63 protein-coding genes and 8 tRNA genes (2 of these 71 cut by a window edge) are annotated in these 56755 nt (G+C 42.5%); 50 read left to right on the plus strand and 21 right to left on the minus strand.

Features of this window, described 5'->3' with window-relative positions; translation table 11 throughout:
• Together LC036_RS16695 and LC036_RS16700 are read left to right on the plus strand one after the other, a co-directional pair.
• On the plus strand, nt 1–286 hold the final stretch of the coding sequence (locus LC036_RS16695) for a diacylglycerol/lipid kinase family protein (RefSeq protein ID WP_226585365.1). 596 nt of this gene lie to the left of the window's left edge; 286 of the gene's 882 nt are visible here — the last part of the coding sequence; the start codon falls outside the window, past its left edge; its stop codon occupies nt 284–286.
• A gap of 95 nt (nt 287–381) precedes the next feature.
• Nucleotides 382–825 (plus strand): YueI family protein, encoded by a 444-nt coding sequence (locus LC036_RS16700; RefSeq protein ID WP_226585367.1) that lies wholly within the window; start codon nt 382–384, stop codon nt 823–825.
• A gap of 49 nt (nt 826–874) precedes the next feature.
• Here LC036_RS16700 and LC036_RS16705 read toward each other — a convergent pair whose 3' ends face one another.
• On the minus strand, nt 875–1063 hold the full coding sequence (locus LC036_RS16705; RefSeq protein WP_226585368.1) for a hypothetical protein: 189 nt from the start codon (nt 1061–1063) through the stop codon (nt 875–877).
• Nucleotides 1064–1710: 647 nt separating this feature from the next.
• On the opposite strand from LC036_RS16705, the gene LC036_RS18595 reads away from it, so the two are divergent.
• Nucleotides 1711–2319, plus strand: a complete 609-nt coding sequence (locus tag LC036_RS18595) for a lytic transglycosylase domain-containing protein (RefSeq protein WP_319004494.1) — start codon at nt 1711–1713, stop codon at nt 2317–2319.
• An 80-nt stretch (nt 2320–2399) separates the two neighbouring features.
• On the opposite strand, the gene LC036_RS16715 is transcribed toward LC036_RS18595, so the two are convergent.
• A complete protein-coding gene (locus tag LC036_RS16715) occupies nt 2400–2951 on the minus strand; it encodes an NADPH-dependent FMN reductase (protein WP_226585370.1) in 552 nt (183 codons plus the stop codon).
• A 218-nt stretch (nt 2952–3169) separates the two neighbouring features.
• Between LC036_RS16715 and LC036_RS16720 the strand changes: the two genes are divergently transcribed.
• The 6 genes from LC036_RS16720 (at nt 3170) to LC036_RS16745 (ending at nt 6341) form a co-directional block, all read left to right on the plus strand.
• Nucleotides 3170–3451, plus strand: coding sequence for a YkvA family protein (locus LC036_RS16720; protein ID WP_226585372.1), 282 nt, complete (start codon nt 3170–3172; stop codon nt 3449–3451).
• A 74-nt stretch (nt 3452–3525) separates the two neighbouring features.
• Entirely contained in the window at nt 3526–3942 is a 417-nt protein-coding gene (locus tag LC036_RS16725; RefSeq protein WP_319004495.1) for an organic hydroperoxide resistance protein, read from the plus strand.
• 140 nt (nt 3943–4082) lie between these two features.
• The gene (locus tag LC036_RS16730) at nt 4083–4376 is read left to right on the plus strand and encodes a hypothetical protein (RefSeq protein ID WP_226585471.1); all 294 of its coding nucleotides are present in this window, start codon (nt 4083–4085) and stop codon (nt 4374–4376) included.
• 66 nt (nt 4377–4442) lie between these two features.
• Nucleotides 4443–5051, plus strand: a complete 609-nt coding sequence (locus tag LC036_RS16735) for a metal-dependent hydrolase (protein ID WP_226585375.1) — start codon at nt 4443–4445, stop codon at nt 5049–5051.
• A gap of 104 nt (nt 5052–5155) precedes the next feature.
• Nucleotides 5156–6181 (plus strand): AimR family lysis-lysogeny pheromone receptor, encoded by a 1026-nt coding sequence (locus LC036_RS16740; RefSeq protein WP_226585377.1) that lies wholly within the window; start codon nt 5156–5158, stop codon nt 6179–6181.
• A gap of 13 nt (nt 6182–6194) precedes the next feature.
• A complete protein-coding gene (locus LC036_RS16745; protein WP_226585379.1) occupies nt 6195–6341 on the plus strand; it encodes a hypothetical protein in 147 nt (48 codons plus the stop codon).
• A 137-nt stretch (nt 6342–6478) separates the two neighbouring features.
• On the opposite strand, the gene LC036_RS16750 is transcribed toward LC036_RS16745, so the two are convergent.
• Nucleotides 6479–8014 carry a BCCT family transporter gene (locus LC036_RS16750; RefSeq protein ID WP_226585380.1) on the minus strand — a complete coding sequence of 512 codons (1536 nt, stop codon included), beginning with the start codon at nt 8012–8014 and terminating at the stop codon, nt 6479–6481.
• Between the two features lie 169 nt (nt 8015–8183).
• Nucleotides 8184–8333 carry a hypothetical protein gene (locus LC036_RS16755; protein ID WP_226585382.1) on the minus strand — a complete coding sequence of 50 codons (150 nt, stop codon included), beginning with the start codon at nt 8331–8333 and terminating at the stop codon, nt 8184–8186.
• Between the two features lie 131 nt (nt 8334–8464).
• On the opposite strand from LC036_RS16755, the gene LC036_RS16760 reads away from it, so the two are divergent.
• The 5 genes from LC036_RS16760 (at nt 8465) to LC036_RS16780 (ending at nt 13354) form a co-directional block, all read left to right on the plus strand.
• Complete coding sequence (locus LC036_RS16760) at nt 8465–9034, plus strand: nucleotidyltransferase domain-containing protein (RefSeq protein ID WP_226585384.1); 570 nt, start codon at nt 8465–8467, stop codon at nt 9032–9034.
• 331 nt (nt 9035–9365) lie between these two features.
• Nucleotides 9366–10883: a BCCT family transporter gene (locus LC036_RS16765; RefSeq protein WP_226585385.1), complete on the plus strand. Its 1518-nt coding sequence runs from the start codon at nt 9366–9368 to the stop codon at nt 10881–10883.
• Between the two features lie 128 nt (nt 10884–11011).
• The gene (locus LC036_RS16770) at nt 11012–11827 is read left to right on the plus strand and encodes a DUF368 domain-containing protein (protein ID WP_226585387.1); all 816 of its coding nucleotides are present in this window, start codon (nt 11012–11014) and stop codon (nt 11825–11827) included.
• A gap of 72 nt (nt 11828–11899) precedes the next feature.
• Nucleotides 11900–12217: a thioredoxin family protein gene (locus LC036_RS16775; RefSeq protein ID WP_226585389.1), complete on the plus strand. Its 318-nt coding sequence runs from the start codon at nt 11900–11902 to the stop codon at nt 12215–12217.
• Nucleotides 12218–12271: 54 nt separating this feature from the next.
• Nucleotides 12272–13354 (plus strand): FAD-dependent oxidoreductase, encoded by a 1083-nt coding sequence (locus tag LC036_RS16780; protein ID WP_226585391.1) that lies wholly within the window; start codon nt 12272–12274, stop codon nt 13352–13354.
• 118 nt (nt 13355–13472) lie between these two features.
• On the opposite strand, the gene LC036_RS16785 is transcribed toward LC036_RS16780, so the two are convergent.
• Genes LC036_RS16785 through LC036_RS16805 form a run of 5 tightly spaced genes read right to left on the minus strand, consistent with a single transcriptional unit; the run spans nt 13473 to nt 17942 of the window.
• Nucleotides 13473–14117: a TVP38/TMEM64 family protein gene (locus LC036_RS16785; protein ID WP_226585392.1), complete on the minus strand. Its 645-nt coding sequence runs from the start codon at nt 14115–14117 to the stop codon at nt 13473–13475.
• Nucleotides 14110–15081 (minus strand): ABC transporter ATP-binding protein, encoded by a 972-nt coding sequence (locus tag LC036_RS16790; RefSeq protein ID WP_226585394.1) that lies wholly within the window; start codon nt 15079–15081, stop codon nt 14110–14112. Before LC036_RS16790 ends, LC036_RS16785 begins: the two co-directional genes overlap by 8 nt.
• A complete protein-coding gene (locus tag LC036_RS16795; RefSeq protein ID WP_226585396.1) occupies nt 15078–15878 on the minus strand; it encodes an ABC transporter permease in 801 nt (266 codons plus the stop codon). The genes LC036_RS16790 and LC036_RS16795 overlap by 4 nt, the downstream gene beginning before the upstream one ends.
• Nucleotides 15875–16735, minus strand: a complete 861-nt coding sequence (locus LC036_RS16800; protein ID WP_226585398.1) for an ABC transporter permease — start codon at nt 16733–16735, stop codon at nt 15875–15877. Before LC036_RS16800 ends, LC036_RS16795 begins: the two co-directional genes overlap by 4 nt.
• A complete protein-coding gene (locus tag LC036_RS16805; protein ID WP_226585400.1) occupies nt 16716–17942 on the minus strand; it encodes an ABC transporter substrate-binding protein in 1227 nt (408 codons plus the stop codon). Before LC036_RS16805 ends, LC036_RS16800 begins: the two co-directional genes overlap by 20 nt.
• A 169-nt stretch (nt 17943–18111) precedes the next feature.
• Between LC036_RS16805 and LC036_RS16810 the strand changes: the two genes are divergently transcribed.
• Nucleotides 18112–18699, plus strand: a complete 588-nt coding sequence (locus tag LC036_RS16810) for a class I SAM-dependent methyltransferase (RefSeq protein WP_226585402.1) — start codon at nt 18112–18114, stop codon at nt 18697–18699.
• Between the two features lie 151 nt (nt 18700–18850).
• On the plus strand, nt 18851–19102 hold the full coding sequence (locus LC036_RS16815) for a DUF2164 domain-containing protein (protein ID WP_226585404.1): 252 nt from the start codon (nt 18851–18853) through the stop codon (nt 19100–19102).
• 12 nt (nt 19103–19114) lie between these two features.
• On the opposite strand, the gene LC036_RS16820 is transcribed toward LC036_RS16815, so the two are convergent.
• From LC036_RS16820 to LC036_RS16850, 7 genes are all read right to left on the minus strand, one after another.
• Nucleotides 19115–20851 carry a methyl-accepting chemotaxis protein gene (locus LC036_RS16820; protein ID WP_226585406.1) on the minus strand — a complete coding sequence of 579 codons (1737 nt, stop codon included), beginning with the start codon at nt 20849–20851 and terminating at the stop codon, nt 19115–19117.
• Between the two features lie 13 nt (nt 20852–20864).
• Entirely contained in the window at nt 20865–21815 is a 951-nt protein-coding gene (locus tag LC036_RS16825; RefSeq protein ID WP_226585408.1) for a BMP family lipoprotein, read from the minus strand.
• A 163-nt stretch (nt 21816–21978) separates the two neighbouring features.
• Nucleotides 21979–22992 (minus strand): LLM class flavin-dependent oxidoreductase, encoded by a 1014-nt coding sequence (locus LC036_RS16830; RefSeq protein WP_226585410.1) that lies wholly within the window; start codon nt 22990–22992, stop codon nt 21979–21981.
• 379 nt (nt 22993–23371) lie between these two features.
• A complete protein-coding gene (locus LC036_RS16835; protein WP_226585412.1) occupies nt 23372–24625 on the minus strand; it encodes an efflux RND transporter periplasmic adaptor subunit in 1254 nt (417 codons plus the stop codon).
• Between the two features lie 22 nt (nt 24626–24647).
• Nucleotides 24648–25328, minus strand: a complete 681-nt coding sequence (locus tag LC036_RS16840) for a hypothetical protein (RefSeq protein ID WP_226585414.1) — start codon at nt 25326–25328, stop codon at nt 24648–24650.
• A 422-nt stretch (nt 25329–25750) separates the two neighbouring features.
• Nucleotides 25751–27127 (minus strand): MATE family efflux transporter, encoded by a 1377-nt coding sequence (locus LC036_RS16845; protein ID WP_226585416.1) that lies wholly within the window; start codon nt 27125–27127, stop codon nt 25751–25753.
• Entirely contained in the window at nt 27124–27576 is a 453-nt protein-coding gene (locus LC036_RS16850; protein WP_226585418.1) for a MarR family winged helix-turn-helix transcriptional regulator, read from the minus strand. Before LC036_RS16850 ends, LC036_RS16845 begins: the two co-directional genes overlap by 4 nt.
• Before the next feature lie 180 nt (nt 27577–27756).
• Here LC036_RS16850 and LC036_RS16855 point away from each other — a divergent pair, with 180 nt between their 5' ends.
• The 4 genes from LC036_RS16855 to abc-f all read left to right on the plus strand — a co-directional run bounded on the left by LC036_RS16855 (nt 27757) and on the right by abc-f (nt 32509).
• Complete coding sequence (locus LC036_RS16855; protein WP_226585421.1) at nt 27757–28842, plus strand: hypothetical protein; 1086 nt, start codon at nt 27757–27759, stop codon at nt 28840–28842.
• Between the two features lie 31 nt (nt 28843–28873).
• Nucleotides 28874–29797, plus strand: coding sequence for a YegS/Rv2252/BmrU family lipid kinase (locus LC036_RS16860; protein ID WP_226585423.1), 924 nt, complete (start codon nt 28874–28876; stop codon nt 29795–29797).
• Nucleotides 29798–29891: 94 nt separating this feature from the next.
• On the plus strand, nt 29892–30356 hold the full coding sequence (locus tag LC036_RS16865; protein ID WP_226585425.1) for a MarR family winged helix-turn-helix transcriptional regulator: 465 nt from the start codon (nt 29892–29894) through the stop codon (nt 30354–30356).
• Nucleotides 30357–30634: 278 nt separating this feature from the next.
• Nucleotides 30635–32509 (plus strand): ribosomal protection-like ABC-F family protein, encoded by a 1875-nt coding sequence (abc-f, locus tag LC036_RS16870; protein ID WP_226585427.1) that lies wholly within the window; start codon nt 30635–30637, stop codon nt 32507–32509.
• Between the two features lie 58 nt (nt 32510–32567).
• On the opposite strand, the gene LC036_RS16875 is transcribed toward abc-f, so the two are convergent.
• Complete coding sequence (locus tag LC036_RS16875) at nt 32568–33665, minus strand: SDR family oxidoreductase (protein ID WP_226585429.1); 1098 nt, start codon at nt 33663–33665, stop codon at nt 32568–32570.
• 139 nt (nt 33666–33804) lie between these two features.
• Here LC036_RS16875 and LC036_RS16880 point away from each other — a divergent pair, with 139 nt between their 5' ends.
• From LC036_RS16880 to LC036_RS16900, 5 genes are all read left to right on the plus strand, one after another.
• Nucleotides 33805–34428 (plus strand): SDR family oxidoreductase, encoded by a 624-nt coding sequence (locus LC036_RS16880; RefSeq protein ID WP_226585431.1) that lies wholly within the window; start codon nt 33805–33807, stop codon nt 34426–34428.
• Between the two features lie 403 nt (nt 34429–34831).
• A complete protein-coding gene (locus tag LC036_RS16885; protein WP_226585433.1) occupies nt 34832–35113 on the plus strand; it encodes a glutaredoxin family protein in 282 nt (93 codons plus the stop codon).
• Between the two features lie 152 nt (nt 35114–35265).
• Nucleotides 35266–35670, plus strand: a complete 405-nt coding sequence (locus LC036_RS16890; protein ID WP_226585435.1) for a YppG family protein — start codon at nt 35266–35268, stop codon at nt 35668–35670.
• A gap of 172 nt (nt 35671–35842) precedes the next feature.
• Nucleotides 35843–36529 carry an alpha/beta hydrolase gene (locus LC036_RS16895; protein WP_226585436.1) on the plus strand — a complete coding sequence of 229 codons (687 nt, stop codon included), beginning with the start codon at nt 35843–35845 and terminating at the stop codon, nt 36527–36529.
• A gap of 21 nt (nt 36530–36550) precedes the next feature.
• Complete coding sequence (locus tag LC036_RS16900; protein ID WP_226585438.1) at nt 36551–37828, plus strand: MFS transporter; 1278 nt, start codon at nt 36551–36553, stop codon at nt 37826–37828.
• Nucleotides 37829–37912: 84 nt separating this feature from the next.
• Here LC036_RS16900 and LC036_RS16905 read toward each other — a convergent pair whose 3' ends face one another.
• Together LC036_RS16905 and LC036_RS16910 are read right to left on the minus strand one after the other, a co-directional pair.
• Nucleotides 37913–38770, minus strand: a complete 858-nt coding sequence (locus LC036_RS16905; protein ID WP_226585440.1) for a DegV family protein — start codon at nt 38768–38770, stop codon at nt 37913–37915.
• A gap of 68 nt (nt 38771–38838) precedes the next feature.
• Nucleotides 38839–39753 (minus strand): DMT family transporter, encoded by a 915-nt coding sequence (locus tag LC036_RS16910; protein WP_226585442.1) that lies wholly within the window; start codon nt 39751–39753, stop codon nt 38839–38841.
• A gap of 218 nt (nt 39754–39971) precedes the next feature.
• Here LC036_RS16910 and LC036_RS16915 point away from each other — a divergent pair, with 218 nt between their 5' ends.
• Nucleotides 39972–41444 (plus strand): DEAD/DEAH box helicase, encoded by a 1473-nt coding sequence (locus tag LC036_RS16915; RefSeq protein ID WP_319004497.1) that lies wholly within the window; start codon nt 39972–39974, stop codon nt 41442–41444.
• A 91-nt stretch (nt 41445–41535) separates the two neighbouring features.
• Here the strand turns inward: LC036_RS16915 and LC036_RS16920 are convergent, their stop codons facing one another.
• Nucleotides 41536–42303, minus strand: coding sequence for a rhomboid family intramembrane serine protease (locus LC036_RS16920; RefSeq protein WP_226585444.1), 768 nt, complete (start codon nt 42301–42303; stop codon nt 41536–41538).
• A 255-nt stretch (nt 42304–42558) separates the two neighbouring features.
• Between LC036_RS16920 and acpS the strand changes: the two genes are divergently transcribed.
• From acpS to LC036_RS16995, 15 genes are all read left to right on the plus strand, one after another.
• Nucleotides 42559–42933 (plus strand): holo-ACP synthase, encoded by a 375-nt coding sequence (acpS, locus tag LC036_RS16925; RefSeq protein ID WP_226585446.1) that lies wholly within the window; start codon nt 42559–42561, stop codon nt 42931–42933.
• Between the two features lie 16 nt (nt 42934–42949).
• The gene (locus LC036_RS16930) at nt 42950–44500 is read left to right on the plus strand and encodes an NAD(P)H-hydrate dehydratase (protein ID WP_226585448.1); all 1551 of its coding nucleotides are present in this window, start codon (nt 42950–42952) and stop codon (nt 44498–44500) included.
• Between the two features lie 43 nt (nt 44501–44543).
• Entirely contained in the window at nt 44544–45566 is a 1023-nt protein-coding gene (locus LC036_RS16935) for a LolA family protein (RefSeq protein ID WP_226585450.1), read from the plus strand.
• Between the two features lie 117 nt (nt 45567–45683).
• Nucleotides 45684–46835 (plus strand): alanine racemase, encoded by a 1152-nt coding sequence (gene alr / locus LC036_RS16940; RefSeq protein WP_226585475.1) that lies wholly within the window; start codon nt 45684–45686, stop codon nt 46833–46835.
• A gap of 162 nt (nt 46836–46997) precedes the next feature.
• Entirely contained in the window at nt 46998–47279 is a 282-nt protein-coding gene (locus LC036_RS16945) for a CopG family ribbon-helix-helix protein (protein ID WP_027956786.1), read from the plus strand.
• 5 nt (nt 47280–47284) lie between these two features.
• Nucleotides 47285–47635 (plus strand): type II toxin-antitoxin system PemK/MazF family toxin, encoded by a 351-nt coding sequence (locus LC036_RS16950; protein WP_226585477.1) that lies wholly within the window; start codon nt 47285–47287, stop codon nt 47633–47635.
• A gap of 211 nt (nt 47636–47846) precedes the next feature.
• Complete coding sequence (locus LC036_RS16955) at nt 47847–48716, plus strand: RsbT co-antagonist protein RsbRA (RefSeq protein WP_226585452.1); 870 nt, start codon at nt 47847–47849, stop codon at nt 48714–48716.
• A gap of 5 nt (nt 48717–48721) precedes the next feature.
• Nucleotides 48722–49078, plus strand: coding sequence for an STAS domain-containing protein (locus tag LC036_RS16960; protein WP_089654561.1), 357 nt, complete (start codon nt 48722–48724; stop codon nt 49076–49078).
• Between the two features lie 2 nt (nt 49079–49080).
• Nucleotides 49081–49482: an anti-sigma regulatory factor gene (locus LC036_RS16965; protein WP_226585456.1), complete on the plus strand. Its 402-nt coding sequence runs from the start codon at nt 49081–49083 to the stop codon at nt 49480–49482.
• Nucleotides 49483–49496: 14 nt separating this feature from the next.
• Nucleotides 49497–50507: a PP2C family protein-serine/threonine phosphatase gene (locus LC036_RS16970; RefSeq protein WP_226585457.1), complete on the plus strand. Its 1011-nt coding sequence runs from the start codon at nt 49497–49499 to the stop codon at nt 50505–50507.
• Nucleotides 50508–50571: 64 nt separating this feature from the next.
• The gene (locus LC036_RS16975; protein ID WP_226585459.1) at nt 50572–50898 is read left to right on the plus strand and encodes an STAS domain-containing protein; all 327 of its coding nucleotides are present in this window, start codon (nt 50572–50574) and stop codon (nt 50896–50898) included.
• 2 nt (nt 50899–50900) lie between these two features.
• Nucleotides 50901–51377, plus strand: coding sequence for an anti-sigma B factor RsbW (rsbW, locus tag LC036_RS16980; protein WP_264188441.1), 477 nt, complete (start codon nt 50901–50903; stop codon nt 51375–51377).
• Nucleotides 51349–52128 carry an RNA polymerase sigma factor SigB gene (sigB, locus tag LC036_RS16985; protein WP_226585461.1) on the plus strand — a complete coding sequence of 260 codons (780 nt, stop codon included), beginning with the start codon at nt 51349–51351 and terminating at the stop codon, nt 52126–52128. The genes rsbW and sigB overlap by 29 nt, the downstream gene beginning before the upstream one ends.
• Complete coding sequence (locus LC036_RS16990) at nt 52128–52724, plus strand: SpoIIE family protein phosphatase (protein WP_226585463.1); 597 nt, start codon at nt 52128–52130, stop codon at nt 52722–52724. The genes sigB and LC036_RS16990 overlap by 1 nt, the downstream gene beginning before the upstream one ends.
• Before the next feature lie 218 nt (nt 52725–52942).
• A complete protein-coding gene (locus tag LC036_RS16995; protein WP_226585465.1) occupies nt 52943–55111 on the plus strand; it encodes a Tex family protein in 2169 nt (722 codons plus the stop codon).
• Between the two features lie 46 nt (nt 55112–55157).
• Here the strand turns inward: LC036_RS16995 and cmpA are convergent, their stop codons facing one another.
• A complete protein-coding gene (gene cmpA / locus LC036_RS17000; protein WP_226585467.1) occupies nt 55158–55268 on the minus strand; it encodes a cortex morphogenetic protein CmpA in 111 nt (36 codons plus the stop codon).
• A 75-nt stretch (nt 55269–55343) separates the two neighbouring features.
• Between cmpA and LC036_RS17005 the strand changes: the two genes are divergently transcribed.
• The 9 genes from LC036_RS17005 to LC036_RS17045 all read left to right on the plus strand — a co-directional run.
• The gene (locus tag LC036_RS17005; RefSeq protein WP_226585469.1) at nt 55344–55787 is read left to right on the plus strand and encodes a SprT family protein; all 444 of its coding nucleotides are present in this window, start codon (nt 55344–55346) and stop codon (nt 55785–55787) included.
• A gap of 185 nt (nt 55788–55972) precedes the next feature.
• Nucleotides 55973–56047, plus strand: a tRNA-Asn gene (locus tag LC036_RS17010).
• Nucleotides 56048–56050: 3 nt separating this feature from the next.
• Nucleotides 56051–56141, plus strand: a tRNA-Ser gene (locus LC036_RS17015).
• Nucleotides 56142–56151: 10 nt separating this feature from the next.
• A tRNA-Glu gene (locus tag LC036_RS17020) sits at nt 56152–56223 on the plus strand.
• A gap of 17 nt (nt 56224–56240) precedes the next feature.
• Nucleotides 56241–56317 (plus strand) — tRNA-Asp (locus tag LC036_RS17025).
• 4 nt (nt 56318–56321) lie between these two features.
• A tRNA-Gln gene (locus tag LC036_RS17030) sits at nt 56322–56396 on the plus strand.
• A gap of 107 nt (nt 56397–56503) precedes the next feature.
• A tRNA-Lys gene (locus LC036_RS17035) sits at nt 56504–56579 on the plus strand.
• A gap of 7 nt (nt 56580–56586) precedes the next feature.
• Nucleotides 56587–56668: transfer RNA gene (locus LC036_RS17040), tRNA-Leu, on the plus strand.
• A 44-nt stretch (nt 56669–56712) separates the two neighbouring features.
• A tRNA-Leu gene (locus tag LC036_RS17045) sits at nt 56713–56755 on the plus strand (it continues 45 nt past the right edge of the window).

Raw genomic sequence — 56755 nt, forward strand, 5'->3', positions numbered from 1 at the left:
CTCGACCGGGGGTTTTGAGAAGCTGTCCCCTGAAGCTAAAGTAAATGACGGCTTGATTCATTGTTATGTTCTGCCGAAAATGAATCTGGTCCGGCTAGGTTCTGTTGTCACATCCATATTAAGAGGAGAATTGAAAAATGAAGGGAATGTAGAGTATTTTACGGCTCAAAACATCCGCATATCCTCCGAAGAGGACCTGGTGACAAATGTGGATGGGGAAGAAGGAGATCCTCTGCCGGTAGAACTCAAGATTCTACCTTCTCATATCGAAGTAATTGTTGATTAAGAATGAGCTGCGGCAAAAGCTGCAGCTTATTTTTATTCGTTGCGGATGATTACAATAAAAAAGTTCATAATAGGACAAGTCAAAGGTGGGATGAGATGAAAAAAACAGACGTAGAAGATTATTTGCAGGAAGGGATTTATGGAAAGAAGGAAATCAACCCCTCTGAGCGGAGGCAATACTTGGGTACACTTAGAGAGCGGGTTATTCTTGCGCTTACTAAAGCCCAGGTCATGCAGGAAGAGGGGATACAAGAATTAGCGGGGGAGATGAAGGCATATAAGGAAGCGAAACTATTGTTAAATGGGGAGGTCAGTTATCGGTTTTTATCTCCTTATAAGGACATGGCTGAACAAGAGGGTATACATCATACGACCATTTCAAATCAAGATTCTGAAACGGAATTGGGTGCTGTCCTGACCTTAGAGTATGCGGTTGATAAGCATGATGTTTTTCTTGATAAACAGGAAGAACCGCCTGAGCACAATCAGGAGAAAGGAATCCTGGATTTTTTTCAATCGTTATTTAAAGAGAAACGATAAACAAGGCTGCTCATGTGAGCAGCCTTGTTTTTTTGTATTAAGGGTTTATCTAGGCATTCTTGAAAAGTCGGAAAAGCCCACAAATAAAAAGAGCGAAAGAAAATAATATCATGGCAATATACCCTGCGTAGTACAAGAACTGATCGAAGAAGTTATCTCCTGTATCACCTATGCTATACAGGGCATAACCAGCAAGAAGAGCAGCGAGGAAAAGAAATACTTTGTTGTTGCAATCCATGGTGTTCCCACCTCCTTTGTACTTTCAATATATGAAGGGTTTTCCCAGTTTATTTGTTTTTAGAAAAATAAAATTCTATTCTCTTCTTATCGAGAAGAAAATCGTGGAGTATCAATTATTCGGAGTCTAGAAATACAGGAATATAAATGATGGGGTTAGAGGTGAAGGGAAAATAATCTTACTTGAACAGGCCGGAAATAAAAAATATCCCCTTTGGCAGAACCAAAGGGGGCAGTACTTGTCTTCCATTGGGGGGGAGACGTTCCATGAAATTTACAGGTTATTTTTCCTGGCGGGGAAAAATTGTAGGGTAATTCAATGTAAAAACAAAAGAAGAGTGTGCTCATGTGAAAAATGAGACCAGAAATCCTATCGAGTAATGAAGTTACAATCGTGGACAACCAGCACGTGTTGTAACGTTTGAGATAAAGGAATCTCTCTTTTGCTTATTTTATTGTATCACTTTTCTGAGTGTCTTCGCTTTGGGAAAAAAACCAGTAAAAAACGTTACTTAATGATAGTTTGAACCAATTTTTTTCTCAAGTTTTGTCTAGTATTGGAAATATGGAAGAAATAACTGGGCTTTATTGTAGGAATATGGAGAATCATGTACAATTTAGATAATTAAAGGGGATAGGTGGGAAGTTATGGATGTGAATGTGAACAGAGTCCAGCAGATGATACAAATGCAAACGTTGTCTAAGTTGAGAAATAGCAGTTCAGAGGTTTTTTCCAGTTATATGCAGAATATGACGTTTCAGAGTTTATTAAGAGCAGCGATGAACCCGGTCCAGAACCAAACTCAAACTCCAAATTCTCTCTATTTACATCCCACACAGCGAGTCCATGCATCGATCCCTCAACCATCTGTGACAGATGGGGAAGGCACAGATGTGGAAGTACTCATACAGAAGGCAGCAGGTCGATATGGTGTTGACCATCAATTGATTCGATCTGTCGTTAAGACGGAATCTAACTTTGATCCAGATGCCGTTAGTTACGCAGGAGCTCAGGGGTTGATGCAGCTGATGCCATCCACAGCACAGAGTTTAGGCGTCCGTGATCCATTTAATCCTGAAGAGAATATAATGGGCGGAACGAAATATTTAAAGGACATGCTTGATCGTTATGACGGAAATAATGAACTGGCTCTTGCAGCATACAATGCAGGGCCGGGAAATGTAGATAAGTACGGAGGTGTCCCGCCTTTTAGGGAAACGCAGAAGTATGTTACAAAAGTACTCGGGCTCATATAAAACAGGCTTGGCGAATACTCGCCAAGCCTGTTTTATCATAGGACCAAGGTTAATTAAACGATTGGGAAAGGCCGTTCTGTTTATTTATCTGGTTCTAAATGGCGGCTCATCTGCAGGTACTGGTTGAAGACGATTGTCATTTCTTTCAGCCGGCTGCGAACGTCCTCATCAATCAACTCTCCATCCACAGAAAAATGATTCGTGTGGGTGTATACATAGTTTGGAGTGACCATACACCTGAAATAATTGAGGATTGGTTTCAGCTGGTTTTCAATCACTAAGTGATGCTGCAATGTTCCGCCATTGGCAACAATCGTGACGGGTTTGTATCTCATCGCTAACGGGGATACAGCATCAAAGACATTTTTCAAGGTGCCTGGAATGGAACCTTGGAAAATTGGCGTCGCTATGACATAAGCATCCGCATTTTCAATTTGTCTGATTAAGGATTGCATATCTTCATTGTATTCTTCGGCTGGGCGCCCATCCACGAATTGTAGTTCATAATTTTCAAGATCAATGATTTTCGTTTCATGACTCTCAGGCAGCAGTTGTATATATTTTTCAATTTCTTGAAGAAGTGTACGTGTTTTCTTTCCGACGATCGTTCCGTTAAGTAGTAAGATCTCCATGACAACTTTCTCCCCTTCCATTACTTCATTTATATCGTATGCATAAGGATGTTAATTGGGCTATGTAGCCAGTCTTAGTATATGTCGATTTATCTGTGAGACTTCTTTCTTATAATGGTAAAGTATACGTTGTATTTAAGCAATTGTGAGACGTTTGGATGTTTTATCAGGATAGAAATATGGAAAAGAAGGATATCATGAAATTAGGAGGAATGAGAATGATACGATTATGGCGTAGAGTGAAATTTTTATTTAATATTAGGAAATCAGTCCCTTTTCTCATTCGCTTCTTTAAATCCGGTGAAGTAAGTTTGAAAAAGAAAGCAATATCTGTCATTCTTTTAATCACCTACCTGCTTTTTCCGTGGGATCTGATTCCAGACTTTCTCGTCTTCTTCGGAATCGTGGATGACCTTGCTGTCTTTACCTACATATTTCAATGGATGGTAAGTATGGCTCCCGATTCGCTTAAAGAAGAATATCGTGTCTACGATGAATAGAAAGGTTTATTCTACGGCAAGATGAGGTATGTGAATGTTGTGGAAGTTTTATATTAAGTCGAGGAGTGATGATATTGAGTAAAGTTATGTTTACAGCACATGCAACCGCTGAGGGTGGACGTAATGGCCACGTAAAGTCAGATGATGGCTTAATTGATTTAAATCTTTCTATGCCTGGAGAAGGGGAAGAGAAAGGTTCCAATCCCGAGCAGCTCTTTGCTGCTGGTTATTCCGCTTGTTATGACGGTGCTCTAAATTTAGTGGCAAGCAAACAGAAGAAAGATATTGATTCTCAAATCACTGCTGATGTCAGCTTAATGAAAGACGAATCTGATAATGGTTTTAAAGTCGGTGTTGTTCTGAATGTAGAGATTAAAGGTGTTTCTCAAGAGGAAGCTGAAGAGCTTGCGGAAGAAGCCCATAAAGTCTGCCCATATTCTAAAGCGACCCGTGGCAATATTGATGTAGAAATTAACGCAAAAGCGGTATAAATCCATAAGAAACTCCAGCGAAGAATCCGCTGGAGTTTTTTTATTGTGACCATTTGACTGATCTAGGAGAAAAAACTTAGGCCTATGGATTGTTTTTATTTCTGTCAGCGGGCTATATATGGTATTTTATAGTCGAAGGGGTGAATGAATTGAAAATCACCGATCAGGCACGTGACCTGTTGCAGCAGATTATAGAAGATGAAGACGGTGGCAGTCTGCGTTTGTTTTTTGCAGGGTTTGGATGTGGTGAACCTGACATAGGGATGACCATTGGTGAACCTCAAGGGGACGATACATTGCATTATATTAACTCCATACCCGTAGCCATTGATCAGCGCATTGCCCATATGACAGAATCTTTGATTATAGAAGGAAAACAAACAATGGAAGGCCCGAAATTTCAAATGCTCGGCCTGCCTGAAAAAGAATGCTGAATAGAAAACCCACTTAACGGTGGGTTTTTTTGACCGATAAATAAAAGAGGGGTTACATACAACATGATGGCACCAGGACACCAGGTGGTTGGTTTTACCTTTGGAGTAGGGGCTGTGACGCTGATTCCTGCTTTTGAGGTGGTGACCATACACCCATTTCAAATGATTTTATTTTTTGTATTTATCTTATTGGGATCTTTACTGCCTGATATTGATACACCAACTTCTACATTAGGCCATAAGTTTTGGAGAGGATTAATCACTATTTTCACCATTGCTTTTTTGTGCTACCTTTTCGTTCCGCACTATTTAGATACATACAGAGATGAATTGAAAGTTTTTGTCATGCTCCTGCTTCCGATCTTAATTATGATTCGAGGGCACAGGAAAATGACGCATTCTTTTGTCTTTATTGGGGTATTAATTGGATATAGTTACATTCTTGAACAAACACTCCAGGTCCCCCGGGTTCTTCTGGATGGGTTAGTCATTGGTGTGATTTCCCACTTGTTCGCTGATTACCTGACGAAAAAAGGGATTCCTCTTTTTTATCCTCTTTCAAAAAAGCATCTTCAGTTTCTGTTTACTTTCCGTACAGGATCCAGCAGTGAAAAGGTCATTGTATATGGTTTGGTTTTGTGGAATGTCTGGTTTCTCACACAGTCCATACTTTAAAGTTTCTCATACTAGAAAAACGGGCAGTCTTAGTTCAAAGACGTGGACAAGTGACAGAAGATTCAATAAAATGAAAATAGATACAGGAGAGGGGTTTTGGGCCTATGATTGAACATCAGTTAATTGAACCGAGCCCGTTAACACAATTACAGATGAGTCGGAGTTCCTCTATATACGACCTTTATCTACATAATCTTAAGAAGTATCCAAGGGAGGATGCTGTCCTTCGTACAAGGGACTTTATTCTCTCCCGTTTTCCTATGGACATCGATGAACAAATTGTTTGTCTGGAATTCTTCTACATGAATGATTTTTTTGAGGACTTAGCTGTAATCCTTCATTCTCCATATATTAAGAACGAAGTGAAATACCTTTACGAACTCATGCATCAGCGAGTAAAAACCCCTGTCACAAAAGAGCAGTTATATGAACTGAGCAGGGTTCAATTCAGCCACCCATCGTTACACTGTCTCCAGCTCTTTCTCCTCGTTTATTCCTACTATGACTTGAAAATATATACAGCATTAGATAAGTATTTGGAAGACTGCGATCAAGCTTTGCGTGCTGTTAATGAACCATTAATGTACTATTATTTGAACCAGCGTTATCAGGAATTACTATTTCATCACTACTGGAAGACAGATAACTCGATTCTTGCAAGCCGATATGCCTACAAGATGATTAATGCAGAGTTATCTCCCCGTAGAAAAAGTCGAATGTACCATATCCTTTCGTTGTGTCAGCTTTTCAATGGTTATGAATCAGCAATGGATCCTCTAAATAAAGCGCTGGAAATTGCAGAAGCACAACAGCTGCAGTCTTTTGTAACATCTATTAATCATCATACACTTCCTTTTATTGCAGCTTTTCACCAGAGGACGGAGGATGTGTTTACGCCGGATCCAATAGAGAATGCCCACCTGGCTCTGGCTAACGGGGATTATAAAACAACTAGAAAAACGCTGCAATCTTTAACAACTTTAACTCCGTTTCAAGAGAGTTACTTAGGTTTAGCTACTTATGATTCACGAATGTTAGAAAACTCCTATAAGCGGTTTATTCACGAGCGGGGAGATCACTTTTTTGCGCGTATTCCATTGGAATACATGAAACGAATGAAAACAAATTAGGAGGCACTCTTTTATGAGAAAAGCACTAAGTACGTTATTCGTCGTTTTTTTATTGGTGATAGGTAGTGGATGGTCACAATTCGGTAATATATCAGATCCAGGAGACCCTGGGATAGGTTCCTTTAAATTACATGACCCAGGTGATCCGGGAATCGGCTGAAAAAGAAGGCACCCTCTATAGAGGGTGCCTTCTTTTTAATTGATCTATATTTCACTGAAATTCTAAAGCTCTCGAGCACACCCACCTGTTTGAAAGAGAGTCGTGTTGGAGAAATAAATAACTGAAGCAGACTTTGTTTATTTTGCCGCAGTTTTTGATTCTTCCTTGTACTGTGCCTTTTCTTTTCTTTGTGGGATTGGTTCTTTTCTTATAATTTTTATAAACGCGTAAACAAACAAGATAATAATCACCGTAAATGGCAGAGCGGAAACCAGAGAAGCGGTTTGTAAAGCATCTAATCCGCCTGCAACAAGAAGAACAGCCGCGATGGCAGCCATCAGTAATCCCCACACAATCTTAATAGCTAGAGCAGGGGTGAGACTTCCATTCGTGGTCATACTCGCTAAAATATAGGTAGCTGAGTCAGCCGACGTAATTAAGAAAGTGGCAATTAGCAGGATGGATAAAAAAGATAGAATACCTGTCATAGGCAGGAATTCATACGTTTTAAAAAGCGCAATCGTAATATCATTATTTACGGCCTCTGCGATCTTTGTCCCGTTATTCAAGTCACTGTTCAGGGCTGTACCTCCAAAAGTGGCAATCCACAAACAGGCAATTAAAGGAGGGACAATCAGCACACCAAAGATAAATTCCCGAATCGTCCTTCCCCGGGATACGCGGGCAACAAAAGCGCCGACAAATGGAGACCAGGCAATAACCCACGCCCAGTAGAAAATGGTCCACTCTCTAAGCCAGGAACCACCTTCATATGGAGTCAAACGCAGGCTGTAGCCTACAAAGTTCGTAATATAATCGCCTAGTCCCAGGGTGAAGCTATTTAAAATAAAAACAGTGGGGCCGGCGAAAAAAACGAATAAAAGCAGAACAAGGCATAGACCAAGGTTTAAGTTACTCAACCATTTGATTCCTTTATTAAGCCCTGTACTGGAAGAAGTTAAGTATAAAATTAGAAGTACAGCTGTTATGGTGAGCTGAATCGTTGTATTGTTCGGTACATCAAAAACAGCGTTTAATCCACCATTCATCTGTAGTATACCAAGACCGAGGGAAGTTGCGATCCCCATAACTGTTGCGATTACAGCCAGTGAGTCTATGGTGTATTTAACCGGTTTGGATTTTCCGAGCACTGGTTCTAAAGCTGTGGATACGAGTCCGTCTTTATCTTTTCTGAATTGTAAAAAGGCAATGAGTAAACCAACAATCGCAAAAACCGACCATTGATTGATTCCCCAATGAAAAAAGGAATACCCCATAGCCACACGCGCTGCCTCATCTGTTTGTGCTTCCAGGTCAGAGAAGGGAGTTGCGAAGTAATGGCTCATTGGTTCAGCCACGCCCCAAAAGACAAGCCCTACACCAAACCCTGCCGAAAACAGCATCCCAATCCATGTGAAAAAAGGGAACTCCGGTTTAGAATCCTGTGGCCCAATTTTTATTTTTCCATATTTACTAAGTCCCAGGGCTAGTAGGAAAATGACGAAACCAAAAACAGAAATTAGATAAAACCAGCCAAAATTCACGGTGGTAAAATTAAATAATGCTCCGGCTACTGTACCAAAACCTTCAGGATTGACAGCACCGATCAGGACAAGAATGGTAATAACGGATGCAGAAATGATAAAAACAGGGTTTTTCAGTTGATCTCTCATCGTCGTCTCCTTTCGAATAAAATGCTTTTTTTCAGCGGAACCCAGCGTTAAAACGTTTCCCTATATTTTCCTTAAGGAAACATAAACCTAGCATAAACGTCAAATTCCGAACGTAACATTTCCATCAAGATGGTGTCGTAGTAGGCACCTTTCACGTATTCGTTGCTTCTTAGCCTTCCTTCCAGAAGGCTTCCAAGTCTATAGGAGTGATGTTTTGATACGCTGACGCACTTCTGTGTCCAAGGTCAGCCGGCTCTTCGTCATCAGACCATTTAAATAAGTGGTTCAAGTCTTCTTTTGAAATGGGTCTGAGTTCCACTAAATTCCCTTCAAGAAAATATATCCCTCCTTTGTCTTTTTTTATTGTAACAAAAAGGAAGCGGTTGGAAGAGCAGTGCAGACAGATTAATAGATTGTTTATTAGGAAACAATGGGAAGAGGAGGGTTCGGATGTTTCAATCGTGTATAGAAGTAAAGAAGTGGCTGGAAGGTTTTCAAGGGCATTGGATGATAGCAGGAGGATGGGCAGTTGATCTGCACATTGGAGAAGTGACGAGAGAGCATGAGAATATAAATATTGCTGTTTTTCGTGAGGATCAGATGATGCTCTATCAATGGCTTGAGGGATGGGAATTTCTGGCGGGAGAGGGGGAAGAACGAATAGATTGGAGAGGGGAGAGGCACCTTAAACGTCCTACACATGAAATTCATGCTTTTTCTCCCGGAGGCATCCAGCTGGACTTCCTACTGAATGAAAAAGTGAGGGGGCGTTGGCGTTTTCGCAGTGATGACGGGCTCTCTTATAAGTTAGAGCATATGCATAGACAATCTGAACAGGGGATCCCTTATTTAAACCCCGAAATTGTTCTGCTGTATAAATCTACTCACACAAGGAAAAAGGATTTAGAAGATTTTCTCGCTGTCTTTCCGTATTTGAATAACCGTCAAAAAGAGTGGCTTAAACAAGCACTGATGCATCATCAACCTCAACATCCATGGCTGGAAGCACTCTTGTACTAATCGTGTCAGCTTTTTGGCGGCTCTATCGGCGGTTACATGAAAGACATTATTTGGAGGTGTAGGATGTAATGGAGCGGCAGAATCCACACCTCCCGGGAGCCTCACAACTATATCTGTTTAGAAGCGTGTGGGAACCTTTTTAAAAAGATTACGGGGTGGGTAAAAGAAAGAGCCTTTGATTGTTTCAAAGGCTCTTTCTTATGAGTGGTTATATTAAAATTGTTTATTTTTTCTTGGTATGGGTATTCGTTAATCATACAATAATCTCCATTTCACCACTGTATTCGACTATCACATAGGAGAGAAGTTTATCTTCAGAAAGGAGTAAACAATGAAAAAAGTCACTTCTGTTTTTTGGGTAACATTAGCTATTGCATTATTTTCCGTTATTTGGGGGGCGGCAGCTCCTAAGAATCTTGAAGCAATTACCGGTAAAATACAATCGTATATATCGGTTCACTTCGGGTGGTATTATCTATTAATTGTTACAGGTTTCGTTGTCTTCTGCCTTTATATGATATTTAGTCCTTATGGAAAGATGAAATTAGGGAAGGCAACAGATACTCCGGATTATAATTATGCCACATGGTTCGCTATGCTGTTTAGTGCCGGTATGGGAATTGGACTGGTATTCTGGGGAGCGGCTGAGCCGATTTATTTTTACGCGAATAACGCCCCTACAGCTGAGACAGGTACAGCTGCAGCCTTGAATGAATCCATGCGGTTTGTTTATTTTCACTGGGGGATACATGCCTGGGGAATTTACGCCATTGTCGCCCTGGTTTTAGCTTATTTCAAATTCAGACGCGGGGCACCGGCGCTCATTAGTGCGACACTGGAGCCCTTGTTTGGAGATAAAATGAAAGGTCCCTGGGGGAAACTCGTTGATATTATTGCTGTCTTTGCAACTATTGTAGGTGTGGCTACCACGCTTGGTTTTGGTGCCGCCCAGATTAATGGAGGGCTCACATTTCTGACCCCGCTTGAAGATTCTTTTGGTATTCAGTTGATCATCATTGGAATAGTAACGGTTCTATTCATGATGTCCGCCTATACCGGACTGAGTAAAGGGATCAAATATTTAAGTAACACCAATATGATTCTGGCTATTGCCCTGTTAGTCATAATGCTGATTGTTGGCCCGACATTGTTTATCATGAATATGTTTACAGACACCATAGGTGCATACTTACAGAACCTTCCGTCTATGAGTTTCCGTCTTGCACCAAACAGTGAAGAAAACCGTACATGGATTAATAACTGGACCGTATTTTATTGGGCGTGGTGGATCGCCTGGTCGCCTTTCGTAGGAATATTTATCGCACGTGTATCCAAAGGGCGCACAATCCGGGAATTTTTATCTGGAGTTCTTCTTGTCCCTTCAGTTATTGGGTTCCTCTGGTTTTCTACCTTTGGTTCTTCTGCTATCCAAGTTCAACAAAATGGAGGAGACGATTTAGCGGAACTTGCGACAGAACAAGCAATGTTCGGCATGTTCGATAACTACCCGCTTGGTCTGATCCTATCAATTATTGCTATGACGCTTATTGGTACTTTCTTTATTACATCTGCGGACTCTGCGACCTTTGTATTAGGGATGCAGACGACAAATGGTTCATTGACTCCTCCAACAATGGTTAAGTTTGTCTGGGGTATTATTCAGTCATCCATGGCGGCAGTTCTTCTTTATTCAGGCGGACTACAAGCCCTGCAGAATGCGCTGATCTCAGCAGCTTTTCCGTTTTCATTTATTATGGTCATGATGGTTGTATCCTTGTATAAAGCGATAAGAGCTGACAAGATGGCTTTGGATAAAGGAAAGAGAGAAGAGGAAAAGACGTCTGCATAATGAGTAAGGTCCGGTAATTTCCGGACCTTTTCTCTTTGTGTTTTTATTCCTTAAAATGTATCATAAAATCTTGGATAAGTTTGATAGAATAAAAATAGAATCTACCTGATACAAAGGAGTAAACGACTATGTGGGAATGGAGAAATATTTACCGCGGACTATTGATGGGGGCCAGTGATGTTGTCCCTGGCGTCAGTGGAGGGACCATTGCGGTTGTTTTAGGAATTTATGATCGTCTAATTGAAGCAATTAACGGTTTCTTTAGTAAAGAATGGAAAAGGCATTTGAAATTTCTGCTGCCCCTTGGTCTGGGAGTGGTCACATCCATTGTGCTGCTTGCCCGTGTCATCGAGTGGTTATTTGAACACTACCCGGGTCCGACGCAGTTTTTCTTTTTAGGGTTAATCATTGGTGTACTGCCATACTTAACCCATAAAGCAGAGATGAAAAATAAATTTAAAGCGAACCATTATATGCTTTTATTGATTGGTGCTGCGATTGTTGCTTCTATGGCATTTTTTCAAACGGCAGAATCTGAACCGATGCAGAACCTTACATGGACCGGCTATCTTTTATTGTTCTTTTCTGGATGGATCGCAAGCAGTGCTATGATTCTCCCTGGGATCAGTGGTTCATTTATTTTATTGATTATTGGTGTTTATACGACAGTCACTTCAGGAATCTCTGATTTTAGATTCGATATTATCGCTGTTGTCGGTTTAGGTATTCTGTTGGGGCTGGTGTCTATGAGTAAAATTGTTAAGTTTTTCCTGGACAACTACACATCTGGAACATTTGGAGTGATTATTGGACTTGTCATTGGCTCTGTGTTCGTTATTTTTCCCGGTGTACCAGAAACTTCAGCATTAATGATTGTCAGCTTTATTGCTTTCCTGGCTGGGTTGCTAGCTGCCTGGTTATTAGGTAGAGTGGAATATAAGTGAGCGTGTGAAAAGACAAGAAAGTAATTTTTTATTAAGATAGAACTAGCTATCAATAAAAGGAGAATGAGTTTGATGGAATCGATTCATACTATGGAGCAATTTAACAAAACAATTGCAGGCGAACAGCCGGTTATTGTGAAATTTCAAGCAGATTGGTGTCCTGACTGCCGCCGTATGGACATGTTTATCGGGGAGATTCTTGAGGAATATAAGACATACAGCTGGTACGACGTAAATCGCGATGAACTGCCGGAAGTTGCGGAGAAATATGAGGTTATGGGTATTCCAAGTATCCTGATATTCAAAGATGGACACAAAATGGCCCATTTGCATAGTGCGAATGCGAAAACTCCTGAAGAGGTTCAAGAGTTTTTACAAGCGAGTCTTTGATTTGACGTCCACATGGTTGAACCATGTGGACGTTTTCTATAAGGAGGTCTGAAGTTGTCAAAGCGCCTGTTATTAGTCGGAGCCGGTCACGCCCATTTGGAGGTTCTTCGTCGTTTCAAGGAATCCATGTTAAGAAATGTGGATGTCTGTATGATTTCCCCCTCTTCATACCAGTTCTATTCTGGAATGTTCTCAGGCTTTACTGAAGGGATTTATTCTGAAGAAGACACCCGTATTGACCTGGTTCAGCTGTCCAAAAAATCCGGCGTGCATTTTATTCAAAAGAAAGCCGCTTTAGTAAAAGCCGACCGCAAAAAAGTTGTGTGTGAAGATGGAACGGTTTATCCTTTTGATGTCGTAAGCTTCGATATTGGTTCCAGAAGCCTCCCTGTTGAGTATGAGGACACGGTGGCGCACACGATTAAACCAAACTATCGTTTTATTGATAAAATAAAAAGTTTAAGAGAAACCACGAAACCTTTAATCGTAGGAGGCGGAGCGGCAGGAACGGAGCTGGCCCTGTCTATTCAGGCTTATAAAGAAAAACATAAGATTCCTGGTCAGGTAAGACTCATCACTTCTGAGCGTGTGTTATCGAGTGCGCCGGCATGGACTTCAGCGAGATTAAGAAATTTACTTAACAAAAAAGGTGTGCGTGTGTGGGAAGGGGAGCGTGTGGAGGAGATTTATGACCAATTCGTGCAGACGGAAAAGAACAACAGAGTTCGTCATACAGGTGTCCTCTGGCTCGGCGGTGCAATTTCAGATGACATATTTAAACGTTCCTTGATAGAGACGGATGATCGGGGATTTGCTCTTGTCAGGCCGACTCTTCAATTTAAATCATTCGATTATATTTTTGGAGCTGGAGACTGTGTAACAATGGAGGACTATCCGCAGATCGCGAAAAGTGGTGTTTATGCTGTACGTCAGGGTCCCGTACTATGGGAAAATTTAATGAACTTCCTGGAAGGGAAATCACTGCAATCCTATGTTCCTCAAAAACATGCGCTCTATATATTGTCAACTGGTGGCAGGAAGGGATTTCTAGTTTATAAAGCGGTCAGTGCCCATAACCACAAAGCCTGGCAGTTGAAGAATAAGATTGATACAGATTTTATGGATAAATACCAATAAAGAGCCTATGCTGTCTTCTCAAGGAGACTTGCAGAGGCTCTTTTTTTAATGTCAGGCACTATTAATATTTACTACAAGAATAGTCTGATCCGTTAACTGTGACCGAAATTGTTCTCTTTCATAGCTTCAACCAGGCACGAACTTTATTACGGAGGAGAAATGTCGTGACCAATATTAAAGCAAACGTGCTTAATGCAATAAAGATCAGCGTCCGGTCCCCACTTGCCAGGCTTGTACCAACGAGGCTGTAGGCAAAAGTTCCTGGCAGCATCCCGATGACGGTCGCAAGGATAAACGAAAACAATTTCACCCTCGTCATACCTGCAAGATAACTGAGAATATCAAAGCCCACAATCGGAATTAACCGCAGGATAAAGACGTACATAAAGCCTTGTCCTTTCATTCGTTCATAAATGGAGGACGCCCATTTGGATTGATGAAACTTTAACACAGAATCACCGAAGAATTTCCCCATAAAATAACCGGTAATTCCTGCACCAGTTGCTCCTATGATGATATAAAGCATTCCCGGCCATATGCCATAAGCAAAGGCTGCAGCGAGCGAAAGAACGGAAGTAGGAAATACAACGATGGGACCAATGATATAAAGCCCCATAAAGATGAGAGGCCCAATACTTCCAAACGATAAGATATAAGCACGGATATTTTTGGGATCCACTTCTAGTTGTGTCCGAGCGAACCAGGCAGCGCCCGCTAAAATGACAATAAACGCAAGAGAGCGAATGATGCTTTTCCTACTCATCTATGGTTCCTCTGAATCTTTGTATGCTTGATACCGGAATTGAAAGGAAGACTTCGTTTTGCAGCTGCTCGTCATTGGTTAATGGGAGAGGAACCTTTGCCCCTGACTCTTTTATTTCAATATGAGCAATCGGTCTTCCGTGTTGATAAGTGATATGTTCAACCGTACCTTCAAAGGTCTGTGTATCCTCTTTAAAAGGAGAGGAAGATAGTTCGATCGCCTGCAAAGGGACATACTCCTGGTCATTTAAGATTAAATGACCGCCCATAAAAGAGGCTACCTTCATGTTGGCTGGAGATTCATGTAAGACCTTAGCCGCGCCTATCTGTTGGAACTTTCCCTCTTGAAAGACAGCGATCTGGTCGCCCATAATCATGGCTTCCTCCATATCGTGAGTGACGAATATCGCGGTCGTTTCCTGTTCGACAAGGAAATTTCTGACCCAGTACCGCAGGCCCTGACGCAGGCTCGGGTCAAGACTGCTGAAAGGTTCATCAAATAGGATGACCTCAGGTTCTGTGGCCATGGCACGTGCAAGGGCGGTCCGCTGCTGCTGGCCTCCTGATATTTCAGAAGGGAAATGACTCCGGTACTTTGTCATCCCTATGGCTTCCAATAGCGTGTCTACTTTTTCCTGCGTGTATTTTTTTGATACTTTTGCTCCGTATGCAACGTTTTCCTCCACCGACATATGAGGGAAAAGGAGGGGTTGTTGAAAAACGAGACTGATATCCCTGCGATTGGCTTTCTGTTTTGTTACATCTCTTCCGTTCATATAAATGGTCCCATTTGTAGGTTTCTCTAAACCTGCGAGAACGCGTAACAGTGTCGTTTTTCCGCTTCCGGAAGGACCGACCACACTCATAATCTCTCCTTTTTGCAATTGAAAGGAGAGCCCATTGAGAACAAGATCGCTATGAAATTGTTTAGTAATTTGCTTGATTTCTAGAGTTATTGAGCTCATCTGTGATTCCTCCAAGGTACGCGGGAATAGGGAAGCAGCAAAAGGATGACTTCCACCAGGATGTACATGACAACAGGTACGAATGCAAACCAGAGGGAAAAGGCTGACATCAAGGATGCATTGGCATTCTCCAGGAATGGAAAGAAGACCATAGGTAGTGTGAGAACCTGTCCCCCTCCGATAATAGCGGTGATGGCATATTGACTAAGACTGATGACGATGGTCAAAAACGTAACACTGCGGAGAGCCGGCCGTAATAAAGGAAGTTCCACTGTGAAAAGTTGAGTGAAAAATCCTGCCCCTAAGATATGGGGCTGCTCCATCAATGCTTTCCCCATCTGCTGATAACTGTTGTGAAAGATCTTAATGCTGTATGGAATCGTTGGGACAAGGTGGATGATAACCACCCCCATCATTGTATCTGCAAGTCCTAGACGAATCATAAATAAATGCAGCCCCATAGCGATTGCTAAAACAGGGATAAGGATGGGGGACAGCAGGAGAGCTTCCACCCAGGGCTTTCCTTTAAAAGAATAGGAGGAGAGTGCTTTTCCTGTCAGGATCCCGACTACTGCATTGAGCACCAACACAAGGAAGCCAATTAAAATGGACCACCAGGTGGCTTCCCATAGGTAAGGGTCCCGTATTAATTGACGGAAACTTTCGAGCTTCCAATCCACTCCATATCCGCTTTGAAATCTCCAGGGGGCACTCAGACTTTGAAGAAGTAAAAGCAGAAGCGGAGCGATGAAAAATACGATTCCCACAGCTGTGAATACAGGCTTATTATTTTTCATGAACGACTTCCTCTCATAGCTCTCCATCTAGCTTTATTTAAGTAAAGATACATAAGAAGAGAGACAACCAGCAATAGAAAACTGACACATACCATGGAGGCAAAGGCCAATGGGCGGTCTTCCCATGAACTTCCATAGAACCAGTCATAACTGAGCACGGATATCATCTCAGGGAATGTTGTTCCCAGCATGGCTGGAACTTCATAAGCAGAGAGTGTAAATGAGAATACAATCAGGATCGTTTCAATTAACACGGGAAGCAGGTGAGGAACTTCTACAGTGAAAAAACGGTTCCAGGCTGTCCCGCCTAATGTATCTACTAAAGCGTAATATTCCGGCCGGATGGAGGTGTAGACAGGCAGCAGCATAAGGATGACAAGCGGGACTTCTTTCCAAACATACGTAAGGATTATACCAATACCGTATGGATCCCTTGTGAGGATCGGAAACTCGTCCGTGTCAGCAATCCCGCCTGTCAATAGTGCAAGCTGAGAAAGGACGCCTGTTTCAGATAATAATAGAATGACCATATACCCCCAGACGAAATGGGGGAAAAGCATAGGAATCCAAACCGTCAATCGGGGCGCCATTTTTTCTAATAAGGTGTGAAAAAAGCGTGTGAACGCCATTCCAAGAATGATGGAAAGAAGCGTTGCCGCTAAAGAAGTACGTAAACTGAACCAGAGGGATGCCATAAATCGCTCAGATTGGAAAAGCTGCCGGTAGTAATCAAATGTCCACGTCCCACTATCACTCAGACTCTGAGAAACTGCTGTTACCAGACCGTAGAGTGGAATACTCATAAAAAGTAAAGCCGGGATAAACAGAAGTAGAGAGCTATTCCTGGACAACTTCATTGAACCACTGTTCTTTCATCCAATCGACATAATCTGAATCTGCTTCTGGAAGGAAGCTTTCTTCCAGTTTCTTAGAAGGAAGTACGCTTGCTCCCCGGTCGACTGATTTAAATTTCTTCTGCCATTGATCTGGCAGCTTTTCCATACTAATAGCTGTGTTTTCTCCCCAATACTCCGGTTTATACTTGGCAAGCTGCGCTTCAGGAGAGAGCATGTAGTTAATGGCAGCAAGCGCACCTGCCTGATTGGTACTGTTGAATGGGATTGATAAAAAATGCGTATTTCCAATAGAGCCGGGTTTAAGCACAAAAGATCGTGTAGAAGCAGGAAAGACATCCTCTTCAATAAGTGATTCGGCCCGCGATTCGTTATATCCCATGGTCATCCACACTTCACCCTGACTGTATAAGCGGTCAAGTTCTGTAAGGTCATTGGGGTAGTGTTCACCTGAACGCCAGAGGTCCTTACTGATATCGTTTAGATAGTCCCATGTGCGACCGGCTGTATCTGACAATCTTTCCTCATCTAAAGGTTGTTTATAGATGTCTTCGGGATTATCCGCCTGTGCGTAGAGGACATGTCTTAAGAAGGCATTCCCCGTAAAATCTTCCGCTCTTGGGTATGTGAACTTTCCCGGGTTTTCATGAATCCAAGTTTGTAAGTCCTCGAATGACTGAGGGGGGGATTGAATTTTCTCAGAATCATAATAAATAACAAATTGAACCTTGCCCCAAGGTGCCTCCATTCCCTCCACCTCTGTTCCGAAGTCGGTTTGAAAAGCGGGAGCGTTGGTTTGGTAGTATTCATTATAATTTGGAAGTGTTTCTGTGAAAGAACCCATCAATAGATCGTTTTCTTTAGCATTTTTGAAGTTTTCCCCATTAATCCAGATCAGATCGATGGTCCCATCCTGTTTACCCGCCTGCTTTTCTGTTTGAAGCTTTTGTAAAATTTCCGGCGTATCCATAGGTACCCGCTCAAGGTTCATTTTATATCTTTCCTGTAAAACCGGAGCGACGGATTTGTCTATGTATCGATTGATTCCTTCATCTCCACCCCACATATAGAGGCGTACTTCTGAATTTTCAGCGGAGGATTCAATTTCATCCCAGGATTCTTTTGTCCAGTCCTTTGTCTTCGTTTCTGATTGTCCGCAAGCGGCTAACAAGGCAATCATGAATATTAAAAGAACGTTCCATGTTCTCATCTTTCTCCCCCTTATTTCTTCTTATAATAAATTCATACCTTAACATCTCTTTCATCTATCATCTATCATACAAACAAAATGATGAGAAGGAAACTAATCGTGCTCTTATGGATGCGTGACTCCTATTCCAACAGGGTAAAGAAAAGGAGGAGAAAGGGGAGGGGCTCGAGTGATATATGAACAATTTGCTAAGCCGAGTGGGATCTTTGGTAAACTTGCCGGCCAATTTATGGCGAGAGAAAACAACCATCTGAATGATTGGACTCAATCTTTTCTAAGTATAGAAGAGGGGGATCGTGTATTAGAGGTTGGCTTTGGTCCGGGAGATGGTCTGGTAAAAGCAGCGTGTGTAAAAGGAGTCACCATTTACGGGGTGGATCCTTCTGAAACCATGGTGGAAACCGTTCTGAAGAAACTGAGAAAATATGAAAATCCAAATCAAATCGGAATTTTTCATGGAGAAGCGCATGATTTATCCCGTTTCCAACACTCACTAGATAAAGTCTATGCTGTCAATAACGTTTCTTTTTGGCATGCCCCTGTAGAGACATTGAGTCATATACGATCCTTAATCCGATCAAATGGAAGGATTGCATTAACCCTCCTTCCCCATGAAAAAGGAGCGGATGACGATACCACAGAAGTACTAGGGGGGCAGCTTCGCTCTATGCTCATAAAGGCGGGGTTTAGTGAAGTACAGGTCCATTTTAAAGATGAAAATCCTAATAAAGCTGTTTGTGTTGTTGGAATGGCATGATTGGTGTGTTGAGTTAAGTCTTTCATCGGGCTCTTGTTGAAATCAAGGACTATCTGACAGGGACCCCCTTTACGGTTTCCTTCCTCCCTGAAGGCTGAAACATTCTATTAGTTGGGTGTGATACGATATAAGGGAAAAGGGAGGGTAACCAATGAAATTAAAAAAAGAAGAGCGCTCTTATATGGTAGAACGGGTCAAAGAGCTTTTTGAACTTGAAAGAGGAGAAGTAATAGGTGACTTAGCGGCAGAACAATGGGTGACTTCACTTGCGGAAGAGATGGGCCCTTTTTTCTATAATAAAGGGGTTGAGGACGCAAGGATGATGGTGGATCAAAAGGTGATGAATTTAGAAGAAGATCTGCGTTCTTTGGAACGACCGGCGGGTAGACCAAAAAGAAGATAAAAAATGACCGCTTCAGGAAGCTGAAGCGGTCAACGTCTGGTCTTCGTCCTCCAAGGTCCGGGGAGAAGACTCTTCCTCATTATCTTCTTTTACTTCCTCTAAATGAAAGTGCTTCAATTGTCCATTTAAATCATCGATCATATCTTCAAGATTATCTGTTTCTTCTATCATTTGTCTGAATGCGGTCTGCTGTTCCAATGTGGAGGCAGATATCTCTTCTGTTCCAGCAGCCGTTTCCTGAACAATACTGCTTACATTCTCCATGGAAACTTGGACATGAGAACTTTGTTGTTTGGATTGTTCTAAACCTTGCACGAGTTTTTCTAACTGCTGATGAATGGATTCTACTTGTGTGCTGATTCTCTCGAAGGCCCCTTTTGTAGTATCCACCGACGCGTTTTGCTGTTCAGAAACTTTTACTGTTTCCTGCATTTCCTGTTCAATTATTTGGACGCCGTCTCTAATCTGGTTGACCATCCTGGATATGTCACCAGTGGCTTTCGTAGACTGATCGGCAAGTTTCCGGACTTCTTCAGCAACAACAGCAAATCCTTTACCATGCTCACCGGCTCTAGCTGCTTCAATAGCGGCATTTAATGCAAGTAAATTTGTCTGTTCTGCAATCCCGTTGACCAGTTCTACTGTTGATTCAATTTGGTCTGTATATTGGATGAACTGGTTGACAGAAGACTCAACATTGGATAGAGAAGAAGAACTCTTATCCATTAAAGAACGTTGTTCACCAATACTTCTCTGCCCGTCAGTGACATAATTAAGGGCAAGCGAACTTGCTTCTTGTGACTGTTGTCCCTGCTCCTGGTTGGTTTCAAAGCGGTGGCTCAAGTCTTCCATTAAGACAGCCACATCTTGAACATCATGAGAAATGGACTGGCTTCCCTGAGCAAGCTCATCGGTTGAATGACTCACTTGACTCGATATCTCTGACAACCCTGTCATTTCGTTATTCAGCTTTGAACTGAAGTCCTTCACGTTCTGCCCAATATCATGGACAGAAGCAACCGTCTTTTGTAGATTGTCCACCATCATGCGGAATGATTTCTTTAACTGCCCAATCTCATCATTTTCTTTTCCATCCCATTCAATAGATGTCGTAAGGTTTCCATCAGCTACTTCGGAAGCTTTTTCTGCCAAGCGTCGAATCGGCACGGCGATGTGTTTCCTTAAACGCGAAGTGGAAAGGATGGAGGATGCAGTAAGAACAACGGCCGCAATGATTGTAAATAGAATCAACTGTTGAATGGTTTTCTGCTGGGCTGTTATTTGCGCATCGTACCAGGATTGAGCTTCTCTCTGGAGCATATATACATCGTTAATGATTCCAGATGTTCTCGCTGCCTGTCTTTGGACTTCATTGACGTTTTCGTTCGTAAGTGCTTGGACGGTGGTGTCCTGCCAGTCCGTAAATTTAATTTCAGCCTGGCTGTACCAACGTTCCTGCTCATTCGTAATGATTGAAGAATTCATTTGTCCCAGAAGAGTTTCGGTTTGCTCGATTTGCATAAGGGCTTCATTTTTAGCCCCTTCTGCCGGGCTGTAACTGTATGTAGTAAGAGCTTGTTCTACACTGACCAACTGTCCATGAAGTTCCTTCCCATCTAACAGAATTTGTACATCCTGATTAGTGGACCGCTGCAAATCAATCATCTGAAAGACAACGAATCCGATAAGGGTCAAACATAGCAGCAGTGGAATCAAGGTCATCGTATAAAGTCGACGGCCGATTGTCATAACTGTTCCTCCTTTATTTTGTTCCTGAAGCTTTGTTCAACATGCTTTCCTGTTCTGAGGTTAATTTTATAAGGCGGACAGGAGCAAGCCCGACACCGTTTTCATTAATCCCCAGCGTGTGAGTGTCCCCATCCAATTTTTCTCCATCCTTCAGCTGCTGCATCACCCCGTATAAAGCAACGTCTACATTTTTTAACATGGATGTGACTACAGCTTCTTCAGCAACGAAAAACTGATCGCTATCTACTCCGAATGCATAGATTCCCTGTTTTTGGGCTTCTTTTAGAACACCAATGCCTGTAAATCCTGCAGCTGGGAAGATGTAATCGGCTTTTTGATTAATCATCTGCTTAGTAATCGAGGCTCCTTTATGATCATCATCAAATGTACCAGCGTATTCGATGAGCACGTCAGCCTCAGGATTCGCCTTCTTCACGCCTGCTTTAAAACCTTTTTCAAATCGGTTGACGACAGGAATATCTTCTCCCCCGATAAAACCTACGGTATCTGATTTCGTTTTCATTCCTGCAAGTAAGCCGATTAAATAACTGCCTTCATCCTCTTTAAACAAAATGGAGGTCACATTATCAAGGTCAGAGACTGCATCAATCAACACAAAGGATTGTTCTGGAAATTCCTTTGCAAGCGTGTCAATCGCGGTTTGTGCATTGTATCCAAGACCTATAATTACTTCATGTTCCTGGCTGACAAGTTCACGTGTGTTTTTTTCGTAGTCACTATCAAATGGTTCCCGGTAATCAAACGTTATTCCTAGTTCATCTCTGGCTTTTTCCAAGCCTTGAAAAGCTGAATCACTGAAAGATTCATCCCCGAGACCACTTTCCGTAACAATCAGTCCTGCACTGATGTCTTGGTCAGTTTTAGCGTTTGATGTTTCTTGAGCGCATCCCATTAAGAAAAAAATAATTGATATTAGGACAACCCCTCTATATGAGCGCTGCACGTTCATCACTCCTTTTTATGATGTCTGCCAATCTTTATATCGGATTAAGAAGGGGGAAATGAATAAGGGGAGTCTTTTCTTTTTTGTATTTCAGGTTTCCTCTTACAGTCCGTTCAGAGTTCCTCCACCTGAAAAGCAAAAAAATAAAAAAGCTACCAGAACTTTATGTTCTGGTAGCTTGGATTGTATTGAGTTGAAAGGCATCTGCCAGGAGTTCATAGGATTTCAAGCGATCTTCAAACGGGGTAACAATCGTATTGATAATGATTTCATCCACACCATAGCTTTCAGCAAGCTGCTCGATTTCCTCCTGCACCCGATCTATACAACCGACAATCATCCGGTTTCGGTTGTCCTGAATCCGCTCTTCTTCAAACATGGTATAAGAGTGTGAAAGAGCTTCTTCAGGTGTAGGGAAGTGGGTGCGCCTTCCCCCTTTCTCAATTTGGAGCAGGGCCAAGTCTAAACTTGATGCAAGATACTCCGCATATTCATCTGTTTCAGCACAAACTACGAACACAGAAACGTTTCCCGCAGGCTCCGTCTGCTGCATGGATGGCGAAAAGTAAGATTGATATCGGTCCATGGCTCTTGTTCCTCCACGCCCATTAATAAAGTGCGCAAACGAATAAGAAGCCCCAATGTCTGCGGCTACTCTTGCGCTGGTTCCGCTTGATCCAAGCATCCAGATCGGGGGAGCCGTCTCCCCTTGAGGTGTAGCCTGAATCCCCATGCCTTGAGGGTCCTGTCCATGCAGGTAGGCCATTAATTCTTCAACTTGTGAAGGATAGCTTTCGACGTTAGGAAGCTTTCCGTTGTTTAGAGCTAAATTAACATTCGGCATTCCTCCAGGAGCACGGCCGACCCCGAGATCAATCCGGTTCGGATGAAGTGTCTCAAGGACACGGAAAGACTCAGCAACTTTGTAGGAACTATAGTGCGGCAGCAAAACGCCTCCGGTCCCAATCCTTATCCGTTGTGTATGTGCTGCAAGATGAGCAGCCAGAATTTCAGGTGAAGATCCCGCTAAGCTTCCTGTGCTATGGTGTTCTGAAACCCAAAAGCGGTGAAATCCCAGCTCGTCTGTCCATTTTGCGAGTTCCGTTGTCTGTTTTAAGGCTTCTTGTGGGTCGGTCCCTAATAAGATAGGGGACTGATCCAGTACGCTTAGTTTCATCATTAGGCCCCCAGTTTCGTTCCTTCTACTTTCTATCGTCCCATGTGCCTGAAAAATATGCAAAGCATTTAACCCATTTTCTTATAAAATTTTAACTGTTAAATGTTGGTGTTGATGATCATAAGAAAGTCAGTTAAGGAGGTGGCATTGATCTCCGAAAACTTGATTACCGTATATATTGGAGATTAAGGTCCTTCTGAGGAAGTGTTTATTTCGACCCGGTATCGGAGGTATATGTTGAAAAGGAACCTATACAGTTGGAAGATCACCATGTTTTATGAGGAGGGTGTCAGCTGGTGGCTTGAATAATGGACTGCTTTGTAGGAATTCATCTGGACAAAAAAACGACCCCATAGAGGGGCCGGTGGTCTAATTTATCTTATCTTGATAAAAATCCGAGTAAACTGTAATTCAGTATGGAGGATTTTTTGATTTTAAACATCTGTCTTACGTCTAAATCATCAATGTGTAAAGGTGTGAAAAAGACTGCTCCATTTCTGAATTCATCTTTTGGATGTACAGCAAGCCACTCTCCCGCTTCAAGTCCCTCCACGATTTCAATCAGTCCATCTGTTTCAAGTCCTGATTGAATGGCACGACGTTCTAGGTTTCCTTCTTTATTCATAACCCAGGCATAAAGGTTCTCGTCGGTGATTAAAGCTTCCTGTAAAGCGGTAATGGCTCCTAGAGCTTCTTTTGTGGTCACTTCGACATTCGCGTGGTACCCGGGGAGGACCTCTTCATCAATATCATCTAAAGAGACAGTGAAGGGATAGCGGCTTGTTTTATTAAGACCAATCTCCTCAGGAAACTGATGAACATCTGTAAGTGTTCCGGTTGTTTCGAAATTAAAATCTTCCCCTTTAACTTTGGCAGCCATATTCTCTGAAAGCCTGTTTCGCTCATCTTCACGGACTTCTGCTTTCACGATGAGACTGGTTGACTCCATAGTAATCAAGGGATCGTTTAATTCCTCGGAAAGGTTAGTGACTACACCAGAGAAGGAGCTGGTGACGGTGATTTGATCTCCGTCCTCCTGCAGCTGGTCCAACTGGTCTTCTGCCATTTCCAGAAGAGATTCCTGTTTATTAAGTTCAGCTTCCTGCTCGGCTATTTCTTCCTGCTGTAAATATTCTGTTTCCACATAAGAGGGAGGAGTTTCTTCAGATTCATCGTTCTGACCGAAGATATTACTGCGATTCGATGATTCCGTTTCAGGTTCAGGGATTTGGTAGCTTTCTATTTCATCAATGTATTCTTCTATAGCATCGATCTCTTCTTCAATCCGGCCAATTTCAGATTCCAACTCGTTTTCCTGCTGAGTATAGTTGGCTACATTGTATGTATAAAGAGCATCCCCTTCATCAACCTTGTCACCTTCCTGAATGAGGAATTCATCAAACGTTCCATTGTTTCCATTAAAATAAATCGGCGCTTTCTCCTGGGCAGTGAAGACCCCTTTTGTTTCAAACTTCTCCAGTAAATCATAGGTGATTGTCTTCGACCATGTATGAATGTAGGATTTACGATCCACTTTCTCACCTTCATCTAAAAAAAGAAGGAGCCCATTAGTAGTTATGAAAGCGATGATTAGTAAACCCAGGATGCGGCCTTTGTAATTTATTCTCGGCATGTTTAATACACCTGCAGCTTTCTTACCTGATTAAGTAGATAATATACACGTCAAAATAAGAGAGGGCGGAAGTACCGGCCCATAATAAGAGGTGCCAGAAAATAACCCCGACCCATATCCAGCCTATTTTAGTTCTCGACAACCAGGATAGACACTTGACTTGGTACCAAATGATGAAAAGTTGAAAGATTGAGATTGAACCAAAGAAGTATATGACCCAGTCAAAGGATGTGAAGTAGGATGCCAGCACACCGAAAGATAATGGAGATACGTACCAGTCAATTCCTGCATAGACCATCAGCGGGATCCAGGTTAACCGTTCAATGATCATAACAATCAGTACATTCATCTGGATAATGATCAGTTTTTTATAAGATATGTTGTTGAAAAGCCAGAAAAAGAAAGAGGATATGAAAAGGATGAATAGAAATAGGAGGACCGCATAAACGATGCGCCCTATAATAAACCATGCTTTTCTAAACTCGTATTCTACCCTGTTTAATTCGGACATGTTTGCAGATACAGCATCCGTTCCAAGTCCCAGCCAAGCACTCCAGACATATGTAAGAATCGTTGCACCCAATAGGAAGAATAATAGATTCCAAACATTTTTTAACTTTTCAGCTTCGTTCAATTTGAACAAGTGATCGTCACGGCTAGTAAATAATTTAATCAAGTGGACAGAGTACGTCATCCGATTCATCCTTTAGCAAAGAAAAATAACACGCTCTGTATTATTTTAACGGAAATTGTCATAGGTTGCTATAAGTACTATCAAATCTTTTGGGAAAAGATGGGGGATGAATGTGACGCCTCTTCCAGCTTTTTGATACTTAATCTTGTTGATAAAAGAGTGAACATATAAGGGGTGAGACGTTTTCCACATAGCATAAAAAAAGCACGACGCTCGAGAGCATCGTGCTTTTTTATCGTTTTTTATAAACGTTACTATTCATTTTTATAAGATGGACGTACTTGTTTATGGCAGCACTTGATGACTTGGTTTCAAATGTTTGTCTAAAAGTAAGGTCCACGCCCCCCCTTATTCAAACAAAACCCTCTCGTGATTAACTCCAGGATAATAGAGCTTGTAAATCAACCTAAGAGTTTAACAGGGCCTTTTCATTATAAAGGGGCTGTTTCATAGGTTCCGGTTTCTTTTTTTGATTTGAAAAATAACGCGCGGTCCTTATATAGAAAAATCATAGATAAGGTGAACGCCAGCAGATCGGAAAGCGGAAAAGCAAGCCATACACCTGTGACTCCAAAGAAATTTGGCAGGATTAACACGAGCGGGATGAGAAAAAGCACCTGACGGGCCATAGACAGGATTAGTGCCGGCTTTGCCATTCCAAGGGCTTGATATAATCCCCCGCTGACAACCTGGGCTCCAATCAGTACCGCAAGAGCGAACATAATGCGGATAGCATAAGCTCCTGTTTCAATCGTCTGTTCATCGCCTGTGAATATGTTCATCAACCCTTCAGGGAAAGCCATCATGAGAACAAAAATTCCTGTCGATATCATGGTGACGACTTTCAAACCAAGTACTACCGTTTCTTTTAGTCTGGCATAATTTTTGGCGCCATAGTTGTAACCGATAATTGGCTGCATACCTTGAAGAACGCCAATCATTGGCATGATGGTGAACATCGCAAGTTTCTGGACGATTCCAAAAACACCGACTTCAAATTCCCCGCCGAACTTAATAAGCATCAGGTTGATAGCAATCATCATTCCGCTGCCTGATACCTGTCGGATAAAAGCAGGCATTCCAATCGTTAATACCTCTTTTATAATGAGCCATTGCGGCTTCAAGGCACTCCATCTCACTGTAAGCGTTGATTTTCCTTTAAGGAAGTAATTCAGGACAACAATGGTAACCGTCGCCTGAGATATAACTGTGGCCACCGACGCCCCGCGAACGCCCATATCCAATCCAAATATGAAAATCGGATCCAGTATGATGTTCAATACCGCAGGAATGATCATGGTGACCATAGCAAACTTGGAATTACCTTCTGAACGGATAATGCTGTTTGTTGTAAAGGAGAAAGAAAAGAAGATGGAACCAACCATAATTGGAAATAAATAATCTTTTGCGTATGGCATGATATTTTCGGTTGCCCCAAAAAGTTTCAATAACGGCTCAAGGAAGGTGAAAGCACCAATGAAACCGAAGAAACTGATTAGTACAATCATAAAAAGAATGTTACCAAACACAGCATCTGCTGCTTCTTGTTTATTTTCACCAAGGCGTCTTGATATCACAGACGCTCCCCCGATACCGACGGCAGCGGCAATGGCCATGATAATCATCATAACAGGAAAGCCGATGCTGACTCCGGAGACGCCTAAGATCCCTACGCCTCGCGCGATAAACAGCGTATCAATGACATTATATAATGCCATAACAAACATCCCGATCATAGCTGGAATGGATAAGTTAGCGAGCAGCTTAGGGATAGGCTGTGAACCCAAACGTTGACTTTGTTCTTTCATGTATCCTCTCTCCTCGTAGTCTTAGGTTTTAAGTTCGACTGCATTTTTCTCAGCCATGAAACCATGACATGCTGTTCTTCTTTGGATAATCCTACAGTAGCTTCGTCCTCAATCACTCTTACGATTTGGACAATCGTATCGTGAAGCTCCACGCCCTGGTCTGTCAGCTTGATCAAATTCGTGCGCTTATCTTCCATGCTGGACCGCTTGGATATCCGGTTATGCTTTAATAGAGATTCAATTAAGCCATTCATCGTTGATGCTTTGATGTGAAGGCGCTTTTGAAGCTCTGTCTGAGACTGTTCTCCAGCCGTGGCCAAAAAGTATATGACCCTGGCTTGAGAATGAGTCAGGTTGTATTCGCCTAATCGTGCATTGTATATATTCTGTAGCAGGTGCGAAACCATGTGAATGTTATACCCTAAGTACTCATCAAGGGATTGTCTCATAAATTAGTTAGCCTCCTAAACAAATTATAGTATAAAAGAGTTAGGAAGATTCGTAAACTAAATAACCTCTTAGATGGTACAGGATGACTTATTTCTGTGAACAATTCGTGAAAAGGATGCATACGTTCCCTGGTTTCTTTCATGTGGTGTAAAATAAAGGAAAAGTGAGGGGGGATGGGGATGAGTTTTGTTTCATCTGGACGTCGAAAGTCAATTTACGGAGGATGCATATTCATTGCTCTGCTTTTAACCACCAATTTTCTTGCTCAGAGACTTGAATGGAGTGGACCCGTAAAGCCGGTAACTGTCTGGGCGGCGGTCATTGATGTGATGATGATCCTTCCTATTGTTCTGTTCCTATTTGTGTTACGGAGGAAACCAAATTTATCTGTACTTGCTCCCTTATGGCTGATTGGTGCTTTATTTATTCATTGGATTGTCCCGGACTATGCGAAAGAAAACCTTCTCTTCTTTAATACTGCAATTATTATAGTGGAGGCGGCTTTTTTTCTAATGGAGGTCATCCTCTTATTATATCTTCTTAGAAAGTACCCCATATGGATACGTAACTTTAAAGACTCTCATGTTACCTACCCGCATTTAATGGCAAGAATAGCAGCGGCCAATCAAAAAACGTTTCACAACAGTATCACGGGGTCATTTGGACGTGTCATCCAATTTCTTGCTGCCGATCTATCTGCCATACGCTACGCTTTTTTTCCGCACCTGGACCACACCCCAAGTCATGCTTACAGTTTCAGTTATCATAAAAAGAGTGAATACTTCGGTGTATTTATTATGCTCATTCATGCAATGCTCGTTGAAATCATTGCGGTTCATGTCCTGCTCATGCAGTATAGTCACACAGCTGCCTGGATCGCTGCAATTATCGATATATATGGGCTTGTTTTTCTGATCGGAGATTATCAGGCTGTCCGTAAATCCCCGATCATCATCGATGACAAAAACGTTCATCTTCAAAAAGGGCTGCGGTTTTCCATGACACTCCCGATTGAAATGATTCGGTATGTGCGTCCTTTTTCAGCAAAGGATGAGCAGGGGGTTCCAGGCACATATAACATGACGCTGTCCGGTCTTGAGGAGCGGGACCCTCAAATTGTAATGGAACTAAAAGAAGGAGTGGAAGGGGAGCGTTTCTTCGGGAGGAAGAGGGAGGTTCATCGTTTGTTTATCACCGTGGATAATCCCGCCGGGTTCATCGCCGCTTTAAAAGAGAAGGAAGTAGTTTCAACTGAATCTTTTTAGTCAATTATGATAAGAGGAAGGAAGGGATTTTATGCCTCGTTATCACTCTGGAGTTTATTTATATAACGGAAATAAAGAAGCAGATGAAATTGATCTGTCTCTTCGAGAGACGCTTCCTGTCATCAGTCAGGAAGTCAAGGAGCTCAAAGTGATTCAAACGGGTTCTTTAGATGAATTGAAAGAAGTGTGCCATCAATATGGGCCGGAAGTGGATGTGTTCTTTATCCTGGGTGGGGATGGGACTGTCCATGAATGTATCAATTACCTGGCCCCTTTAAAGAAACGACCAATTATTGGTGTTCTTCCTGGTGGGACATGCAATGACTTCAGCCGTGTACTTGATACGCCCCAACGGTTGGATCAAGCGGCAGATTCCATCATTCGTGGAGAGGAACTAACTGTAGACGCGGGGCAGACAGAGAATAATTACTTCATCAATTTCTGGGGAATAGGTCTGGTTACGCAGGCGTCTTTTAATATTAATGAGCAGCAGAAAGATCGTTTTGGTGTACTCAGCTATTTTATCAGCGCACTCAAAACAGTAAGTCAGGCAGACCCGTTTGATTATAAGGTCACCGTTGATGGTGAAGTCTTAGAGGGCGAGGCGGTGATGGTACTTGTCATGAATGGACAGTTTATCGGAACACGACGGGTCCCGGTACCAGCCATTGATCTGCAGGATGGGAAATTAGATGTATTAATCGTGAAAAATTCAAATTTGACGCTGTTTCGGGAAATAATGACGATGGGAAAAGAAAGAGCGGTAGATAAAAATTTTGAGGAACTGTATTACCGGCAGGGAGAAACGGTGAAAATTGAAGTGGATGGTTCTGAAAATGTCGATATGGATGGAGAAATAAAAGGACATGCTCCTGCTGAACTGAAAGTCCTTCCAGGTCACTTCACCTTTTTGGGCGGCGGTCCAAACGCTCTCAGCCCATTATTAGATAAGTAGGGATTTTTAGAATTCGCTTTTTCTAGTGGTTTTGCTGTATGAATTTGTTAAACTGTATAATAACTTTATTTTTCACAAAGGATGGGCGAACCTCATGAACGAACAAGAATTATATAGCAAGAAAAAGCAGGATCCTTCACTTAAGCTGTTTGTCGTGCTCTCAAAAGCGCAGCGCACAATTGCAGATTTAGTAAAAGATGATATTCAGAGATATGAACTAAACCCGACAGAGTTTGGAGTACTTGAACTGTTGTATCATCAGGGAGATCAGCCGCTTCAAAAGATTGGAGAAAAAATCCTTCTGGCAAGTGGAAGTATCACTTATGTTGTCGATAAGCTTGAAAAGAAAGAGTATTTGGAACGAGTTCCATGTCCGAACGACAGGCGGATTACGTATGCTTCTATTACGGAAAAAGGCAGAGAATTGCTGCACGGAATTTTTCCGGATCACTGGAAGCAGATTCAATCTATTATGGATGGGCTTACGGATGAAGAGAAGTATGAAGCCATTGAGTTATTGAAAAAGCTGGGAAAAAACGCAGATCTACAGAAAAAGTAGTCAATTTTCTGACATTGAGATATAATGATTTTAGGACTAAAGACAAAGGAGGTATGGAGATGTTACAGATGCACGTGTTGGACTATCAAATTAACTATGTACGCCGTGCGATTATTCATGATTCAGCTGTCAACGGGGCACGTATGTCCAAAATGGGAAGCTGAATAATGAATATCGTAACGTCTCATATCTGATTTTATGAAAGATGCATTTAAAAGTCAGGGGTAACGAGACCTCTGGCTTTTTTGTGTCTTTTAATAGTCTTTAGGAGGAAAAAAATGATCATTACAATAAAGGATTTATATAAAGTTATTGGCGGAGAGGTACTGTTTGAAGCTTTAAACCTTGCATGGAAAAAACAACAGCGTATCGGACTTGTCGGCAGAAATGGGAGTGGTAAATCCACTCTTTTCCGTATTCTAATGAAAGAAGAGGGCATGGACGGTGGAGATCTGTTTATTCAAAAGGGTGTTACGATTGGACAGCTGAAGCAGATTCCCTCTAATTGGAGCGGGACAGGAAGGGCTTATTTAGAACAAGCGTTTCAGGACCTTTTCGTGATCTTCGATCAAATGAAAAAGCTGGAGTCTGATATGACACATCCGGAGAAAATGGAACAGGCCATTAAAAATTATGGGGAGCTTCAGGAACGGTTTGACCAGCAGGGCGGGTATCAGATAGATGCTTCCATCCGCCAAGTGGCTCATGGGCTGAATATCTTTGGTTTACTAGAACAGCCCTTTTCAAGTTTAAGCGGGGGAGAGAAAACAAAGCTTGGCTTAGCGAAGCTTCTGTTGGAAAATCCGGACGTCCTTCTGCTGGATGAGCCAACGAACCACTTAGATTTACAAGCGATTGAATGGCTGGAATCTTATTTGCAGCAGTATAAAGGGACCGTCTGCGTGATTTCTCATGACCGTTCTTTCCTTGATCATGTCGTGACCGATATTATGGATCTTGAATCAGGAGAAATACAGAGTTATAAAGGAAATTACTCTTCCTATGAAAAGCAGAAGGAAGAAAGGCTGTTATCAGAATTTCACCAATATGAAGAACAGCAAAAGAAGATTAAAAAGATGAAAGAAGCGATACGACGGTTAAGACAGTGGGCTAATGAAGCCACCCCGCCGAATCCTAAGCTTTTTAAAAAGGCCAAAAGCATGGAAAAAGCCCTTGATCGTTTAGAAAAAATAGATAAGCCACTGATTGATCCGAAGAAAATGAACCTTTCACTAGATGCAGATGGGCGGACAGGCACAGATGTTTTTACTGTGGAAGGAGTAGAGAAGAAGTATGGGAAAACGAAGGTTCTTAATCACGTGAACCTTCGTGTGAGATATCAGGATCGGTTAGCAATTGTCGGAGCAAACGGAAGTGGAAAGTCTACCCTGTTAAGGATTCTATTGAATCAGGAACAACCCACGTCTGGTTTGGTGAAACACGCCCCTTCAATGTCTATTGGCTATCTTCCTCAGCATCCGCTTCAAGAGGAAGATCAAGAGCAGACAATGATTGAGTATTTTAGAAACCATATCCGGGTGACAGAAGGAGAGGCACGCAAGCGTTTAGCCGGCTTTCTGTTTTATGGCTATGATGTCTTTCGTAAACTCAAGCATCTGAGTGGTGGTGAGCAGATGCGTCTGAAACTGGCTGTGTTTATGCATCAGGAGATCCAGGTATTAATTCTGGATGAGCCTACCAACCATTTGGATGTGGAGTCTCAGGAGGTGCTGGAGGAAGCCTTAAATCAGTTCAACGGAACGGTTCTTGGTGTTTCTCATGATCGTTATTTTCTAAATCAATGTTTTTCTGATACTGCTTATTTAGTGAACGGGAGCCTTCATCGGTTTATTGGAACCTATGAAGAAACGAGGGAACAATGGCTGGCACTTTTTGAGAATCAAGAGAACAGGGCAGAGGTAGAGAAACAACGCGAAGGCGTGCAGACTAAAGATTCCATTCGTAAGAAAACTGCCGATACCGCTCCTTCTCTCGAAGAGCAGATATCAGCATTAGAAGAAGAATTGATTAATATAGAAAATCAAATGGAGGAAAATCCGGACGTAAAAGAACTGATGGAACTTCAATCAGACAAGGACGAACTAACCAGGCATATTGAGGTTCTTTATGAGAACTGGATAGGGGAAAGCTGAAAAAGGGCAGTGGCTGAAAAGTCGCTGCCCCTTTTAAATTCTCTAGTCGGGAAGTCTATTAGAAGATCGACACATGCTTCAAAGGGTTGTCTTTTTCCCTTTTATAATAATGAATCAATGCATCGGTGTAACTGAAAAAATCAGGACAAGTAATAGAAGACTCCTGCAGATCTGTTTGAGTATGGGTGGAGTCGTAAACGGGTCCCCATGAAAAGTAATCCAGTGCTTCCTTCTGTATCCTGAGGTGCTGACGTAATGGCTTTATGCGCAGGGCTTCCCGCGCAAAACTAACCGGGACCGTGAATCGTGGTTGTTTCTTTCTATATTGGTCACTGAAATGTTCATATATTTCTTTGGCTGTATAAGGGTTTGGGTCTGTGAGGTGGTACGTCCGTCCAACCGCTTTCTCCGCATGGGCAAGATAGGTCGCTGCCGAGAGTACGTAGTCCTGCGGAACAAGGTTCACAAGCGCTTGACCTTCTCCGAAATAAGGGAGAAAAGGGAGGTGCTTGAGGGAGTCAAGAAGATTCAAGACAAAATAAGGGCCGTCAAATTTGGCTGTTTCCCCGGTCTTGGAATGTCCGACAACAATCCCTGGACGTATGATGGTGACCGGGAGGGTCGACCGCATTCCGTCTACCAGCCTCTCTGCTTCATATTTCGTATATTCATAGTGGTTATTAAAGCCTTCATCATGTGTTAGTTCCTCTTCCAGAATTATCCCCCTGCGTCTTCCTGAAACATAAGCGGTGCTGAAATAAATATACCTCTCTAAGCATGAGCACTCTTTCAACCATTGGTGCACTTCTCTCGTTCCTTGAACGTTTACTTTCCATGCGGGAGTGAGGGGGATAGCTAAGTCATAAAGGGCAGCGAGATGAAAAAAGTGAGTGACTTTTCCTTGTAATTCCTCAGACAATCGTGGAGGCATTCCTAAACAATCCTGAGTAATGTCTCCTTTGATGAGGTGTATCTTTTCTGAAGGAATTTGTGGATCACTTTCCCACACTGCCTGCTGCCTTCGTGCTGACTCTTCTACAGATGGCAGATGGATAAGGTAGATGTTCTCAATCTCATACGAGGCTTTAAATAAGGATTGAATTAATTCGGAAGCCAAATAGCCGGGAAATCCTGTGAACACGTAAGTATTGGTCATACGTTACCCTCCAATATCTGTCTTGAGAAAGAATTCGGCATCTTTTTCCTTAATCCTTCATTTCGTAGACTGCTCTGTTTATGTTGGGGGATGGTGGGGACAATAAAGAATAAATTTTATAGAAGGAGGTCCTATTCGGTTGAATGTTCTTGTTATTGGTGCAAATGGGAAAGTAGGAAAGCATATTGTTCATAAATTAAGGAAATCTGAACATGTGCCGTATGCCATGTTAAGGGATACGGATCAAATTCCCTATTTTGAAGAAATCCAAGTTCCCACGGTTCTGGCCGACCTGGAAAAGGACTTCGGTCACGCCTTTCATGGAATGGACGCTGTCATTTTTGCCGCGGGTTCCGGCCCTCATACAGGTGCAGACAAAACGATCATTATTGATCAGGAAGGAGCGATTAAAACGGCTGATCATGCAATGGCAAATGGTGTGAAGAGATACATCATGCTGAGTTCCATTGGCGCTGATCGTGCAGAAGAAGCGCCGGATGACTTTAAGTTTTATCTTTACGCTAAACATAGAGCGGACGAATATGTAAGGAAGACGAGCCTTGATTATACCATTGTGCGCCCGGGCAGTTTGACGAATGAAAAGGGGACAGGAAAAGTGTTGATGGAGAAGCGGACAGAACATGGAGAAATTCCGCGCGAAGACGTCGCTGAAACACTTGTTCATCTTCTAACTGTCCCTTCGTCCGTTCATAAGAGTTATGACTTAATCAGCGGGGACATGCCCATAAAAAAGATTGAGTAACAACATTAAAAAGGGGACGTCCTGCTTACTTTATAAGGATGAGCCGGTCTATTCCTTCTATATAATGATAGGAAAACTTGATGGTTGCGCTCATCCAAAACAAAGAACGTATACTGAGTAGTACGGGTGTTTTTGTCCTATAGCCGGGGTGACGAATGAGAGAGTGTGTAATCCCTGTAGAAGAAGCAGGAAGCAGCCATAGTATGAACGCCCACGGAGATCAGGCAGTTCTTTTAACAACATAGAATGTTGGACAGCTCTATATGAACCATACAAAGGTCCCCCGGCTGTTAAGGAAAACAGCTCTTCTCTATTGGAGAATTATTGTAAAAAAAGTGTTTAAGCATCTCTACAGCGGGTATTAGAATTTTAGATAATATAAGGGAAAGGTGTGAGGGGGCGAGTGTTGGGGAATTCAAACGTGGTCGTATATACAAGCCGGGACTGTAGTTATTGTGAAAAGGTGTTAGATAAATTAACAGAGTGGGATGTTGAATACGAAGAAAGAAATGTATCGGAAGACCGTTCTCATTTCCGTGAACTCCAAAGCATGAGCGTATACGGTACACCTGCTACTTTTATAAACGGAGAAAAAATTCTGGGTTATCAGGAAAGAAAGCTAAAACAATCATTAGGAATCAGGGATGATCGCTTTATTCAAACGGACTCTATGAACTTCTCATAAATGGAGAAACAAGTGATGAAAATCACTTGTTTTTTTATCGTCTAAAGGAGATCGTTTCATTCCACTGATCATTCGATCCTGCTTCATGTTTTGTTTCACTCTTTTCTGCCTTTTACATAGGCTGAAGTAAATACAAAAAAGGTGGAACACGTATGTACACATATTATCCTTACTATAATGGCAGCGGCTGGTACCGCTACCCTGCTGCACCTTCCTACAATCAGGTTCCTTACCAGCAAACGTTCCCGCAGGCCTATCCTGCAAATCAAGGGGTTGTTTACGGCTATGAAAATTATAATAATGGACTTTATGGCTATGGATATCCCTCTATGAATAGTTACAACTATACAGGTTATACTGAAACCGGGAATGCGAATGGTTCGCCTTCATTTAACGTTGGGGCCATGTCTAAAGGTGTGATGAACTATTTTCAAAATGAAGAAGGACAGCTGGATTTTGATAAAATGATGTCTACTACAGGGCAGGTCATGAAGACGGTCCAGCAGGTCAGTCCAATCGTTAAAGGGATTGGAACATTTGTCAAAGGCATTAAGTAATGCGCGCTATAGCTTCAGCGCGCACTTTTTGTCACTTATGATCTATCGGTTAAAAGTAAAGGTGTCCCAGGTGATACCCCAAGCCTTCTCCGGCACAGCTTTACGTTTTTAAAGAACCGGTATGCTATACTATTTCGAAAGACGAAATTATTATGTGCGGAGGAAGAGGCCCATGAGTATTGGATGTTTGTGTATACATGGATATACAGGGAGTCCTGAGGAAGTGCAGCCTCTCGTTGATTTCCTGAGCGCGAGGACAGAGTGGGAGATTGTTAACCCTACACTGCCCGGACACGGCGAAGATCTTGACCTTGAGGGACATTATTTTCAAGAATGGATCGCAACCGCTGAATTAGCTTTGCTGGATCTTATGAAACGAAACGATGACGTTTATATCATTGGTTTTTCCATGGGAGGTATGATTGCGGCTTATTTAACGGCCAAATACAAACTTGACCGGTTGGTTTTATTATCAGCGGCTGGGAAGTATGTCAGCCTGCCGCAAATGGTCAAAGATATCTTAGGGATGGCAGCGGATGCCTGGAACGGTGTCCTGGCTGACAACGAACTCTTCTTAAGGTACCAAAAGAAAATGAAGGATACCTATTTATTTTCTACCTTTGAATTTATGAAATGTGTGCAGTTCACTCGTCCCTATTTAAGACAGGTGAAATGCCCGGTTTTAATTATCCAAGGGGAACTTGATGGTATGGTACCAAGAAAAGCAGCGTTGTACTTAGATGAGGAAATCCCTTCGGAAGATAAAGAAGTGGTGTTTCTGAAGCAATCCAAGCATCTAATTTGTCATGGGGATGATAAAGATGAATTATTTGATAAGGTGCTTGATTTTGTCGGATAGGAGTGAAAGGGAGGGGTTCATTTGAATAGACAGAAGGGGCAGGCGCCCATCCACACACCTTTTTATTATGGCTGGGTGGTCGTGTTGGTTGCCGGGCTGAGTGTGTTCTTTTCAGGGCCGGGCCAAACGTATTCCATCTCAATTTTCATTGATTATTACATAGAAGATTTCGATTATTCGCGGTCGGTGGTTTCGGGGATTTACTCCGGAGCAACACTGCTTGCCGGCGTGACACTTTTTATGATGGGACGACTCATTGATCGTTTTGGTCAGCGGGCGATGATGGTTACAATCGGCACATGTCTTTCCCTGGCATTGTTTTGGAATGCCTTTTTGGTTGGACCGATTATGATGTTTCTAGGCTTTTTTATGGTTCGTCTGTTTGGACAGGGGTCGATGACATTAATCCCCAACACTCTTGTGCCTCAATGGTTTATTCGTAAGAGAGGCCGTGCGTTGAGTGTGATGGCGATTGGAGGATTTGCGAGTTCGGCTCTCCTTCCGCCGTTAAATACATGGCTGATTGAATCGTTAGGGTGGCGGATGACCTGGGGACTCTGGGGGGCGGCTTTGCTTATCCTCTTTGTTCCATTGGCTTTATTCTTTGTAAGAAATAAGCCCGAACACATTGGCGAAGTGCCTGACGGTAATCCAAAGCCCATCAAAGGAGAAGAACTTAAAAATCCGAATGTTGAAGTGAACGAAAAAAGCTGGACATTGAAAGAAGCCATGGCCACAAGGGCTTTTTGGTTTATCTTGTTTTGTGTAGTGGTGCCGGCTCTTGTGAATACAGCCATTACCTTTCATATCGTTTCTATTATGGACTTGAGGGGACTGGATACGGGAATTGCAGCAATGGTGCTTACGCTTATGGCGGTTGTTGGTTTTCCGGTCACTTTTGTCAGCGGATACCTGGTAGATCGTTTTCAAGTTCATTACATACTGGCTATTACCTTTTTCGGTCATATTTTCACCCTGCTCATCCTGTTGTTTACAGATACTTGGTGGCTGGCTGTTGCATTCGGGGTTTTCTGGGGATTTGTTAATGGGTTTGAGCGGATTGTTCTAAATATCGTCTGGCCCAATTATTTTGGCAGGGAACACTTAGGAAGCATTAAAGGGCTTGCACAAACTGTGATGGTGGTGGGCTCCGCTTTGGGACCTCTGCCATTTGGCTTGTTTTATGACTGGCTGGGCGGTTACCAGGAAGTCATTCTCCTGACGATTCTCTTCCCTGTGACAGCAGGAATTTTAGCGCTTCTTTCTCCCCAGCCGGACTACGAAGAATATCATGGTTAAAAAAACGTCAGAAGCATCGCTTCTGACGTTTTTTCGTATTATATTTTCTGTCTGACTTGTCTTCTGTTTAAACGATAGGAAAAATTAGTCTTTAAAGAAGGCAACGACAAGACCGCCTTCACCTGAATAAGTAGATATGAGGGGACCCATTTCCATAAATAAGCTGTCTTTAAAATTGTACCGTTCTTTAATGGTTTCAAGGACTTTCTTTCCTCTTTCTTCATCGTTGCAGTGAGACATGGCAATCACACGGTCTTCAAGCGTGTGTGCATATTCTCCAATCTGCTCGACAAAGCGGCGGATTGATTTTTTGTTTCCACGGACTTTTTCGGTGACTTCCACAGATCCTTCTTCTTCACTTGCCTTCAACAAAAGTTTAATATTCAGCGTTTTGGCCAGCGTGCCTTTCATTCTATCCAGGCGTCCACCCTTAATGACGTTTTCCAACGTCTTCAATATAAATAATGTCGTTGTTTTTTCAATTCGTTCTTCCATATGAGCTACAATTTCATCAAAGTTCAGACCCTCGTCAATCTTCTTTAAAGCTTCGTTCACAAGAAGAGATATGCCGCAGGAAGCGGTCTTTGTATTTAATACGACGATTTTTCTATTCGGTTCTTCTTCTATAAGCATATTCTTACCGATGACAGCACTCTCATACGTACTGCTTAATCCCTGAGTCATCGCTAAAACTAAAATTTCCTGATCGGCGTCGATCTTTTTATATTTTTCATAAAAATCGTTTGGGCTGGGCGATGAAGAACGGGGGAGTTCCTCGGATTCCTTCAACTTGGAGTAAAACGTAGCCAGATCAATCGTTTCTCCGGTTTTATACTGTTCGTCCCCAAAGTGGAGGTTCAACGGGACAGATATAATGTTATGTTTTTCCATTACTCCTGCCGGCAGATCTCCGCCGCCATCAATAATTATTTGTATCGTCATGTTTTCACCTGCTCTCAAAATGTCGTCGTTCTTTGTCTTCTATTTCCTATTATACCAGACTTTTCTCACTACTTTTTTCCGGTTTGATGCGTAATCTTCGGTTTCACTTTTTTAGTGGTGCTGAAAATAAACATCATTAAACCGAAAATCACAATAGAACCTCCGAGCCACTGGGACCAGGTAATGGTTTCATTAAGAATCCAATACGCTAAGATTGAAGCGCCAATCGGCTCTAGAAGGATTGTCATGGAGATTGTTGATGTACTAAGCCACTTCAGTGTCCAATTGAACAGGGTGTGGCCGAAGAATGTCGGGATAATTGCAAGGCCGAGGAAAATTAACCATTGGTCTCCGTTGTACCCTGTGAATGAAACGTCTACAAAAAGGTTGTAGACCCCTAAGGTTAAAACGGCCATTCCATAGGCAATAAACGTATAGGTCATCAAGGACAAGCGTTTTCGTAAATGTTGCCCTAACAAAAAGTATCCGGTTACAGCCAGCGCTCCCAAAATGGCGAGTATGTCCCCCAATAGAGCCAGACCGCTCACTTGGAAATCTCCCCAACCGATAATTCCGCTTCCGATGATGGTGATCAGTAAACTGAGCATCGCTCCAATAGTAAAGCGTTCTTTGAAAAAGATGTATGTCCCGGTAAAGGCAAAAACAGGCTGGAGGGATACCAGGACAACGGAGCTTGCGACTGTGGTGTATTGCAGGGATTGAAACCACAAGATAAAGTGAAAGGCCAGAAATACCCCTGAAAAGATAGCAAAGAGCCAATCTTTCTTATGGATTTGTTTTATTTCGTCAAAATGGTTCCATAATACATAAGGAGCCATAATTGCAACGGCTATAAGAAGTCTGTAAAAAGCGATTATGGAAGCGGGTGCATCCCCTGCCAATTTCACGAAAATCGCGGATGTTGATATTGAAAGCACACCTATAAACAAAATAATATAAGGTTGAATCGGAGGCTTTTCCAAGCTAGCCCTCCTCTGGTATACGTCAGTTTTTACTCATTTTATCATTATTGAGTTTGAAAAGCACAGCCGAAATGTGTAGAATAAATTGTGTTATATATGTTATGATGAATGAATCTATCAGGCAGATACCAGAGAAGCCTCTCCCGTTTCCTGTGGCAGAAGGCTTTTTTTACATGTATATAGGTAGAAGATTTAAAAATAAAGGAGTATGAAATTAAGTGACAACATTTCAATCACTAGGATTATCAAAGCCTATTCTAAAATCGTTAGACGTTATGGGCTTTGAAGAAACCACACCAATACAAGAACAAACGATCCCTCTAGGTCTAGAAGGGAAAGATGTCATTGGTCAAGCCCAGACAGGTACAGGGAAGACGGCTGCATTCGGTATTCCGATGCTCGAAAAAATCAATAAGCAAGTGAAGGCCGTTCAAGGTCTTGTCATCGCCCCGACAAGGGAACTGGCTATTCAAGTAGCGGAAGAGCTTAATCGATTAGGTAAAGGGAAAGGCGTACGCGTCCTTCCAATTTACGGTGGTTCCAACATGGAACGCCAGATTCGTGCCCTGAAAAATAATCATATCGTCGTAGCGACACCAGGACGCCTGCTTGACCATATCCGTCGTAAGACAATTAAGCTTGAAAATGTTCATACCGCAGTATTAGATGAAGCGGATGAAATGCTGAACATGGGATTCATCGAAGATATCCGTGACATTCTGAAGGCACTTCCAGAAGAGCGTCAGACATTGCTTTTCTCTGCAACAATGCCTAAAGAAATTCGTGATATCGCTACAACGCTGATGAACAACCCGGAAGAAGTAAAAGTAAAAGCGAAAGAAATGACTGTTGAGAACATTGAACAGTTCTTTGTTGAAATTCCAGAGAAGCATAAGTTCGATACGTTGACTCGTCTTCTTGATATCCATGACCCGGCGCTCGCGATTGTATTTGGTCGTACGAAACGTCGTGTTGACGAAGTAGCCGACGGTCTTCAGGCTCGTGGCTTCAGTGCAGAAGGTATTCACGGAGACCTGACTCAAGGAAAGCGTATGTCAACATTGAATAAGTTCAAGCGTGGACGTATTGAAATTCTTGTAGCAACTGACGTAGCTGCACGTGGATTGGATATTTCTGAAGTATCTCACGTATATAACTTTGACATCCCGCAGGATCCTGAAAGCTATGTTCACCGTATCGGTCGTACTGGTCGTGCTGGACGTAAAGGGGAATCTATCTCCTTTGTGACTCCACGTGAAAAAGATCAGCTTCACCTGATTGAGAAGCTTACGAAGAAGAAAGTGGAACGCTTGAAAGTACCTTCTTCTGAAGAAGCTGCCCGCGGTCAGCAGAAAGTAGCGATCGAGAAACTGGCGGAAACGATCACGAACAATGATTTGAAGAACTACAAGCAGGCAGCAAACGAGCTGCTGGAACAGCATGATTCTACAGATCTTGTGGCAGCAGCCCTTAAAATGCTGACAAAAGAGCGCAGTGAAGTTCCTGTTCGCTTGTCTCACGTCCAGCCGATCAGCGTGAAAACTGCACAGCGTGATAAGAATAATAAAAAAGGCGGCTACCGCAAAGGCGGCAAGCGCAACTTCAATAACAAAAATAAATCCCGCAATCGCAATTTTAACGGAAAAAGCGGTAGTGGCAAGCGTAACTACCAAAGTAAAGGCCGCAGCTAATGGCAGCCTGATTTAAAAAACGATCCGCCCTTTTAAAGGAGCGGATCGTTTTTTTGTATCTTTTTGAGGTGGGTTTAGAGTGTCCGGATTTTTATATTCGGTTAAAGAGAGCGAAAAGAGCAAGAAATAAAAGAATGCCCCATAAGATGTAACGGGCCGGGTTCTTTCCAGAAAATTTTCGTCTCTTCCAGCGGTTCGGGTCAAAAGAAATCTCTTCATTGTTTCGTTTGGAATGACGCGTCCGTACCTGCCACAATGAAAAAGGCCGGGCGTTTTTTAATAAAAGGGGGGCCGAAGCGAAACCACCAATCAACCCAAATAAGTGGCCGAGGACATTTATGTTGGGTCTTGTAAATGTCATAAACAGACCGAGGGCAAAGATGACGAGGATGATTTGAGAATTCGCCTGATCGATGAGTTGTTTTCTGTACAGCACCATAAACACATAGACGCCAAAGATACCAAAAATAGCACCTGAAGCACCAAGATGTGTGTAGTAGGCATCTGGATTGACGATGAACGTCCCGAAATTTCCAGCGACTCCAGCAAACAAGTACATAACGGTAAACTTGATTTTCCCGAGCATTTGTTCAAGGGCAGGGCCAAAAAGGACAAGTGAGAAGGAATTAAATAAGGCATGAGCAAAATCAGCATGCAGGAAGATCGGTGTTATTAAGCGCCAATACTCTCCGTTTAATACCAAAATGTTGATGCCGATTCCCCAACGTTCTAAATCCTGGGCAAAGCCGAGCTGTAGAAAATCGGTAGTCAGCCACAACACGAGGTGCAGTCCCACTAGAAATGAAATGATCGGATAAAATTTTAGAAACTCTTTGAAGCTTTCTGTTCGAATAAACATAGGCTTAATCTCCTTTATGCTTTCGTTAGAGACGGGCTTTTCTGGTACTGCTGTTCCCATGTAAGAAGCAGCCGGGCTTCTGCTTCGGTCACTCTTCCCGCTTATGAAACTGCCAAACATGAAAGCGGCAGTAGAAGTGAAAAATAACTCCTCTTTGATTAAATGTAGTCATTATAATCCTCTTGTATTCTTTTTTGATCTCTCGTGGATTCGGGTATACTGGTCATAGATTATTAACGAAAAGGAAGATGTATCGTGATTAAAGGGATTGGCGTCGACATGGTTGAACTTAGTCGTATTAAACAAAGTATAAAGCGAAATCCTCGATTTGTTCAACGAATATTAACAGATAGAGAATATAAGCGTTTTCTGGAATTAAAGGAAAAAAGACAAGTCGAATATCTAGCCGGCCGTTTTGCGGTGAAGGAGGCTTTTGCAAAAGCCGCGGGAACGGGAATTGGCAAGCTGGGTTTTCGTGATATTGAGGTTCTGTCTAATGAAACGGGTGCACCTGAACTTACTTCGAAAGGCTATGAACATCTAAAGGTCTGGGTATCTATCAGCCATAGTGAAGACCACGCGATCGCTCAAGTTGTTTTGGAGCAGGGGAGGGGTGGAATAGGCAGGTAAGACATAATTGCAGGGGTTGTCTCATACTATTGTAATGCGGGTAGGAGGGAACGAATTGGATATTGTTACCGCACAAGAAATGTACGAACGGGACCGGGTTGCGGTCGAAACTGCCGGGTTAGAAGGGAATATATTGATGGAGAACGCTGGTCGTGCCGTCACTTATGACTTCCTGCCTCACCTTTCTTCGGCAGATAAGATTGTCGTTTTAATAGGAGCAGGCAATAATGGTGGAGATGGTTTTGTTATTGCCCGTACACTGTTGAACCTTGGTTATAATGTAGAGGCCTGGCAAGTCGTACCCGACGCAAAAATCAAAGGCGATGCACAAGTGCATAAGAGGATCTTTCAAGCTTCTGGTCACCCGATTGAACCATTGATGAATCTGGAAGACTTGAAGGCTTCTCTGAGCAGGGCGGATGTCTGTATTGATGCGATGCTTGGGATTGGAGCAAAAGGGCGGTTAAAAGAGCCTCTTGCTGAGATTGTCCGTTACTGTAACCAACTATCAATGCTTCGTCTGTCTGTAGACATTCCAACAGGAGTACCTGCTGATGAAGGAATTGATGAGTTTGATGGTTTTTCTGCTCATTATACCTCTGTCATTGAGGCTCCAAAAATGAGTGCGTTTCTCCAGCATACCCAGCCTTTTTACGGTGACTGGTCGGTTGTTGAAATCGGTATCCCTAAACAGATGATTCCTGACGCTGGTCGAAGGACCTGGGAGATGGATGATTTGAAGCGGACCTTTCCTGGGCGTGGAGATCACTCCCATAAAGGAACGCATGGAAAAGGACTGATTGCCGGGGGATCCAGGCTGATGCCGGGTTCAGTGGCTATGGCTGCCCGTGCTGCTTTAAGAAGCGGTGCTGGGTTAGTGGCCGTTGCCACAGAAGAAGAGGCCGTTCCTTCTATTTCTCCTTTTGTACAGGAGGCCACTTTTGTTAAAAGAGAATATGGTGGACAAGTTCCTTCTTTATCTGACTATGATGGGGTAGCTTTGGGGATGGGAATCGGCCGTGAGGAACCGGAAGAAAAACTTGTCGGGCAGTTCGTTCGGCAGTGTGATTCTCCGCTTTTAGTTGATGCAGATGGATTGTATCTATTAAAAGGCTTGCTTGACGAGTTAAGTGCAAGAGAAGCTCCTGCGGTATTAACGCCCCATCCCGGAGAGTTTTCCCATTTGACAGGTGTGCCCATTAAAGAAGTGTTACAATCTCCTTTTTCCTATACCCGGGAATTTGCCCGCCGCTACGGTGTGTATCTCATCCTGAAAGGACCCTCCACGATTATTACGTCTCCCGATGGAGAACAGAGGGTGGATCATTCAGGGAATTCGGGACTGGCTAAGGGTGGAAGTGGGGATGTTCTGTCAGGTATCCTGCTTGCGATGATGATGCAAAATGATAACTTGATGGACGCACTCAGTAATGGATGTCTCATTCATGGTCATACAGCTGATTTGTTGGTACAGGACGGACATTCGAAAGTTGATCTGCTCGCCTCTGACGTAATCGAAGGGCTTTCCCGGACGTTTCGTGCATTATCTTCTTCATCCATATCATAACGTTCCCTTTGTCCTTAAGTAGAGACAAAGGAGTTGAGTCTTAATGCAAAGACGTTTTCTGATCCTGTTGTTCAGTCTGTTCGTCTTAGGTGCGCTTACTGCTTGTGGCTCACAGTCGAAAGAAGATGTTGTGAAGAAGCTTGAAAAGCAGGCGGAAGAAATGGCTGGTTATAAAACAGAAGCGAACATGAAGATGCGTACAGGAAAAGAAGAGCAGAAATATAACATTGAAGTTTGGCATAAGAAGGATGATTACTACCGCGTGAAACTGCAGAATGATCAGGATGAAAAAGGGAGTCAAATCATTCTGAAGAATGACAGTGGGGTATACGTTCTGACGCCAGCTTTGAATAAGAGTTTCAAATTCCAAAGTGAATGGCCTCAAAACACCAGCCAGCCCTATTTATATGCTTCCTTACTGAATGATATCAAAGCCGATTCGGATGCGGAATTTACAGCTTCAGAGAACTATTATAAGTTTAAAACGAAAACCAACTACCAAAATAACAAAACTCTGCCTTTCCAGGAGATCTACTTTGACAAAAAATCTTACCAGCCTGTTATGGTTAAGGTTTTTGATCAGGATATGAACGCTCTGGTGGAGGTACAGTTTGCCAACTTCGCCAAAGATTCTTCACTGAAAAAAGAAGATTTTGATGTCGATAAAAATATGGCCATGGCTCCGACAGAAGCACCGGTTGCCAATATGGAAGGAGAAGAACTTGAAGAAGTTCTATATCCACAGGAAACGTTTGGTGCTGAACTGGCAGAAGAGCGTGAAGTGAAAACAGAAGAAGGAAAACGTGTCATCATGACGTATGCCGGAGAGAAGAATTTCACATTGGTTCAAGAGAAGGCAGTCGTCCAGCCGGCCAGTGCCCAATACTCTGTTCAGGTAAACGGAGAGCCTGTGCAGCTTTCTGATGGGGTGATTGCTGCATTGGAGAATAATATTCTGGAATGGAATCATAATGGCACAACGTACCAGTTGGCAAGTAATGAATTGACACAAGCGGAAATGGTCTCTGTAGCAAGCTCCATCAATAACGGAACAATGGTCAAATAACTTGGAAGGAGCAGGCTTAACGGTCTGCTTTATTTTCTTTGGTTGATCATTTGACAGTCACCGCTTCTCATTCAATAATAAAAGGATATTGTTGAGAGAGGGGCTTTTGTTTTGTCACTGGATCGTTATTATAGAGACTCTGTTGCCGAAGTTAATTTAACAGCTATTGAATCAAATATCCTGCAGTTGAAGAAGCGTTTGAAACCAGGTACGGGTGTGTACGCAGTCGTTAAAGCAGACGCTTATGGCCACGGAGATATTCAAGTGGCACATACGGCTCTTGAGGCGGGCGCGCGTGGTTTGTGCGTGGCCCTGTTAGATGAAGCTCTCAAATTGAGGCAGGAGGGCATAGAAGCTCCAATTCTCGTAATGGGATGGACGCGGCCGGAAGATGCCTGGCTTGCAGCTAAAGAAGATATAGCGGTTACGGTTTTTCAGGAGGAATGGTTGTTAGAAGCAGAAAAGCATCCGTTTGATCATCCTTTATCTATCCATTTGAAGTTAGATACAGGGATGGGCAGAATCGGGGTGCGGTCCACATCTGAAATGGACCGGGTGCTTGCTGTTATTGACAGGCAGCCGTCATTTATTCTACAGTCAGTCTTCACCCATTTTGCTACAGCAGATGAGGAAGAGAAGAGTTATTTTTCTCACCAGACAAAGAGGTGGGAAGAACTGTTTGGTCATTTTAAAAGAGAGTGGTCACATCCTGTAGAAGTTCATACGAGCAATAGTGCTGCGAGCATGAGGTTTCCGGAACGCATGGATCATTTTGTGCGCTTCGGCATTAGTATGTATGGCTTGTATCCGTCCACTCATGTAAAACGGGAACGTCCGATTGATCTTGAGCCTGCCTTTTCGTTGAACAGCCGGCTCATTCATGTGAAACGTTTAGAAGCGGGTGAATCAATTAGTTACGGAGCCACGTACACCACAGAGGAAGAGGAATGGATCGGGACCGTTCCACTTGGTTATGCAGACGGATGGATCCGGAAACTTCAGGGAATGGAAGTACTGGTCGACGGAAAACGTCAAACGATTGTCGGAAGAATTTGCATGGATCAATTCATGATTCGTCTGGATCAAGAATATCCTATAGGGACAAAGGTTACCTTAATTGGTAATCAGGGAAATCAGGAAATATCAGCAGATGACGTGGCGGACCATTTGGATACCATCAACTACGAGGTGCCGTGTATGATTAGCAGCAGGGTCCCAAGAGTTTATCTGAGGAATGGGAAAATGACAGAAATAAGAAATTCTTTATGACAGGAATCTTTGGAATTTCGGACAATTCTCCCTATGTAAGGATAGAAGGTTACACAATTTACGAAAAAATTCCAACACTCCTTTGCAATGGACACTCCCGTTTGATAAGATTAGAGTGGACTAATTGACTGGTTTCTTTTTGAGAGAAGATGGTGGAGGTGTATGGTTTTGTCCGATAGCATGCAGGAGATTGTCATCCGGATTCCGGATAATCTGCTTAATGAAGTAGATGGTTTCATTCAACTCGATAACAGTGATCGGAGCGATTTCATGTGTCAAGCAACTAAAATGTATTTGCGTGAGAAAAAGCAGCGTCATATTAGAGAATCCATGCGTAGAGGCTACATGGAAATGGCGAAAATCAATTTAAATATCGCTTCAGAAGCGTTTCAAGCTGAAGAGGAGGCAGAACACACCCTGGAGCAACTAGTGAGCGGGGTGTGAAGCCATTGATAGTCAAACGAGGTGACGTTTATTTCGCTGATTTGTCCCCGGTCGTGGGATCAGAACAAGGCGGGGTTCGTCCTGTACTCATTCTTCAAAATGATATTGGTAATCGCTTTAGCCCTACCGTAATCGTCGCCGCGATTACAGCGCAAATACAAAAAGCCAAACTTCCTACACATGTTGAAATCAATGCAGAAAAATATGGGTTCGAGCGAAACTCTGTGATCCTCTTGGAACAAATCAGAACGATTGATAAACAGCGTTTGACCGACAAGATCACCCAATTAGATGAACCAATGATGCTGCAGGTGAACAAAGCTTTGCAGATCAGCCTCGGTTTAATCGACTTCTAAAATGATCTCTTCTATTTGAAAATAAAGTTGCCTGAAAAAGGGCGGCTTTATTTTTTTTTATATTCTTAGTTTATAATAGACGGATGGAGGGTATTGTTGTTGGCATGTTTTTTTAGCTTATCAGTGTAACTACTTTCTTTTTTTTGATAAAATTATATACAAATAGTATTTGGAGTACGTAGAGAAGTGTAACGGAGGCGGAGGTTAGATAATGGACCAGAGATTAAAGAACGTCGTAGTGGAACATAGCGATGACATTGTTAAAATGTGGTTGGAGGAAATCAACGCAAATAAGAAGAATGATTATACATCGACAATTTCTGAGGAAATGTTCGAGAATACCAACCGTGAATTCGTCAATGTTATCTTTGCAAGCATAGAAAAACAAGGGTTGTCCTCTGATTTGGATGAGTTTTCAGAGCGTTTAATTAATTTGGGGTGGCCGCTGAGTTATTTAACAGATGGAATGCAGGTTTTCCGTCGGGTTGTCACTGACTTTATTTTAAAACAGTCGGAAAAAGTGGATTCCGATTACTTCTCTGAGATTCTTAGAAAAGTGGATGGATGGGTGGATCCAATTATCAACCGGCTGGTTAATGAGTATTCAGGCAGCTGGGAACATATTGTTTCCCTGCAGAGAGTCGCCCTTCAAGAATTATCGGCTCCTCTCATACCGGTCATGGAGAATATTACAATTATGCCGCTGATCGGAACCATTGATACAGAAAGAGCGAAGCTGATCATGGAAAACCTTCTGGATGGGGTCATTAAGCATAACGCAGAAGTTGTCCTTATTGATATAACTGGTGTACCGGTCGTTGATACTATGGTGGCACATCATATCATTCAGGCAGCTGAAGCTGTACGCTTGATAGGTTCCCGCTGTATTCTCGTCGGTATCCGCCCTGAAATTGCCCAGACGATAGTGAACCTGGGGATTGATCTTGGCAAATTCCCGACGAAGAGCTCTCTCCGCAAAGGATTCCAGACCGCACTTGAACTAACAAACCGACGCATTGAAGACACTCAAAAAAATGACGAAGATATTGAAAAGTTGATTGATTCACTAGATGGGGAGTGAAAGTAATGAGGATACCTATTTTAAAGCTTCACAATTATTTGCTGATTTCCATCCAAATCGATCTCGATGATCAGACGGCTATACAATTTCAGGAGGATTTACTAAGTAAAATCCATGAAAGCGGCGCAACAGGCGTCGTTATTGATCTGACAAGCGTAGACATTATTGATTCATTCATAGCCAAAGTCTTGGGTGATGTAGTAACAATGTCTGATTTGATGGGAGCCAAAGTAGTTCTGACTGGTATTCAGCCAGCTGTAGCGATGACATTGATCGACTTAGGCATTCATATGCAGGATGTCCCGACAGCATTAGACTTAGAACAAGGATTGATCAAACTTCGCCAGGAATTGGAGGAGTGAATATGGACTTTCAATCCTGTGTCAATATAAAAAAGGAGTGGGACATTGTAGGCGCCAGACAGCTGGGACGTGACATCTCGAGAAAGATCGGTTTCGGGACAGTCGATCAAGCGAGAATCGCCACCGCCATTTCTGAGTTAGCAAGGAATATTTATTTATATGCAGGAACAGGTAAAGTCTGTTTTGAAGCCGTCGAAGATATGAATAAAAAAGGAATCAGTATCGTAGCGATGGATGAAGGTCCTGGAATTCAGGATATCAGTCAAGTGATGGAAGATGGATTTACCACATCTGGAGGACTCGGAGCAGGGTTGCCTGGAGTGAAACGGTTAATGGATGATTTTGACATTGTATCTGAAACAGGGAAAGGAACTGAGATCAGAGTTGTCAAATGGCTCCGTTAGAGGAGGTATGAGCGATGAGTACATTAAAACTTGACTTAGAAAACTATAAAGAACTTTTGCAGGAATATATAAAGACGAGAGATGAACAAGCTCTGTATCAAGCCGAGCAGTTTAGTAAGCATTCCATGCAGCAGAATATATCACCGGAAGAAATTATCAACGTGCATATTCAGTCGCTACAAGAGATATACCCGGATATGCCGGAGTATATTCAATCATCCATGAATTTCCTTTTAGAAACGATGATTTCTTATGGATTAGCTTATCAGGAGTTTCAAACACTAAGAGAGAAACAGCTGGAACTTAAGTCGGAAATATCTGTTGCTGCCAATATGCAGAAAACACTGCTTTCCACAGTAAAACCGCATATTGATGACATTGACGTCGGAGCTCTCAGTGTACCTGCCAAGCAGATGAATGGGGATTATCACCATTTCGTACACGATGAAAAGGGCGGTCTTGGAATAGCTGTAGCAGACGTAATTGGGAAAGGTGTACCTGCTGCGTTATGTATGTCCATGATTAAATATTCTATGGACAGCTTTGCGGAACTGCGTACAGATCCTAGTGTGATTTTAGGCAGTCTGAACCGTGTAGTTGAACGAAATGTAGATGCCAGTATGTTTATTACCATGTTTTACGGGTTGTACAACTCGATTGAGCATACATTCACATATGCTTCCGCCGGACATGAACCTGGGTATTACTACCACAAAGATCGTGATGAGTTTGAGGAGATTGATGTACCAGGACTTGTTCTGGGTGTTTCACCAGAGATTACGTATACGCAGTACGAAAAGAAAGTGGAAAAAGGGGATATGATCATCCTTTTGACAGACGGTGTAACGGAATGTAGACAAGGGGAGCGTTTCATTGAACAGGAAGAAGTTCTTCATGTAATCAAGCAATATTCTCATTTACCGGCCCAGGGAATTGTGGATCAAGTGTATAAGCACTTTGAGCGTCTTCAGGATTTCCAATTACGGGATGACTTTACTTTGATTATTTTAAGAAGAAATGTTTAATAGGTATTTTTTTCGGGTAAAGAATGCTTAGTGCATTTTTTCAGCAACACGGGAGGGAAATAAGATGAATTTAACAATAGATGTGACAAATATTGATGGAGTAACTAATGTCGTTTTAGCGGGTGAAGTTGATGCCTTTACAGCGCCTAAGTTAAAGGAAACCATTCTTCCTTTGACCAGAGAGGAAGAGGTAGTGCAGGTCGACTTCAGTGACGTGAATTACATGGATTCCACGGGTCTTGGTGTATTTATTAGTGCTTTGAAATCCACAAAAGAGCATAACAGCTCAATGCGATTGGTTCACATGCAGGATCGGGTATACCGATTGTTTAAGATTACGGGGCTGACAGAAATTATGAATATCGATTCTACAGTGCAAGGTGGAATGTAATAATGGAACCATTTGATTTTGTTGAAGTAAAAGTACCTGCTAAGGCCGAGTATATCGGAGTTGTGAGACTGAGCATTTCCGGTATTGCGAATCGTATGGGTTTTTCCTACGAAGATATCGAGGATTTGAAAGTCGCAATTTCAGAAGCGATTACGAACGCAGTGAAGCATGCATATAAAGAAACTGGAGAAGGTGAAATCACCATCGGTTTTGGTGTCTATCAAGATCGTCTCGAAGTAATGGTCGCTGACCATGGCGGCAGTTTCAATTTAGGTGAAATTAAAGAGGATATCGGTCCTTATCAGCAGGACGATAATATTGAAGAACTTCGTGAAGGTGGTTTTGGCCTGTTTTTGATTGATGCTTTAATGGATAAAGTCGAAATCAATAGTAAATATGGAGTCATTGTCTTAATGACAAAATACCTCCATGAAACCGGGGTGGGTCAAAATGGCGACCAGATCACAACACCACAATGAGGAAGTTTATGAATGGATTGCTCATCTGCAGGAGTATCCCCGCGATGAAGCTATACAAGAGAAAATAGTACTTGTTTATAAAGACCTTGTAGAATCTATAGCCCGTAAGTACTCAAAAAACAGTACCATTCATGAAGACTTGGTACAAGTTGGTATGCTTGGACTGCTTGCGGCTATCAGAAGGTACGACCCTGACTTCGGGAAGTCCTTTGAATCGTTTGCGATTCCTACCATCATTGGTGAGATCAAACGCTTTATCCGCGACAAAACATGGAGTGTTCATGTGCCGCGGCGAATTAAGGAACTTGGTCCTAAAATAAAAAAAGCAGCAGAAGAACTTACCAATACCCTTCAGAGGTCTCCTTCTGTTTTGGAAATTGCTGACTATCTGGAAGTATCTGAAGAGGATGTCCTGGAAACGATGGAAATGGGCAAAAGTTATAAAGCTCTTTCTGTGGATCGGAAGATTGAAGCCGACTCTGATGGCAGTACGGTCACCATTCTGGATTTGATCGGTAATCAGGAAGATGGTTATTCAAATATTGATCAAAAGATGCTTCTGGAGAAAGTACTTCCAATACTAAGCGAACGGGAACAGGAAATATTGCAATGTACGTATTTTGAAAATATGAGTCAAAAGGATACCGGCGAACGGTTAGGTATTTCTCAAATGCACGTGTCCCGTCTGCAAAGAAGGGCGTTAAGGAAATTAAGAGAAGCCTTACAATCTGAATCAGTAGAGGTGTTCTAGTGGAAAAACAGAGCGGGCGGGTGAACTTATCTGTCTTCCAAAAAGCCAAAAAAGGAAATTACTATTGTGGAGATAGCTATTTCTATAGAGAAACGGAAGATGCGTTTCTCTGTGCATTGGCTGATGGTCTCGGGAGTGGAGAAATGGCAAGAGAATCCTCTCAAGCTGTTATGGATGTCATTGAGGAAAATCCAGTTCTTTCAATAGAAGCACTAGTGAAAAAATGCAATGAGGTTTTGGTAGGGAAGCGTGGAGTTGTTCTAGGTATACTTAGAATAGACTTTAAGAATCGTACTTATTCATACTCCTCCATAGGGAATATTGGTGTAATCACCGTCGACCCGGACGGGAAACGGAATCGAAATATTCCATTGGCTGGTTATCTGGCAGGCTACCCGCGGTCACTTAGAGTCAGTCATGGAGATATTAAAGAAGGTATGATTTTTTTAATGTTTTCAGACGGAGTGAGTGATCGTCGTCTATCATCAAAATTAACTCAGGCAAAAACAGTGGGACAGATTACGGAAGTATACAAAGGTCTTTATGGCCAAAATCGGGATGATGATACGACGTTAATTGCAATTGAATACAATTAGAAGTCCTTATTCTTTTTTATAGGAGAAGAATAAGGACTTTTTATATGCTTTTTTAGGTTCTTATAATTTTCAGGGTAGTATATTAAAAAATAGATACGGAGGAACAAATCATTGACGGAGCTTCAGATCGAATGCAATCCAGCAATCCTTCTCCCTTGAAGTAAACCCATCCATAATTTGTTACAATATAAGATACGTTATTGAAGGAGGTCTTCTTTTTGAGCGAAGCAAATTACAGCCCGGAGTTATTGAAACTTGTGGCGAAGCAGACAACATTAAATGAAAAAACAATCAAACAGGTTATAGGACTGCTTGATGAAGGGAATACAGTTCCTTTTATAGCCCGTTATAGAAAAGAATTAACCGGTGGTCTGGATGAAGTCCAAATCAAAGCAATTGAAGATCAGTGGAACTATGTTACGAACTTAGTGCAGCGTAAGGAAGAAGTTATCCGGCTGATTCATGAACAAGGGAAGCTTACAGAAGAGCTTCAGAAGGAAATTGAAGGAGCGGAGAAGCTTCAGAAAGTAGAAGACCTCTACCGCCCGTATAAACAAAAGAGAAGAACACGGGCCACCGTAGCTAAGGAAAAGGGTTTGGAACCTTTAGCTCTTCAGATTTGGGAACAGGAAAAACTGGACGTTCAAGAGGCTGCGAAAGATTATTTCTCAGATGAACATGAACTTACTTCGGTGGAGGATGTCCAAGCTGGAGTTAATGATATCCTGGCCGAATGGATTTCTGATGACCCAACGTATAGAGAGAAAGTTAGAAAACAGACCTTTGATAAAGGAACGATTTCGTCAACGGCTAAGAATGCAGAGAAAGACGAAAAAGGCATTTTCGAAATGTATTATGATTTTCAGGAGCCTATTCGTGCGATCGCTTCCCACCGAGTGCTTGCGCTTAATCGTGGAGAGAAAGAAGATATCATTAAAGTATCCATTCAGCCGCCTGAGGATACGATCCAAAACTATCTGGAAAGAAGTGTGCTAAAGAAAGAAACGGTAGGGACGGTTCGAACGATTCTTTTAGAAGCTATTGGAGATAGTTACAAACGACTCATTCAACCTTCTATTGAGAGAGAGATTCGTAATTCCCTGTCTGAACAGGCAGAGGAACAGGCAATTGAGGTCTTTTCAAGTAACCTGAGAAGTCTCTTGCTGCAGCCCCCGTTAAAAGGGAAAATCGTATTGGGCATAGATCCTGCCTTTCGGACAGGCTGCAAACTTGCTGTCATTGATGAAACTGGAAAAGTGTTGGATATTGGAGTGATTTATCCAACAGCTCCTAAAAATGATACAGCGGGTGCAGAAAAGAAAATTCTTGATTTTATGAATAAGTATGAAATTGAGCTGATGGCTATTGGAAATGGCACAGCCTCTCGTGAAACCGAACAGTTTGTTGCTGATATGATTCAGAAGCATCAACTTGAAGCTTCCTATATGATTGTGAACGAAGCAGGGGCCAGTGTGTATTCAGCATCAAAACTTGCCCGCGAAGAGTTTCCGGATTTTCAAGTAGAAGAGAGAAGCGCCGTATCTATAGCCAGACGTGTTCAAGATCCGTTGGCAGAATTAGTGAAGATTGATCCGAAATCCATCGGGGTTGGTCAGTACCAGCACGATGTCAGTCAGAAGAAACTAAATGAATCCTTAACCTTTGTTGTAGAAACAGCCGTAAACCAAGTAGGCGTGAATGTAAATACGGCCTCTGCTTCCTTATTGCAGTATGTCTCAGGACTCAGCAAAACGGTAGCCAACAATATTGTGAAGAAGCGGGAAGAGTTAGGTAAATTCTCTAAAAGATCCGAGTTGAAAGACATTCCTCGTCTTGGTGCAAAAACATTTGAACAAAGTATCGGTTTCTTAAGAATCCTGGACGGTAAAGAACCATTGGACCGGACTTCGATTCACCCTGAAAGCTACAAAGCAACGAGAGACTTCTTAAAGATATATGGTTTTACAAGTCATGACTTAGGAAATGAAGCCTTGGCTGAAAAGATCAAGCAGGTGGATGCCCAAACGACAGCAGAACAACTGGATGTGGGCATTTTAACTCTTAAAGATATTCAGAAGTCATTGGTTCAACCGGGCAGGGACCCTCGTGATGATTTACCTAAACCATTGCTGAAGACCAATGTGTTATCTATGGAAGATTTAAAGCAGGGGATGGAATTAGAAGGAACCGTAAGGAATGTAGTTGATTTTGGAGCCTTTGTTGATATTGGGGTCAAGCAGGATGGGCTTGTCCATATATCCAAGCTTGCCAATCGCTATGTGAAGCATCCGATGGACGTGGTGTCTGTAGGAGATGTCGTCACCGTTTGGGTGGATCAGGTAGATACTCAGAAACAAAGAATTGCATTAACCATGCTCCAATCGTAAAAAAAAGGTTCACAATACCTGGGAGGTTCGCCTTCCGGGTACTTTTTTATTTGTAGAGGTGTTGATAATAGTACCAGCACTGGTTCAGCAGTTTGATTTGATACTTATCCTTATTGAGAAATGCGTCAGCCATTTGTCTTTTTAACCAAGAGGGCATAAGAAGTCATCTCCTTTATATTCAATAATCAGCCTTCATGTGATACAGTATGCAGAGAGCAGAGGAGGTGTTCCTGTGATAACCCAAAATGAATTGCAGCAGTGGACAGAAGATTTATCCCAAAAATTCTTTGACAAACCATTTTTGGATGATGTATACTTCAATTCTCGTCTTCGAACGACAGGAGGGCGATATATTCCTTCAAAAAAAACCATTGAAATCAATCCGAAGTATGTAGTAGAATTGGATGGTGCTGAATTAGAAGGAATTATTAAACATGAACTTTGCCACTACCACCTTCATATAGAAGGAAAGGGTTTTTGTCATCGTGATCCTGAATTCAAAGAACTTCTAAAAAAGACGGGGTCTCCAAGATTCTGTACACCTTTACCTTCACAAGAGAAGAATCTACATCTTTATATTTGCTCAGATTGCGGACAAGCATACCAGCGAAAGAGAAGAGTGGATACAAAACGATTCCGTTGTGGGAAATGTAAAGGGATTTTAAAAAAGAAGTAAAAATATCATTGACGGACAGGGCAACACATGTTAAATTAAATAAGCCTTAACAAAACAACCCAACATTCGATAAGAAAACATTGTTTTTTACGAAAAAAAGGGTTTGACATTGTAAATTAAATATTGTATTATATTAAACGTCGCTGATAAACGAAACAACACAGTTAATCAGCATTAGACATTATTCCAACGTAGCTCAGTGGTAGAGCAATCGGCTGTTAACCGATCGGTCGTAGGTTCGAATCCTACCGTTGGAGCCATATGGAGAAGTACTCAAGTGGCTGAAGAGGCGCCCCTGCTAAGGGTGTAGGTCGCGTAAGCGGCGCGAGGGTTCAAATCCCTCCTTCTCCGCCATTTTATTTTTGGCCCGTTGGTCAAGCGGTTAAGACACCGCCCTTTCACGGCGGTAACACGGGTTCGAGTCCCGTACGGGTCACTTAACCTTTTATGGAAGGTCCGGTAGTTCAGTTGGTTAGAATGCCTGCCTGTCACGCAGGAGGTCGCGGGTTCGAGTCCCGTCCGGACCGCCACTTTTGGGCCATAGCCAAGCGGTAAGGCAACGGTTTTTGGTACCGTCATGCGCTGGTTCGAATCCAGCTGGCCCAGCCATTTTTCTTCGAAAAAAGGGTTGACAAAATTACAGATAAGTTATATGATGTTTCTTGTGCTTTTAAAAAACATCAAGCCATTTTAAGTGTGATAGATTCCTTAAACAGGAGCCATTAGCTCAGTTGGTAGAGCATCTGACTTTTAATCAGAGGGTCGAAGGTTCGAATCCTTCATGGCTCACCATTTATTTGCGGGTGTGGTGGAATTGGCAGACACGCTAGATTTAGGATCTAGTGCTTCACGGCGTGGGGGTTCAAGTCCCTCCACCCGCACTTACCAATTACCATGATCAGCATCCATTTGTTTTTAACAATTTGCGGTCGTGGCGGAATCGGCAGACGCGCTAGGTTGAGGGCCTA

Origin of the sequence: Halobacillus litoralis, assembly GCF_020524025.1 — a bacterium.
GTDB classification, from domain to species: domain Bacteria; phylum Bacillota; class Bacilli; order Bacillales; family Halobacillaceae; genus Halobacillus; species Halobacillus litoralis_D.

Bases quoted from the DNA above. Each gene is read 5' to 3' on its own strand.
- LC036_RS16765 (WP_226585385.1), top strand. From the start codon at position 9,366: ATGAAAAAAGTCACTTCTGTTTTTTGGGTAACATTAGCTATTGCATTA.
- LC036_RS16845 (WP_226585416.1), bottom strand. From the start codon at position 27,127: ATGAAAGAACAAAGTCAACGTTTGGGTTCACAGCCTATCCCTAAGCTG.
- LC036_RS16775 (WP_226585389.1), top strand. From the start codon at position 11,900: ATGGAATCGATTCATACTATGGAGCAATTTAACAAAACAATTGCAGGC.
- LC036_RS16920 (WP_226585444.1), bottom strand. From the start codon at position 42,303: ATGTTTATTCGAACAGAAAGCTTCAAAGAGTTTCTAAAATTTTATCCG.
- LC036_RS16890 (WP_226585435.1), top strand. From the start codon at position 35,266: ATGTACACATATTATCCTTACTATAATGGCAGCGGCTGGTACCGCTAC.
- LC036_RS16795 (WP_226585396.1), bottom strand. From the start codon at position 15,878: ATGAAAAATAATAAGCCTGTATTCACAGCTGTGGGAATCGTATTTTTC.
- cmpA (WP_226585467.1), bottom strand. From the start codon at position 55,268: ATGCCCTCTTGGTTAAAAAGACAAATGGCTGACGCATTTCTCAATAAG.
- LC036_RS16945 (WP_027956786.1), top strand. From the start codon at position 46,998: ATGGTTTTGTCCGATAGCATGCAGGAGATTGTCATCCGGATTCCGGAT.
- LC036_RS16970 (WP_226585457.1), top strand. From the start codon at position 49,497: ATGAGTACATTAAAACTTGACTTAGAAAACTATAAAGAACTTTTGCAG.
- LC036_RS16740 (WP_226585377.1), top strand. From the start codon at position 5,156: ATGATTGAACATCAGTTAATTGAACCGAGCCCGTTAACACAATTACAG.
- LC036_RS16770 (WP_226585387.1), top strand. From the start codon at position 11,012: ATGTGGGAATGGAGAAATATTTACCGCGGACTATTGATGGGGGCCAGT.
- LC036_RS16805 (WP_226585400.1), bottom strand. From the start codon at position 17,942: ATGAGAACATGGAACGTTCTTTTAATATTCATGATTGCCTTGTTAGCC.
- LC036_RS16860 (WP_226585423.1), top strand. From the start codon at position 28,874: ATGCCTCGTTATCACTCTGGAGTTTATTTATATAACGGAAATAAAGAA.
- LC036_RS16965 (WP_226585456.1), top strand. From the start codon at position 49,081: ATGGACTTTCAATCCTGTGTCAATATAAAAAAGGAGTGGGACATTGTA.
- LC036_RS16865 (WP_226585425.1), top strand. From the start codon at position 29,892: ATGAACGAACAAGAATTATATAGCAAGAAAAAGCAGGATCCTTCACTT.
- LC036_RS16790 (WP_226585394.1), bottom strand. From the start codon at position 15,081: ATGAGCTCAATAACTCTAGAAATCAAGCAAATTACTAAACAATTTCAT.
- LC036_RS16750 (WP_226585380.1), bottom strand. From the start codon at position 8,014: ATGAGAGATCAACTGAAAAACCCTGTTTTTATCATTTCTGCATCCGTT.
- LC036_RS16905 (WP_226585440.1), bottom strand. From the start codon at position 38,770: ATGACGATACAAATAATTATTGATGGCGGCGGAGATCTGCCGGCAGGA.
- LC036_RS16760 (WP_226585384.1), top strand. From the start codon at position 8,465: ATGTTTCAATCGTGTATAGAAGTAAAGAAGTGGCTGGAAGGTTTTCAA.
- LC036_RS16820 (WP_226585406.1), bottom strand. From the start codon at position 20,851: ATGACAATCGGCCGTCGACTTTATACGATGACCTTGATTCCACTGCTG.
- sigB (WP_226585461.1), top strand. From the start codon at position 51,349: ATGGCGACCAGATCACAACACCACAATGAGGAAGTTTATGAATGGATT.
- LC036_RS16955 (WP_226585452.1), top strand. From the start codon at position 47,847: ATGGACCAGAGATTAAAGAACGTCGTAGTGGAACATAGCGATGACATT.
- LC036_RS16975 (WP_226585459.1), top strand. From the start codon at position 50,572: ATGAATTTAACAATAGATGTGACAAATATTGATGGAGTAACTAATGTC.
- LC036_RS16815 (WP_226585404.1), top strand. From the start codon at position 18,851: ATGAAATTAAAAAAAGAAGAGCGCTCTTATATGGTAGAACGGGTCAAA.
- LC036_RS16960 (WP_089654561.1), top strand. From the start codon at position 48,722: ATGAGGATACCTATTTTAAAGCTTCACAATTATTTGCTGATTTCCATC.
- LC036_RS16935 (WP_226585450.1), top strand. From the start codon at position 44,544: ATGCAAAGACGTTTTCTGATCCTGTTGTTCAGTCTGTTCGTCTTAGGT.
- LC036_RS16705 (WP_226585368.1), bottom strand. From the start codon at position 1,063: ATGGATTGCAACAACAAAGTATTTCTTTTCCTCGCTGCTCTTCTTGCT.
- LC036_RS18595 (WP_319004494.1), top strand. From the start codon at position 1,711: ATGGATGTGAATGTGAACAGAGTCCAGCAGATGATACAAATGCAAACG.
- LC036_RS16715 (WP_226585370.1), bottom strand. From the start codon at position 2,951: ATGGAGATCTTACTACTTAACGGAACGATCGTCGGAAAGAAAACACGT.
- LC036_RS16785 (WP_226585392.1), bottom strand. From the start codon at position 14,117: ATGAGTAGGAAAAGCATCATTCGCTCTCTTGCGTTTATTGTCATTTTA.
- LC036_RS16700 (WP_226585367.1), top strand. From the start codon at position 382: ATGAAAAAAACAGACGTAGAAGATTATTTGCAGGAAGGGATTTATGGA.
- LC036_RS16875 (WP_226585429.1), bottom strand. From the start codon at position 33,665: ATGACCAATACTTACGTGTTCACAGGATTTCCCGGCTATTTGGCTTCC.
- LC036_RS16835 (WP_226585412.1), bottom strand. From the start codon at position 24,625: ATGCCGAGAATAAATTACAAAGGCCGCATCCTGGGTTTACTAATCATC.
- LC036_RS16850 (WP_226585418.1), bottom strand. From the start codon at position 27,576: ATGAGACAATCCCTTGATGAGTACTTAGGGTATAACATTCACATGGTT.
- LC036_RS16830 (WP_226585410.1), bottom strand. From the start codon at position 22,992: ATGAAACTAAGCGTACTGGATCAGTCCCCTATCTTATTAGGGACCGAC.
- rsbW (WP_264188441.1), top strand. From the start codon at position 50,901: ATGGAACCATTTGATTTTGTTGAAGTAAAAGTACCTGCTAAGGCCGAG.
- LC036_RS16735 (WP_226585375.1), top strand. From the start codon at position 4,443: ATGGCACCAGGACACCAGGTGGTTGGTTTTACCTTTGGAGTAGGGGCT.
- abc-f (WP_226585427.1), top strand. From the start codon at position 30,635: ATGATCATTACAATAAAGGATTTATATAAAGTTATTGGCGGAGAGGTA.
- LC036_RS16840 (WP_226585414.1), bottom strand. From the start codon at position 25,328: ATGAATCGGATGACGTACTCTGTCCACTTGATTAAATTATTTACTAGC.
- LC036_RS16800 (WP_226585398.1), bottom strand. From the start codon at position 16,735: ATGAAGTTGTCCAGGAATAGCTCTCTACTTCTGTTTATCCCGGCTTTA.
- LC036_RS16855 (WP_226585421.1), top strand. From the start codon at position 27,757: ATGAGTTTTGTTTCATCTGGACGTCGAAAGTCAATTTACGGAGGATGC.
- LC036_RS16895 (WP_226585436.1), top strand. From the start codon at position 35,843: ATGAGTATTGGATGTTTGTGTATACATGGATATACAGGGAGTCCTGAG.
- LC036_RS16745 (WP_226585379.1), top strand. From the start codon at position 6,195: ATGAGAAAAGCACTAAGTACGTTATTCGTCGTTTTTTTATTGGTGATA.
- LC036_RS16720 (WP_226585372.1), top strand. From the start codon at position 3,170: ATGATACGATTATGGCGTAGAGTGAAATTTTTATTTAATATTAGGAAA.